General features: G+C 59.6%; 57 protein-coding genes (1 of these 57 cut by a window edge). 32 read left to right on the forward strand and 25 right to left on the reverse strand.

Annotation, left to right across the window (positions count from 1 at the left end; translation table 11 throughout):
• Positions 1-106 precede the first annotated feature (106 nt).
• The 8 genes from M5B43_RS19060 (at position 107) to M5B43_RS19095 (ending at position 7,960) form a co-directional block, all read left to right on the forward strand.
• Positions 107-1,135, forward strand: coding sequence for a Gfo/Idh/MocA family oxidoreductase (locus tag M5B43_RS19060; protein WP_248751555.1), 1,029 nt, complete (start codon positions 107-109; stop codon positions 1,133-1,135).
• 128 nt (positions 1,136-1,263) lie between these two features.
• Positions 1,264-1,449, forward strand: a complete 186-nt coding sequence (locus tag M5B43_RS19065) for a hypothetical protein (RefSeq protein WP_248751556.1) — start codon at positions 1,264-1,266, stop codon at positions 1,447-1,449.
• A gap of 48 nt (positions 1,450-1,497) precedes the next feature.
• Positions 1,498-2,430 carry a sugar ABC transporter substrate-binding protein gene (locus M5B43_RS19070; RefSeq protein ID WP_248751557.1) on the forward strand — a complete coding sequence of 311 codons (933 nt, stop codon included), beginning with the start codon at positions 1,498-1,500 and terminating at the stop codon, positions 2,428-2,430.
• Between the two features lie 65 nt (positions 2,431-2,495).
• On the forward strand, positions 2,496-4,049 hold the full coding sequence (locus tag M5B43_RS19075) for a sugar ABC transporter ATP-binding protein (RefSeq protein WP_248751558.1): 1,554 nt from the start codon (positions 2,496-2,498) through the stop codon (positions 4,047-4,049).
• A gap of 25 nt (positions 4,050-4,074) precedes the next feature.
• Positions 4,075-5,097 (forward strand): ABC transporter permease, encoded by a 1,023-nt coding sequence (locus M5B43_RS19080; protein WP_248751559.1) that lies wholly within the window; start codon positions 4,075-4,077, stop codon positions 5,095-5,097.
• Positions 5,098-5,464: 367 nt separating this feature from the next.
• Positions 5,465-5,869 carry a TraR/DksA C4-type zinc finger protein gene (locus M5B43_RS19085; RefSeq protein WP_010564800.1) on the forward strand — a complete coding sequence of 135 codons (405 nt, stop codon included), beginning with the start codon at positions 5,465-5,467 and terminating at the stop codon, positions 5,867-5,869.
• Positions 5,870-6,048: 179 nt separating this feature from the next.
• Positions 6,049-7,641: a methyl-accepting chemotaxis protein gene (locus tag M5B43_RS19090; protein ID WP_248751560.1), complete on the forward strand. Its 1,593-nt coding sequence runs from the start codon at positions 6,049-6,051 to the stop codon at positions 7,639-7,641.
• Positions 7,642-7,756: 115 nt separating this feature from the next.
• Complete coding sequence (locus M5B43_RS19095; RefSeq protein WP_248751561.1) at positions 7,757-7,960, forward strand: hypothetical protein; 204 nt, start codon at positions 7,757-7,759, stop codon at positions 7,958-7,960.
• Positions 7,961-7,970: 10 nt separating this feature from the next.
• On the opposite strand, the gene M5B43_RS19100 is transcribed toward M5B43_RS19095, so the two are convergent.
• The 3 genes from M5B43_RS19100 to M5B43_RS19110 all read right to left on the reverse strand — a co-directional run bounded on the left by M5B43_RS19100 (position 7,971) and on the right by M5B43_RS19110 (position 8,889).
• Entirely contained in the window at positions 7,971-8,204 is a 234-nt protein-coding gene (locus M5B43_RS19100; RefSeq protein WP_248751562.1) for a DUF2789 domain-containing protein, read from the reverse strand.
• A gap of 71 nt (positions 8,205-8,275) precedes the next feature.
• The gene (locus M5B43_RS19105; protein ID WP_248751563.1) at positions 8,276-8,506 is read right to left on the reverse strand and encodes a hypothetical protein; all 231 of its coding nucleotides are present in this window, start codon (positions 8,504-8,506) and stop codon (positions 8,276-8,278) included.
• A 110-nt stretch (positions 8,507-8,616) separates the two neighbouring features.
• Positions 8,617-8,889 carry a hypothetical protein gene (locus M5B43_RS19110; RefSeq protein ID WP_248751564.1) on the reverse strand — a complete coding sequence of 91 codons (273 nt, stop codon included), beginning with the start codon at positions 8,887-8,889 and terminating at the stop codon, positions 8,617-8,619.
• 392 nt (positions 8,890-9,281) lie between these two features.
• Here M5B43_RS19110 and M5B43_RS19115 point away from each other — a divergent pair, with 392 nt between their 5' ends.
• Both M5B43_RS19115 and M5B43_RS19120 read left to right on the forward strand, forming a co-directional pair.
• Positions 9,282-9,731, forward strand: a complete 450-nt coding sequence (locus tag M5B43_RS19115; protein WP_043050583.1) for a hypothetical protein — start codon at positions 9,282-9,284, stop codon at positions 9,729-9,731.
• A gap of 131 nt (positions 9,732-9,862) precedes the next feature.
• Positions 9,863-10,879 carry an ABC transporter substrate-binding protein gene (locus M5B43_RS19120; protein WP_248751565.1) on the forward strand — a complete coding sequence of 339 codons (1,017 nt, stop codon included), beginning with the start codon at positions 9,863-9,865 and terminating at the stop codon, positions 10,877-10,879.
• Positions 10,880-11,433: 554 nt separating this feature from the next.
• Here the strand turns inward: M5B43_RS19120 and M5B43_RS19125 are convergent.
• Entirely contained in the window at positions 11,434-13,560 is a 2,127-nt protein-coding gene (locus M5B43_RS19125; protein ID WP_248751566.1) for a TonB-dependent receptor, read from the reverse strand.
• 95 nt (positions 13,561-13,655) lie between these two features.
• Entirely contained in the window at positions 13,656-14,045 is a 390-nt protein-coding gene (locus tag M5B43_RS19130) for a DUF2946 family protein (RefSeq protein WP_248751567.1), read from the reverse strand.
• Between the two features lie 92 nt (positions 14,046-14,137).
• Between M5B43_RS19130 and M5B43_RS19135 the strand changes: the two genes are divergently transcribed.
• The 5 genes from M5B43_RS19135 to M5B43_RS19155 all read left to right on the forward strand — a co-directional run bounded on the left by M5B43_RS19135 (position 14,138) and on the right by M5B43_RS19155 (position 17,127).
• Complete coding sequence (locus M5B43_RS19135; protein ID WP_248751568.1) at positions 14,138-14,575, forward strand: DUF3995 domain-containing protein; 438 nt, start codon at positions 14,138-14,140, stop codon at positions 14,573-14,575.
• Positions 14,576-14,700: 125 nt separating this feature from the next.
• A complete protein-coding gene (locus tag M5B43_RS19140) occupies positions 14,701-15,030 on the forward strand; it encodes a hypothetical protein (RefSeq protein WP_053256540.1) in 330 nt (109 codons plus the stop codon).
• 104 nt (positions 15,031-15,134) lie between these two features.
• The gene (locus M5B43_RS19145; protein ID WP_248751569.1) at positions 15,135-15,830 is read left to right on the forward strand and encodes a fumarylacetoacetate hydrolase family protein; all 696 of its coding nucleotides are present in this window, start codon (positions 15,135-15,137) and stop codon (positions 15,828-15,830) included.
• 36 nt (positions 15,831-15,866) lie between these two features.
• A complete protein-coding gene (locus M5B43_RS19150) occupies positions 15,867-16,775 on the forward strand; it encodes an AraC family transcriptional regulator (RefSeq protein ID WP_248751570.1) in 909 nt (302 codons plus the stop codon).
• A gap of 94 nt (positions 16,776-16,869) precedes the next feature.
• Positions 16,870-17,127, forward strand: coding sequence for a hypothetical protein (locus M5B43_RS19155; protein WP_248751571.1), 258 nt, complete (start codon positions 16,870-16,872; stop codon positions 17,125-17,127).
• 288 nt (positions 17,128-17,415) lie between these two features.
• Here the strand turns inward: M5B43_RS19155 and M5B43_RS19160 are convergent, their stop codons facing one another.
• Complete coding sequence (locus tag M5B43_RS19160) at positions 17,416-18,360, reverse strand: diguanylate cyclase (protein ID WP_248751572.1); 945 nt, start codon at positions 18,358-18,360, stop codon at positions 17,416-17,418.
• Between the two features lie 248 nt (positions 18,361-18,608).
• On the opposite strand from M5B43_RS19160, the gene M5B43_RS19165 reads away from it, so the two are divergent.
• Positions 18,609-18,857, forward strand: coding sequence for a DUF1652 domain-containing protein (locus M5B43_RS19165; protein WP_248751573.1), 249 nt, complete (start codon positions 18,609-18,611; stop codon positions 18,855-18,857).
• Here M5B43_RS19165 and M5B43_RS19170 read toward each other — a convergent pair.
• On the reverse strand, positions 18,854-18,994 hold the full coding sequence (locus tag M5B43_RS19170; RefSeq protein ID WP_248751574.1) for a hypothetical protein: 141 nt from the start codon (positions 18,992-18,994) through the stop codon (positions 18,854-18,856). The genes M5B43_RS19165 and M5B43_RS19170 overlap by 4 nt on opposite strands.
• Before the next feature lie 225 nt (positions 18,995-19,219).
• Between M5B43_RS19170 and M5B43_RS19175 the strand changes: the two genes are divergently transcribed.
• Genes M5B43_RS19175 through M5B43_RS19190 form a run of 4 tightly spaced genes read left to right on the forward strand, consistent with a single transcriptional unit; the run spans position 19,220 to position 21,066 of the window.
• Entirely contained in the window at positions 19,220-19,531 is a 312-nt protein-coding gene (locus M5B43_RS19175) for a YXWGXW repeat-containing protein (protein ID WP_248751575.1), read from the forward strand.
• Positions 19,532-19,568: 37 nt separating this feature from the next.
• Positions 19,569-20,147 carry an RNA polymerase sigma factor gene (locus tag M5B43_RS19180; RefSeq protein ID WP_248751576.1) on the forward strand — a complete coding sequence of 193 codons (579 nt, stop codon included), beginning with the start codon at positions 19,569-19,571 and terminating at the stop codon, positions 20,145-20,147.
• Entirely contained in the window at positions 20,144-20,575 is a 432-nt protein-coding gene (locus M5B43_RS19185) for a hypothetical protein (protein ID WP_248751577.1), read from the forward strand. Before M5B43_RS19180 ends, M5B43_RS19185 begins: the two co-directional genes overlap by 4 nt.
• Positions 20,572-21,066 carry a periplasmic heavy metal sensor gene (locus tag M5B43_RS19190; RefSeq protein ID WP_248751578.1) on the forward strand — a complete coding sequence of 165 codons (495 nt, stop codon included), beginning with the start codon at positions 20,572-20,574 and terminating at the stop codon, positions 21,064-21,066. Before M5B43_RS19185 ends, M5B43_RS19190 begins: the two co-directional genes overlap by 4 nt.
• 125 nt (positions 21,067-21,191) lie before the next feature.
• On the opposite strand, the gene M5B43_RS19195 is transcribed toward M5B43_RS19190, so the two are convergent.
• Positions 21,192-22,337, reverse strand: a complete 1,146-nt coding sequence (locus M5B43_RS19195) for a hypothetical protein (RefSeq protein ID WP_248751579.1) — start codon at positions 22,335-22,337, stop codon at positions 21,192-21,194.
• A gap of 370 nt (positions 22,338-22,707) precedes the next feature.
• Positions 22,708-23,070, reverse strand: coding sequence for an NUDIX hydrolase (locus M5B43_RS19200; RefSeq protein ID WP_248751580.1), 363 nt, complete (start codon positions 23,068-23,070; stop codon positions 22,708-22,710).
• A 129-nt stretch (positions 23,071-23,199) separates the two neighbouring features.
• Between M5B43_RS19200 and M5B43_RS19205 the strand changes: the two genes are divergently transcribed.
• The 3 genes from M5B43_RS19205 to M5B43_RS19215 all read left to right on the forward strand — a co-directional run bounded on the left by M5B43_RS19205 (position 23,200) and on the right by M5B43_RS19215 (position 25,572).
• On the forward strand, positions 23,200-24,162 hold the full coding sequence (locus tag M5B43_RS19205) for a Gfo/Idh/MocA family oxidoreductase (protein WP_248751581.1): 963 nt from the start codon (positions 23,200-23,202) through the stop codon (positions 24,160-24,162).
• A gap of 60 nt (positions 24,163-24,222) precedes the next feature.
• Entirely contained in the window at positions 24,223-24,852 is a 630-nt protein-coding gene (locus tag M5B43_RS19210; protein ID WP_248751582.1) for a ribonuclease T2, read from the forward strand.
• A 132-nt stretch (positions 24,853-24,984) separates the two neighbouring features.
• The gene (locus M5B43_RS19215; RefSeq protein ID WP_248751583.1) at positions 24,985-25,572 is read left to right on the forward strand and encodes a LysE family translocator; all 588 of its coding nucleotides are present in this window, start codon (positions 24,985-24,987) and stop codon (positions 25,570-25,572) included.
• On the opposite strand, the gene M5B43_RS19220 is transcribed toward M5B43_RS19215, so the two are convergent.
• The 8 genes from M5B43_RS19220 to gloB form a co-directional block, all read right to left on the reverse strand.
• Complete coding sequence (locus M5B43_RS19220; protein ID WP_248751584.1) at positions 25,514-26,389, reverse strand: AraC family transcriptional regulator; 876 nt, start codon at positions 26,387-26,389, stop codon at positions 25,514-25,516. The genes M5B43_RS19215 and M5B43_RS19220 overlap by 59 nt on opposite strands.
• A gap of 83 nt (positions 26,390-26,472) precedes the next feature.
• Entirely contained in the window at positions 26,473-28,086 is a 1,614-nt protein-coding gene (locus tag M5B43_RS19225) for an ABC transporter ATP-binding protein (protein WP_248751585.1), read from the reverse strand.
• A gap of 1 nt (position 28,087) precedes the next feature.
• Positions 28,088-29,107, reverse strand: a complete 1,020-nt coding sequence (locus M5B43_RS19230) for an ABC transporter permease (protein WP_248751586.1) — start codon at positions 29,105-29,107, stop codon at positions 28,088-28,090.
• A gap of 1 nt (position 29,108) precedes the next feature.
• Positions 29,109-30,182 carry a microcin C ABC transporter permease YejB gene (locus M5B43_RS19235; RefSeq protein WP_248751587.1) on the reverse strand — a complete coding sequence of 358 codons (1,074 nt, stop codon included), beginning with the start codon at positions 30,180-30,182 and terminating at the stop codon, positions 29,109-29,111.
• The gene (locus M5B43_RS19240; RefSeq protein WP_248751588.1) at positions 30,183-32,015 is read right to left on the reverse strand and encodes an extracellular solute-binding protein; all 1,833 of its coding nucleotides are present in this window, start codon (positions 32,013-32,015) and stop codon (positions 30,183-30,185) included.
• On the reverse strand, positions 32,012-33,841 hold the full coding sequence (locus M5B43_RS19245) for an extracellular solute-binding protein (RefSeq protein WP_248751589.1): 1,830 nt from the start codon (positions 33,839-33,841) through the stop codon (positions 32,012-32,014). Before M5B43_RS19245 ends, M5B43_RS19240 begins: the two co-directional genes overlap by 4 nt.
• 211 nt (positions 33,842-34,052) lie before the next feature.
• Positions 34,053-35,465, reverse strand: a complete 1,413-nt coding sequence (locus M5B43_RS19250; RefSeq protein ID WP_248751590.1) for a transglycosylase SLT domain-containing protein — start codon at positions 35,463-35,465, stop codon at positions 34,053-34,055.
• A 98-nt stretch (positions 35,466-35,563) separates the two neighbouring features.
• Positions 35,564-36,331, reverse strand: a complete 768-nt coding sequence (gene gloB / locus M5B43_RS19255) for a hydroxyacylglutathione hydrolase (protein ID WP_248751591.1) — start codon at positions 36,329-36,331, stop codon at positions 35,564-35,566.
• Between the two features lie 65 nt (positions 36,332-36,396).
• Between gloB and M5B43_RS19260 the strand changes: the two genes are divergently transcribed.
• Positions 36,397-37,155 (forward strand): methyltransferase domain-containing protein, encoded by a 759-nt coding sequence (locus M5B43_RS19260; protein ID WP_248751592.1) that lies wholly within the window; start codon positions 36,397-36,399, stop codon positions 37,153-37,155.
• 85 nt (positions 37,156-37,240) lie between these two features.
• Entirely contained in the window at positions 37,241-37,693 is a 453-nt protein-coding gene (rnhA, locus tag M5B43_RS19265; RefSeq protein ID WP_003173571.1) for a ribonuclease HI, read from the forward strand.
• A gap of 68 nt (positions 37,694-37,761) precedes the next feature.
• Here rnhA and M5B43_RS19270 read toward each other — a convergent pair whose 3' ends face one another.
• Complete coding sequence (locus M5B43_RS19270) at positions 37,762-38,067, reverse strand: DUF2388 domain-containing protein (RefSeq protein ID WP_248751593.1); 306 nt, start codon at positions 38,065-38,067, stop codon at positions 37,762-37,764.
• Positions 38,068-38,271: 204 nt separating this feature from the next.
• Between M5B43_RS19270 and dnaQ the strand changes: the two genes are divergently transcribed.
• The 3 genes from dnaQ (at position 38,272) to M5B43_RS19285 (ending at position 42,949) form a co-directional block, all read left to right on the forward strand.
• Complete coding sequence (gene dnaQ / locus M5B43_RS19275; RefSeq protein ID WP_248751612.1) at positions 38,272-39,012, forward strand: DNA polymerase III subunit epsilon; 741 nt, start codon at positions 38,272-38,274, stop codon at positions 39,010-39,012.
• A 1,091-nt stretch (positions 39,013-40,103) separates the two neighbouring features.
• Entirely contained in the window at positions 40,104-42,359 is a 2,256-nt protein-coding gene (locus tag M5B43_RS19280; protein WP_248751594.1) for an Orn/Lys/Arg decarboxylase N-terminal domain-containing protein, read from the forward strand.
• A gap of 20 nt (positions 42,360-42,379) precedes the next feature.
• Positions 42,380-42,949: a GNAT family N-acetyltransferase gene (locus M5B43_RS19285; protein ID WP_248751613.1), complete on the forward strand. Its 570-nt coding sequence runs from the start codon at positions 42,380-42,382 to the stop codon at positions 42,947-42,949.
• Here the strand turns inward: M5B43_RS19285 and M5B43_RS19290 are convergent.
• On the reverse strand, positions 42,946-43,839 hold the full coding sequence (locus tag M5B43_RS19290) for a LysR substrate-binding domain-containing protein (RefSeq protein ID WP_248751595.1): 894 nt from the start codon (positions 43,837-43,839) through the stop codon (positions 42,946-42,948). The two genes, M5B43_RS19285 and M5B43_RS19290, sit on opposite strands and share 4 nt — an antisense overlap.
• 142 nt (positions 43,840-43,981) lie before the next feature.
• On the opposite strand from M5B43_RS19290, the gene gspG reads away from it, so the two are divergent.
• Positions 43,982-44,431: a type II secretion system major pseudopilin GspG gene (gene gspG, locus M5B43_RS19295; protein ID WP_248751596.1), complete on the forward strand. Its 450-nt coding sequence runs from the start codon at positions 43,982-43,984 to the stop codon at positions 44,429-44,431.
• Positions 44,432-44,534: 103 nt separating this feature from the next.
• Here the strand turns inward: gspG and M5B43_RS19300 are convergent, their stop codons facing one another.
• Positions 44,535-44,771, reverse strand: a complete 237-nt coding sequence (locus M5B43_RS19300) for a hypothetical protein (RefSeq protein WP_248751597.1) — start codon at positions 44,769-44,771, stop codon at positions 44,535-44,537.
• A gap of 227 nt (positions 44,772-44,998) precedes the next feature.
• Here M5B43_RS19300 and M5B43_RS19305 point away from each other — a divergent pair, with 227 nt between their 5' ends.
• Positions 44,999-45,556: an NAD(P)H-dependent oxidoreductase gene (locus M5B43_RS19305; RefSeq protein WP_248751598.1), complete on the forward strand. Its 558-nt coding sequence runs from the start codon at positions 44,999-45,001 to the stop codon at positions 45,554-45,556.
• Between the two features lie 207 nt (positions 45,557-45,763).
• Here the strand turns inward: M5B43_RS19305 and poxB are convergent, their stop codons facing one another.
• Positions 45,764-47,488: a ubiquinone-dependent pyruvate dehydrogenase gene (poxB, locus tag M5B43_RS19310; protein ID WP_248751599.1), complete on the reverse strand. Its 1,725-nt coding sequence runs from the start codon at positions 47,486-47,488 to the stop codon at positions 45,764-45,766.
• A 77-nt stretch (positions 47,489-47,565) separates the two neighbouring features.
• Entirely contained in the window at positions 47,566-48,798 is a 1,233-nt protein-coding gene (locus M5B43_RS19315) for an NADH:flavin oxidoreductase/NADH oxidase family protein (RefSeq protein ID WP_248751600.1), read from the reverse strand.
• A 71-nt stretch (positions 48,799-48,869) separates the two neighbouring features.
• Here M5B43_RS19315 and M5B43_RS19320 point away from each other — a divergent pair, with 71 nt between their 5' ends.
• Entirely contained in the window at positions 48,870-49,274 is a 405-nt protein-coding gene (locus M5B43_RS19320; RefSeq protein ID WP_248751601.1) for a MerR family transcriptional regulator, read from the forward strand.
• Between the two features lie 209 nt (positions 49,275-49,483).
• Here M5B43_RS19320 and M5B43_RS19325 read toward each other — a convergent pair whose 3' ends face one another.
• The 3 genes from M5B43_RS19325 to M5B43_RS19335 form a co-directional block, all read right to left on the reverse strand.
• Positions 49,484-49,978 (reverse strand): DUF934 domain-containing protein, encoded by a 495-nt coding sequence (locus M5B43_RS19325; protein ID WP_248751602.1) that lies wholly within the window; start codon positions 49,976-49,978, stop codon positions 49,484-49,486.
• Entirely contained in the window at positions 49,962-51,620 is a 1,659-nt protein-coding gene (locus tag M5B43_RS19330; RefSeq protein ID WP_248751603.1) for a nitrite/sulfite reductase, read from the reverse strand. The genes M5B43_RS19325 and M5B43_RS19330 overlap by 17 nt, the downstream gene beginning before the upstream one ends.
• A gap of 485 nt (positions 51,621-52,105) precedes the next feature.
• The gene (locus M5B43_RS19335; protein WP_104503203.1) at positions 52,106-52,324 is read right to left on the reverse strand and encodes a DUF2970 domain-containing protein; all 219 of its coding nucleotides are present in this window, start codon (positions 52,322-52,324) and stop codon (positions 52,106-52,108) included.
• Between the two features lie 133 nt (positions 52,325-52,457).
• Here M5B43_RS19335 and M5B43_RS19340 point away from each other — a divergent pair, with 133 nt between their 5' ends.
• A protein-coding gene (locus M5B43_RS19340; RefSeq protein WP_248751604.1) for an NEL-type E3 ubiquitin ligase domain-containing protein crosses the window boundary here: on the forward strand, positions 52,458-54,760 show its 5' end (the start). It continues 4,879 nt past the right edge of the window; 2,303 of the gene's 7,182 nt are visible here — the first part of the coding sequence; its start codon is at positions 52,458-52,460; the stop codon falls past the right edge of the window.

Below are 54,760 nucleotides of genomic sequence, written 5' to 3' on the forward strand. Positions count from 1 at the left end.
ACAAGCCCGCTCGCCACAGTGATAGTTTCCTTCTTAACTGACTGGCATTAGGGCAAGCCCGCTCCCACATTTGGCATGGGTTTGCACTTCATATAAGGAGTTGAGCATGCGAATCGGACTAGTGGGCTACGGCCACGGCGGGCGCTTTTTTCATGCGCCGCTGATCGCCACCCTGCCTGGCGCCACCTTCGTCGGCGTGGTGACGCGTTCACCTGAACGTCGCCAGCAATTAAGCACTGACCTTCCAGGGATTAAAGCCTTTGACTCCATCGGCCAGATCGTGGAAGCCGGTGTCGACGCGCTGGTCATTTCCACCACCCTCAAGGGCCGCCCGGCCCTGGTGCTGGAAGCCATCGAACACGGTGTGGCGGTGGTCAGTGACAAACCTTTCGCCAGCAACGCCGAGCAGGCCCAGGCGTTGATCACGGCTGCCGAGCGTCATGGCGTGCTGCTCAGCGTCTATCAGAACCGGCGTTGGGACTCGGACTACCTGACCTTGCGCAAGCTGATCGACGCCGGCGCGCTGGGTGTAATCACCCGCTTTGAATCCCGCGTGGAACGCTACAGCCCGCACGCCGTGGGCAATGCCAGCGGCGGCGGGTGGCTGCGTGATCTGGGCAGCCACCTGGTGGACCAGGCCCTGCAACTGTTCGGTCCAGTGGACCGGGTGTTCGCGCAATTGCAATTCACGCCTGAGCATCCCACGCTCGACCACGGTTTTTTTGTCTCCCTGACCCACGCCAACGGTGTGGTTTCGCACTTGTGGGGCAGTGCGCTGCAAAACAGCCAGGCACCGCGGTTCCGGGTCAGTGGCACCTTGGGGTGCTACACCGTCGAAGGGCTTGATGGTCAGGAAGACGCGCTGATGGCCGGCAAGTCGCCGAAGACCGAAGGTGAACATTGGGGCTTTGAAGAGCATCGGCGTTGGGGCTGGTTCGAGCAAGGGCAAGAGCGGGAGCGGGTGCCGTCGGAGAAGGGCTGCTGGACGCAGTTCTATCGGCAGTTGCAAGCCGCTGTGCAAGGCCAGGGGCCGCTGCCGGTGAACGCCTATGACGCACTGCAAACCACCCGTATATTGGACGCCGCACGCCTCAGCGCCGAGCGCCAGCAGGTGGTTTCGACAAAAATAGAATAAAATTCTAAAACATGTTGATATGGAAATTATTTTCTAATACAGTCTTTTCCAGGTTGCATAAAGTACGTCTCGAACCTGATTCGGACGACTCAACAAAAACAAGATCAAAAACAACCAGGTACCGTCAGATGAAAATCTTCAACGCTGTACTGCGAGTTTTACGCCCTGCCCACACGCCCCGCGCTTTGCCCCGCACCCGGCCGTTTTATTTTTCCTTCCTCAATGTGCTGTGCGTCGAAAACAACGACGCGCTGGTCTGCTGCATTCCTGGCGCACCGATCGTTCGGCTGCCCGCTTCGCAAGCCTCGCTCTGATAAACGCAACGTCCAGAAAACCAACAAGAAAGTGGAGACAGACCGTTCATGAAGACCCCGATCCGATTTACCGCCCTGGCCCTGTCCATGCTGCTGGCCAGTGGTTTGGCCGGCGCCGCCGATCTCAAGGTTGGCGTGACGATGTCCGCGTTCGACGACACCTTCCTGACTTACCTGCGTGAAGACATGGACAAGCAAGCCAAGTCCTATCCCAAGGGCGACGGCGTGCAACTGCAATTCGAAGACGCCCGCGCCGATGTGGTGAAGCAACTGAGCCAGGTCGAGAACTTTATCAGCCAGAAAGTCGACGCCATCATCGTTAACCCGGTCGATACCGCATCAACCAAGAACATCATCAGCGCGGCGACCAAGGCGGGTATCCCGCTGGTGTTTGTCAACCGCCGCCCAGACCAGAAAGACTTGCCCAAGGACGTGGTGGCGGTGACCTCCGATGACGTCGAGGCCGGTCGCCTGCAAATGCAGTACATCGCGGAAAAACTCGGTGGCAAGGGCAAGATCGTGATCCTGCTGGGTGACCTGGCAAACAACTCCACCACCAACCGCACCAAGGGCGTGAAGGAAGTGCTGGCCAAGTACCCGGACATCAAGATCGAGCAGGAGCAGACCGGCATCTGGCTGCGTGACCGGGGAATGACCCTGGTCAACGACTGGCTGACCCAGGGCCGCGAATTCAATGCGGTGCTGGCCAACAACGATGAGATGGCGATCGGTGCGTCCATGGCCCTCAAATCGGCTGGCAAAGGAGGGAGCGTGCTCATCGCCGGGGTGGATGGCACGCCCGATGGCTTGAATGCAATCACCAAAGGCGACATGACCGTGTCGGCCTTCCAGGACGCCAAGGGCCAGGCGGTGGGTTCGGTCGAAGCGGCGCGCAAGATGGCCAGGAAAGAGCCGGTCGAACAGAACGTGGTGATCCCGTTCAAGCTGATCACCCCGGACAACGTCAAAGACTTCAAGTAGCCCTGACATAACAACAATAAGCCGGCAGGGCGGTCACGGCCGCCCTGCAGATGGAGTACCTCCCTATGCTCGCTCAAGCCTCTGTCTCGCAGCCTCCCGGTATCCAGCCGTTGCCGCTGGACGAACCCTACCTGCTGGAAATCGTCAACATCAGCAAAGGCTTTCCCGGCGTCGTGGCCTTGGACGATGTGCAACTGCGGGTGCGCCCCGGCACGGTGCTGGCACTGATGGGTGAGAACGGCGCGGGCAAGTCGACGCTGATGAAAATCATCGCCGGGATCTACCAGCCTGACGCCGGGGAAATCCGCCTGCGTGGCAAGCCGATCACGTTCGAGACGCCGCTGGCGGCACAGAAGGCGGGGATCGCGATGATCCATCAGGAACTCAACCTGATGCCCCACATGAGCATCGCCGAGAACATCTGGATCGGCCGCGAGCAGCTCAACAGCCTGCACATGGTCAACCACCGCGAAATGCACCGTTGCACCGCCGAGTTGCTCGCACGTTTGCGCATCAACCTTGACCCGCAAGAACAGGTTGGCAACTTGAGTATCGCCGAACGGCAGATGGTCGAGATTGCCAAGGCTGTGTCCTACGACTCCGACATCCTGATCATGGATGAACCGACCTCGGCTATTACCGACAAGGAAGTCGCCCACCTGTTTTCGATCATTGCCGACCTCAAGTCCCAGGGCAAAGGCATCGTCTACATCACCCATAAAATGAACGAGGTGTTCGCCATTGCCGATGAGGTAGCGGTGTTCCGCGACGGCCAGTACATCGGCCTGCAGCGCGCCGACAGCATGAACAGTGACAGCCTGATCTCGATGATGGTGGGCCGTGAGTTGAGCCAGTTGTTCCCGGTACGCGAGACACCCATCGGCGACCTGTTGCTGTCGGTACGCGATCTGAGCCTGGAAGGCGTGTTCAACAACGTATCGTTCGACCTGCACGCCGGTGAAATCCTCGGTATCGCCGGGCTGATGGGCTCAGGCCGCACCAACGTGGCGGAAACCATTTTTGGTATCACCCCCGCCAGCAGCGGGCAAATCACCCTCGACGGCAAGGCGTTGCGCATCACCGACCCGCACATGGCCATCGAGAAAGGCTTTGCGCTGTTGACCGAGGACCGCAAGCTCAGTGGCCTGTTCCCGTGCCTGTCGGTGCTGGAAAACATGGAAATGGCCGTGTTGCCGCACTATTCGGGCAACGGCTTTATCCAGCAGAAAGCCCTGCGTGCGCTGTGCGAAGACATGTGCAAGAAGCTGCGGGTGAAAACCCCGTCCCTTGAGCAATGTATCGACACCCTGTCCGGCGGCAACCAGCAAAAGGCCCTGCTGGCCCGTTGGTTGATGACCAACCCACGCCTGCTGATCCTCGATGAGCCCACGCGCGGTATTGATGTGGGGGCCAAGGCCGAGATCTATCGGTTGATCTCCTTCCTCGCCAGCGAAGGCATGGCGGTGATCATGATTTCCTCGGAACTGCCCGAAGTGCTCGGGATGAGCGACCGGGTGATGGTGATGCACGAAGGTGAACTGATGGGCACCCTGGACCGTGCTGAGGCCACCCAGGAAAACGTCATGCAGTTGGCCTCCGGTATGACCGCAGTCCACTGATTACAGAATAAGAAGGTGATTGGCTATGAACGCAATAACAGACAACAAGCCGGCCACGGCACCGGTCAAGAGCCGTCGACGCATACCCACGGAGCTGAGCATCTTCCTGGTGCTGATGGGTATCGGCCTGGTGTTCGAACTGTTCGGCTGGATTGTGCGCGACCAGAGTTTCCTGATGAACTCCCAGCGCCTGGTACTGATGATCCTGCAGGTGTCGATCATCGGCCTGCTGGCAATTGGCGTGACCCAGGTGATCATTACCACGGGTATCGACTTGTCTTCTGGCTCGGTGTTGGCCTTGTCGGCAATGATCGCCGCCAGTTTGGCGCAGACCTCCGATTTTTCCCGGGCGGTGTTTCCATCCCTGACGGACTTGCCGGTGTGGATCCCGGTAGCGATGGGGTTGGGTGTGGGGCTGTTGGCGGGGGCAATCAACGGCAGCATTATTGCGGTTACCGGCATTCCGCCGTTTATCGCGACCCTGGGCATGATGGTCTCGGCCCGTGGCCTGGCGCGTTATTACACTGAAGGCCAGCCGGTGAGCATGCTGTCGGACTCCTACACAGCGATTGGCCATGGCGCGATGCCGGTGGTGATCTTCCTGGTGGTGGCGGTGATCTTCCATATTGCCCTGCGCTACACCAAGTACGGCAAGTACACCTACGCCATCGGCGGCAATATGCAGGCGGCGCGCACCTCGGGGATCAACGTCAAGCGTCACTTGATCATTGTCTACAGCATTGCCGGGCTCCTGGCCGGTTTGGCCGGCGTGGTGGCCTCGGCACGTGCCGCCACCGGCCAGGCGGGCATGGGCATGTCGTATGAACTGGATGCGATTGCCGCCGCGGTCATCGGCGGCACCAGCCTGGCGGGCGGGGTAGGGCGCATCACCGGTACCGTGATCGGCGCGCTGATCCTCGGTGTGATGGCCAGCGGGTTTACCTTCGTCGGGGTGGATGCGTACATCCAGGACATCATCAAGGGCCTGATCATCGTGGTGGCGGTGGTGATCGACCAATACCGCAATAAGAAACAGCGCAAGCGCTGAGCCACAAGCCACAAGCCACTAGCTGCAAGCCACTAGCTGCAAGCTGCAAGCTGCAAGCTGCAAGTATGAAGGGCTTTACAGCTTGTCGCTTGCAGCTTGTGGCTTATAGCTGCTTCACGAACTTTCCTGCTATAAACGCACTCCGATGACCGTTCGCCAAGCCCGTCCTGGTGCCTTTGGGGGTTAATTGGGAAAAAATGCCTGTCTTTTCAGTTGCTGCGCCCTCAAGTCGGCCTTAGACTGCCGCCCCTCGTAAATTGAGTGCCGGGTGGCGCTTGGAATGGACGGCGCCCTTCCGAGACCTGCAAAGGTCGGCCGGAACGCTCCCTTATTCGCCTTAATGCACGTATTTTTTATAGAGAAATCAATGACAAAGGAAAAGTTGCTGGCCATGCCGGCGGATGACTACATGAATGCCGAACAGCACGCTTTTTTTGAGCAATTGCTGCAAGACATGAAAGTGGAACACCACGAGCGCATTGAACAGAACCGCATCGCCATTGAAAGCCTGGACACCCCGGCCGACCCGGCTGACGCCGCTTCCGTTGAAGAAGAGCGCACATGGCTGGTCAACGCTATCGATCGCGACCAGCGCATGCTGCCGCAGCTTGAGCGTGCACTGGAACGCATCAAGGAAGACTCCTTCGGCTGGTGCGATGACAGCGGCGAGCCTATCGGCCTCAAGCGCCTGCTGATCAGCCCGACCACCAAGTACTGCATCGAGGCGCAAGAGCGTCACGAGCAGATCGACAAGCACCAGCGTCAAGCCTGATGCGGTGAGTGGGGAGCCGTGCAATCGGCTCCCCAAAGAAATACCGGTTACGCCCTGGTTATTGATCTACTGCAAGCACCCCACTAAAGGCCCATGGATAATGGCCCGATAGTGGCGTTTAATGCAGACACAATAACGATAAGCAGGGGGTAACGACGATGGCTGGAGATGGATCTCTGATGGACGCAGCAGTGCCACCGCAAAAGGTGGTACGCGTGCTGCCCGGCTGGCTGATACCGCTCTTGCAGAGTGCCGCCCTGGTGCTGCTCCTGTTGGGGCTGGCGTTTGCCAGCTTGCCGATCTACCTCTGCCTGCCGCTGGCTTTGCTGGTGATCTGGCTGCCGCGCCTGAAACATCATGCACCGGTCATTGCACCGTCTGCGGCCACCGATGCCATGGGCGACTTGACGCGTGACTTGTCCTATACCACCAGCCATAACGCATTGTCCGCTGCCGGCGTGGCCTATTCGGTCAGGCAACTGGCGGCACGTTTGCAGTCGCAGTTAAGCGCGGCCAAGCAGATCGTCAGCAATGCCGAGGTCATGATTGGCACCGAGCAGGTCACGTCCCAGCTCAGTCGCCAGGCCCTGGGTGCTGCCAGCCAAGCCCATCAGCGCAGTACCGAAGGGCGCGAAGTGCTGGCCCAATCGATCACCCGCATGCATCAGCTCAGCCAGCGTGCCAATGCCAGCCGCGAGCTGATCGAGGCGTTGAGCCAGCGCAGTGAAGAAATCCAGCGTGTGACCCTGGTGATTCAGTCCATTGCCAGCCAGACCAACCTGTTGGCGCTGAACGCGGCGATTGAAGCTGCACGGGCCGGCGAGCATGGGCGCGGGTTTGCCGTCGTCGCCGATGAGGTGCGTGGCCTGGCGGGGCGCACCGCCACTGCCACCGATGAAGTCGGGGTGATGGTCGCCGATATCCAGCAGCGCACGGCCCAGGTGGTGGAGCAGATTCGCCAACTGTCGGCGGACCTGCACGCCGGCGTCGAACAGGTGGAACACGCCGGCGAACAATTGGAGAACATCGCCAGCCTGGCGGCGGATGTGGAAGGGCAGGTCAATGAAATTGCCCAGGGCACCGATACCAACCGTACGCAACTTGACAGTTTGTTCCATGCCGTCGAGCAGATGCGCAGCGACCTTACGGTGAGCGATCAGCAGACCCGCCAACTCGCTCAGGCCGCTGTTCAAATGGAAGGGCAGGCTGAAACCATCAGTGAGCGCCTCGCCGAAGTCGGGCTGGACGACTATCACCAGCGCATCTACGACCTGGCTCGTGAAGGCGCCAGCCGTATTGCTGGGCAGTTCGAGGCGGATGTAGCACAAGGCCGCATCAGCCTGGATGACTTGTTCGATCGCAGCTACACCCTGATCCCGAATACCCACCCGAGTCAATATCACACGCGTTTTGACGGCTACACCGACCAGGTTTTGCCGGCGATTCAGGAAGCGCTGTTGCCACGCCACGAAGGGTTGGTATTTGCCATTGCTTGCACACCACAAGGCTATGTACCGACGCATAACAAAGCTTTTTCCCATGCCTTGACCGGTGATGCCCAACGGGATGCGGTGCAGAACCGTACCAAGCGCAAGTTTGAAGATCGCACGGGTATACGCTGTGGCAGCCATCAACAAGCCATGCTGCTACAGACCTATACCCGCGATACCGGCGAACTGATGCATGATTTGTCGGTGCCCATACTGGTCAATGGCCGGCACTGGGGCGGCCTGCGCCTGGGCTATAAGCCGGAAGAGAAGGCCGTGCGCTAGGGATTGTTGCTGTTTATGCAAGGGTGCTATTCCGGGGATAGCTTTTTCCAACGGGCGGAAAACCGTAGCATGGCCAACATTGTTAGCCTGCTAACTAATGCTGCGGAGAAGCTCCATGCAAAACAAAGTCGATGTGGCCGTGATGATCGGCAGTGGCGTGCCAGAAACCCTGCGTGCACTGGGCCAGAGAGCCTGCTGGGTGGTGTTGCTCAACGGTGAGCAGCGCGGTACCGCATTTTCCAGTCGTGAAGAAGCGCAAGAATGCCAGGCTGCCTGGCAAGCGCTGTTGCGCCTGGAACAGTCAGACAGCCTGCATTGAGAGGGCGCTACTAAGATTGATGCAGGCGCTGATTCAACTCATCCACCGGGATGGCCCAATCGGCGTCTTCGCGCAGTTCTTCCTTGAGAAATTGAGCTTGTTGCGGCGTCCAGAAAGGCGCGTCAATCAGCTTCACCTGCTCAGGCAGTGGGTGCGCGACAATGAAAGCATCGATGGCCTCGGGCGTTGATTTCAGGCCCAACTGTTCAAACAGGGCTTCGAGAGTAGGGATTAGCGCGTCCATATCGTTCTCCATGCAAAGTGAGGATTGTTGTGCATGGGAGGCTCGCGGGGCGACAGAGTTCTATCGGATCGTCAGGAATTGAGTGCACCTGAGTCCACGGCGGTTTTCAGGGCCTTGGCGGCGTCCTTCGCCGCGAGGGCGGCAGCGTCGACGGTCTTGAACCAACGGTCTTTTTCCACCTGGTGCGTTGTCACTGTGTTCAGCGGTGGTTTGGCCCGCATGATAATGACCGCTTGAAACTCACCGGCTACCTCCCTCGCATCGCCGTGGATAAAAAATTCGCCGATATCAAATTCCGTCACGTATAGCCTTCCCTTCTAGGTAACTGCACTGATGAAACCTGACCCGCACGGGGCAAACTTCAATGGACGGGCCAGTATGGCAGTTGTTAGGGGGCCGTGGCGCAGTAAAGTCACCCAGGTGATAAAACGATCGCGCCTTGAAGGGCGTACAGCTTGGCCTCCAACGTTTTGGCCAGTTCGCAGGCTTTGATGTGATCGCTGCGAAAACCCTTGATTCTGCCGCTGGTCACTTCAAGAATATGAAAAAAGTTCTTCCCGGCCGGTACGACTTGATAAAGCACGGAATTGGAGTACCCATTGGGGTTATCCAAGCAGTAGTATGGAGCCTTGCTTGGATATGATGAACGAGTGTGCAAGGACGTAGCGTCATGTTGTCGTTGCATGGTCAGCTCCTGTCGATGGATCTTGTTGACCTCTCAGCAGCCTTTCGGGTGGTTTTGAACCGTGTTGCTGCTTTAGTATTGTCGTCGGCACTCCGCATCTGGTTCCATCCCCCGGATTTTTTTATGGAATGTCGGAAAACTGCGTTTTTTATTGGGTTATTCTCTGAAGTTGGTCGATCCGTATTCTCGGGTCGTTGAACCTGTGATTTGCTGTGGTGCCGGATGACCTTGCATAAGGTCCACCGCGCATGGCTGTACGAGTCTTGCGGGTTACTTCAGTTTTTTAACGAATGTGTGATCGTGCCGTAACGGCCGTTTTTTTGTGCTGCCTGCTCCTGCGGTCAGTGCTTTTATGAGGTGGGGGTCTTTCCTTGGCAGTCAGTAATCTGGAAATGCACGCGTTATTCGTGCTGGGTGATTTACGCGCAAAGTTGGTCAAACAATTTCAATCTCGTTTTGTCTACGTCACTGAACAGACGCCGGAAGGCATCTACATCGCCGAGATCGATACTGAAACGGCGTTGGTCGTGGATGACAAGCCACGCCTGGAACTCAAGGTGGGCGACCATTTTCGTGCGGCCGTATTGCCGAGTCGTGAAGGTGGCAAGTTCGAACTGAAGTTCCGTGACATCAAGTTGACGGTGTATGGCCTGGGCGACTACGCCTTTGTGTCATCGGCCGAAGGCCAGGGCATTGTGTTCAAGGAAGGCCACAGCGTGATGCTGGTGTTTGCCGCCCATGAGCAACTGCAAGAAGGGCTGACCAAAACCCTCAAGGCCGTGACTGGCAAAGCCGCCAAATGGCGCAAAGGGGAACTGGTGACCTTCAAGGCCAGCGAGTAGTCGATAAACACTTCGTGCTTCTTCCTCTTTTGGAACCTCTACTACAGTTGAGTTGACTTAACTATTCAGAGGCTTCGCACATGGGCGGCAACGCCGTTTGCCATGACTGCGAAAACGCGAGGTGCAAAGGCATGAAAGGATTGAAGTCACTGTTGGCCGCGTCGCTGACGACCCTGAGTCTGTCATTGGCGTCATTCCCGGCCTCGGCTGCACAGGCCCCCGTGCATTTTGCCGACCTGAACTGGGAAAGTGGCAGCCTGATCACCGAAGTACTGCGCTTTATTGTCGAGAAGGGCTATGACTTGCCCACCGACACCTTGCCCGGCACCACCATCACCCTGGAAACCGCCCTGGCAAAGAACGACATTCAGGTGATTGGTGAGGAGTGGGCGGGCCGCAGTCCGGTATGGATCAAGGCCGAGGCCGAAGGCAAAGTGGTGGGGCTGGGTGATACGGTCAAGGGGGCCACCGAAGGCTGGTGGGTGCCGGAATACGTGGTCAAGGGGGACCCGGCAAAAAACATCAAGCCTTTGGCGCCCGACCTGAAAAGCGTAAACGACCTGGTCCGTTACAAAGACGTGTTCAAAGACCCGGAATCTCCAGGCAAGGGTCGCTTTCTCAACAGCCCCATCGGCTGGACCTCGGAAGTGGTCAACAAACAGAAGCTCAAGGCGTATGGCCTGGATGACAGCTACGTGAACTTTCGCAGCGGTTCCGGGGCGGCGCTGGATGCGGAGATTGCTTCGTCGATCCGCCGAGGCAAGCCGGTGTTGTTCTATTACTGGTCGCCGACGCCGTTGATCGGCCGCTACAAGTTGGTCCAGCTGCAAGAGCCGCCGTTTGATGCCCAGGCGTGGAAGACACTGACTGACGCTGATAACCCTGACCCGAAGCCGACTCGGTCGCTGGCGTCCAAGTTGAGCATCGGCGTATCGACGCCATTCCAGCAGGAACATCCGCAGATCGCCGAGTTTTTCACCAAGGTCCAGTTTCCAATCGAACCGCTTAACAAAGCCTTGGCTTTGATGAGCGAGAATCACACGCCGCCAAGGGATGTGGCCCAGGCATTCCTCAAGGAACATCCTGATGTGTGGAAGGCATGGTTGACGGAGGATGTGGCGCAGAAGGTTGAGGCGGGCCTCAAGTAAAGATCAGTGATGTGGGAAGGGGCTTGCTCCCGATGGCGGTGTATCAGTCATCAGATGCTTAGCCGACAGACCGCAATCGGGGGCAAGCCCTAATGCCTGTCAGTTAAGAAGGAACACTATCACTGTGGCGAGCGGGCTTGTTGTGGCGAGCGGGCTTGTCGAATCGTCGCACCGCCCGCGTTGGGGTGCGCAGCAGCCCCAAAAGCTATCTGCGCGGAGTATCGTATACACCGCATTCGTCCTTCTTTGGGGGCGCTCCGCGCCCCAACGCGGGACAAGCCCGCTCGCCACAGGTTACCGGTTGCTCGTTCTAGCGCTTAACTGACTGGCATTGGGGCAAGCCCCCTCTCACATGGATTGCATTTCTACCGAGAATTACGTGCTCTCAGGCTTGCAGGTAGCGCAGCACCGACTCGCAAATCATCTCGGTGAAGGCATGGCGCTTGCAGTGCGAATGCTCGCGCACTTCCAGCGCATGAATAACTCACTGTAGAAACCAAACCAAAAATGTGGGAGCAGGCTTGCTCCCACATTTGATCAAGAGGGTTTCAAGTTCAGAACCGGGTTTGTACTGCCACCTCGAACGTTCTTGGCGACCCCAGATAGTAAGCCGGCGACACATGGGCGAACTCGGCATACACCTCATTTGTAAGATTACGCACGCGCCCGGTCACCGAGGTGTGTGAGTCCACCTTGTAGCGCAGGAATGTGCCGAATAGCGTGTAGGCCGGTACCGTCTGGGTGTTGGCATTATCGGCATACACTTCGGCGACATACCGGGCATCGACTCCGCCTTGCCAGTCCTCGGAAAAGTCGTAGGTCAGCCACAGGTTGCCCACACGCTTGGGCACATTGGTCGGCGTATTGCCCTTGCGTGAGACCACGGCGCCGCTGGCAGTCTTCTCGTTGAATTCATCGTACTCAGCGTCCACCCACGCGAAGTTGCCTTCAGCCAGCAACCTGGGCGTGATGCGCAGTGAGCTGGCCAGTTCGATGCCTTTTGATGACTGCGCGCCTACCGGGATGCTGTTGGTGGGGTCCAGCGGGTCCGTGACGGCAAAGTCCTTGCGTTCGATCTTGTAGGCGGCAACGGTGGCGGAGCCACGACCTTCCAGGTAATCGAACTTGCTGCCTATTTCCCACTGCTTGCCCGTCGACACGTCGAACACTTGGGTGGTGGTATTGGGTTGTTCGACGGCCGTGCTGTATTGCACGTAGACGTTGGCCGTTGGGATCAATTGATAGGTCAAGCCTGCGCGGCCTGTCACCGGTTCCCAGTGACGCTTGAAGTGCCGTGGGTTGGTGGCGGTGATCGCGCGGTGGTTGGTCACATCCAGGTCGATAGCGTCATAACGCAGGCCGGTCAGTAGCGAGAGCTTATCCGTCAGCCCCAGGCGGTTTTCCACGAACAGAGCCTGGGTGGTCACTTGGTTGGTCTTGTCCTTGACGAAGCCCGGTCGGGTGCCGGGGATGTCATAGAAGTGTCCCGGGTTGTAGGTGTTCGGGTCGACCGTACTGTTGCCTGGTACGTTCAAGGGGTTGTTGGTGGTGCTGTTGACCTTGTACTCAAAGCCGCCGGACCAGGTGGTGGAGAGGCCGAAGAAGCTGTTGTCATGGCGCAGTTCGAACTGGTTGCCGTTCTGCTCGCCTTGATGGCGTACCTGGTAGGCGGTCGAGCGGTTCACGGCGCTGTTGTCAGCGTTGTACTGATAGGTTTCCAGGTTGCGGTAGTCGCGCTGGCTGCCCAGGTGGTAAAGGGTATTTTTCAGCGTGGTGCTGTCGTTGATCCGGTAGTCGATGATCGAACGGGCCCAGATCGTGCGCTGTTCATAGCGACCGTCGGCAACGTTGTAGTTGTTGAAGCGGTTATGCCGGTCGATCTTCAACTCACCGACCTTGGGGTTGAGCACCGGGGTGCCCCAATAGGGGCTGTCCTCATGCTCGTCCTGATATTCCAGGGCCAGGGTGTGGGACAGGTCGGGGGTCAAGTCACTGAGCAGGGAAAACGCCACGCTCCAGGCATCACGCTGGTCGCGGTCGATGTAGCTGTGGTTGGTGTTGCGGCTCACATCCAGGCGAGCGTAATGCTGCACCTGGGCCCCGGGCTCGGTCAGCGCGTGATTGAGGCCAAAGGCCATTCCCGCAGTGTCGTAGCTGCCGTAGGTCAGTTGGCCTTCGGCGGCCTGTTCCTCACGGGTTGCCAGTTTCGTCACATAGTTCAGCGAGCCGCCCACAGAGCCTGCGCCATTGATCAAGGAGGAGGGGCCACCAACCAGTTCGACGCGGTCATAGATCCACGCGTCCACCGGCCGTGCCAGACCAGTGGCAACACTGATGCCGTTGAACATTTGGGTAATCTGGCTGCTGGTAAACCCTCGGTAAGACACAAAGCCACCAAACCCTGGCGGCGCGCTGGCGTTGACGCCGGGCAGGGTATTGGCTGCATCGCGGAAGGTCTTGGCGCCATGACGCTCGATATCGTTGCGGTTAGCGATGGCGACCGACGCCGGGGTTTCCCGCACGCTCAGGCCGAGTCGCGACGCCACGCCGCTGGATTGGTCCAGTGCCAGGCCAGGCTCGGCGGTTTGCTCGCCCTCGATGGTGGTCGGGGCCAACTCAAGGGCCGAGGCGCCAATAGGCAGGCAGCCGAAAAGGCCCGCCAGCAGGGGTAAATGTTTCATGGTTGAATCCTGAAAAACTTGGCTTGAAAGCAACGCACAGCCGCCCGTAGTTCCTCACGGAAACGGTGGTCAATGCAGATCAGAAAGCGAAGGGGTCAGGCGAAGGCAGGTGGCGCGCGGGGGTTGGCGGCAGGCCAGGTGAAATGGGCGGGAATATCCGCAGCGAGTACGACCACCGCTGGCGGCGCATGGGGTTGTGGCAATACCGCCACAGTCAGATGGGTATTGAGCGCGGGGCCCATGCCACCGGTTGAACACAGCGGGCAACCGAACGCCTTCGACAGCGTAGGCAGGTTCTCATCGGTGGACCGGGTGGGCGTGGGCGCCTGGGTGCGCGGGTCGACCGTACAGAACTGACCGCCGATGCCATTGAGCTGCATCCCCACCATTTGCCCATGGCCGATGCTGCAGGCGAACACATTGAACAGGACGCAGCAGTAGAGCATCCAGGCAATGAGCGAGCGGTCGGTACGGGCGAATTTCATGGGGCGGCACTTTACCATCAGCGGCCGACGAAATGCCTACAAAAAAGCTCAGTACGACTATCATCATTCGCACATTCTAGGGAGAGCCAGTCATGAGCTTTGTCATCGCGCGATGGATCGTCGGGGTTTTCACCTGCATCAGCATGGTGCATTTGTATTGGGCCGCCGGCGGTAAACTCGGCAGCCTCGCCGCGATCCCCCAATTGCCTGGCGAGTTTGCCAGCGGTCCGCGCCCAGCATTCAAACCCTCGGCGCTGGGCACCTTCCTGGTTGCGATGGGGCTGGTGGCGATTGCGCTGCTCGTATGCTTGCGCGCCGGGCTGTATTTTTCGCCGGTGTCCCATGGCGCGCTGCAGTGGGGCATCAGCGCGATTGCCGTGCTTATGTTCGCCCGGGCGATTGGGGACTCGGAGCTGGTGGGTTTTTTCAAGAAGGTCGGCGGCTCGAGGTTTGCCACGTTGGATACGTATTTTTATTCGCCGTTGTGTTTGCTGTTGGGGTTGGGGTTGTTGGTGGTGGCGTGGGGATGAGCAATGGATATCACCGCGCCCTGCATAACGTGAATGATTAGCCAGTAAGGCAATTTAATGGCCCCTTTGTAACAAAATTCTCGCCAGAATCGCTTTTATTTTCAGGTGGTTAGGTGGGGATGCGAATGCGCACTGTTGGAATGATGCTGATTGCCTGTTCCCTGGCCGGTGGCGCGGCTGCCGTACAGGCCCGGGAGCTGCGCGAGGGCGACAAGTATATGTGCAGTTGGGGCGCCGGTACCGCCGCCAGGGCCCAGGAACTCAAGCTCTCGGGCGTTTCGCTCTATGCGGCGCGGCAGAAGATCCAGACCATCAAGTTCAGTAAATCGTGGATGCGCATGATGGCCATGGGCATTACCGAGCAGACCTATGACAGCCGCTCGCGACTCAAGCCCGAGGCCATTCGCCAGAGTTTTTATCAGGATTGCCTGCGCTACAAGGTGGCGCGCAAGTAACCCACGAGCCTGCACCGACCCGTGCAAAATCTGCGTAAGCCTGTCCAACTTTGCCCCGGCGCCCCTCTCCATACTGGCGCCAGGTAAACGAAGAGGCACAGGCCATGACTGATTATGTATTCCCCCCCGCACCCATTGCGTCGCTTGCTATCCAGGGCAGTGATGCACGCTTTGCGCTACGCCGCGTGTTCTGTGTGGGCCGCAATTACAGTGAGCATGCCCGTGAAATGGGGCACGACCCGGACCGTGAGCCACCCTTCTTCTTCATGAAGCCGGCGGATGCGGTGGTGCCCGCCGAAGGCGTGATTGCCTACCCGCCGTTGACCGCTGACTTGCACCACGAAGTGGAACTGGTGGTGGCGATTGGCAAGGGCGGGGTGGATATCCGCCCGGACGACGCGCTTTCCCACATATGGGGCTATGGCATTGGGATTGATCTGACCCGCCGTGACCTGCAAGCACAGGCGAAAAAGCTTTCGCGGCCGTGGGAATGGGCCAAAGCCTTTGATGAGTCAGCCCCGACCACCGCGCTGCAACCGGTGAGCGCCGTCGGACACCCGTCCACCGGCAGGGTCTGGCTCAAGGTCAATGGCGAACAGCGTCAGGCGGGCGACCTGGCTGAGCAGATCTGGTCGGTCGGCGAAGTGATCAGCCACGCCTCCCAGTCCGTGGCGCTCAAGGCCGGCGACCTGATCTTCACCGGCACCCCGGCCGGTGTCGGCGCCTTGCAGCCGGGCGATGTGGTCACCGCTGGCATCGAGGGCATCGGCCAGTTGCAGTTCACCCTCGGCCAAGGTTGAGGCTACAGTGGTGCCCAGGCCAACCGAGAGACCGTTATGCCAGGCACCCGCGTCACCACGTATGGTATGGAACAGCGCAGCGACCGCAGCGACTTCTACATCCGAGACAAGCGCGGGCGGGCGGCGCTGACCAGCCCCCATCGGCACGAGTACTTCCAGATCCAGATCAACCTCGGCGGTGACACCGTGCAGCATATCGGCGGCGCGGTGCGGCCGTTCCCGCGAAAGGCGCTGGCCTTTATCCTGCCCCACCGCCTGCACGTGATTCCCCATCCCGAGGATGGCGAATTCATGCTGATCAACTTCAGCCAGGCGTTTCTGTTGCCGCAACTGACGTGCGATCCCCTGGACCTGGAAGACATTCCCATCGGCCAGGCGCCCGAGCTGTCGCCGTTTCGCTTCCAGGAGCAGCTGGACTTCATCCTCGATGACACCGCTTTTGCCGAAGTAAAAGCCTGGCTGGAGCCTATGCGGTCCCTTGACGCCCACCGCAGGTTTGGCGCCCGGGAGCGGCTCAAGGGCTACCTGTTTCAATTGATCGGCCTGGTCTGCGAACAATATGCCGCGCCGTTGCAGGCGCTTGCCGCCGACAACGCTACCCGACGCGGGCGCAAGGACGCGCTGACGCGGGTGCAGCGTTACATCCGCGAGCATCTGCATGAGCCGACGCTCAACCTGACCGACACGGCCGCTGCCGCTTTCCTGTCGCCTAACTATTTGACCCATCTGCTGCGCAAGGAGACCGGCAAACCCTTTTCCCAACTGGTGCTCGACCGCCGTATGCAATTGGCCCGCACGCTGTTGCTCAACAGTCCGCAGATGATCGGCGTTATTGCCCAACGCTGCGGGTTTGCCGATGAAGCTTACTTTTCCCGCTGTTTTCGCAAGGTCCATGGCCTGGCGCCGGGGCAATTTCGCCGCCAGCAGCAGGCAGAATCGTTGTAGCCAGGTATTTTTTACAAATCCACGACAACGCAAATGTTTCTATATGCATACAATCTGCCGTCTCTAGACAACCCGAGCAGGACGCTTGCGAGTCATGAACCAGCCAGGCACACCGTCTTCCCACAGCTTTCGTTATTTCACGGGCGGGGTTCTGTGCGTCGCGGTATTGCTTGGCATCTGTTTCATGCGGTTTAACGCACGGGTCGACCGTGAACGGGAAGAGGCCGCCGAGCGCCTGGCACTGTGTCAACATATTGAAAATGTCACCCGCGCGGCGGCGTCCGGTCTTGTGTCTCCCGAAGCCTGCAAGCAACTTAAAAAGCGTTATGCCGAAAGTGTCGCGCCGTTGTAATCAATAGCCCTATTTTAATAACGGATATACAGCGGCGAAGTGTCGAAGGTTGGTCGCGTTGAACGCACCAAAAAGTGGCGCTCGATAGGCCGTCTACCTTAAAAAATGTGTGGCTATTGAATGACTTACGACACTTTTAATCCGACGAAAGGATTAAAATAATCTTGTTACACGTTTTGACAGTGGTTATTATAGCCGGGCGTTCACCTCCCACGGTTTATGCATTTTTAAATCCCAAGTTTCCATCAGCTACTTGGGATTTTTTTTGCCCGGAATTTGACCTCGATGTCAAACTTCAATATCGGCAAACTCTGCCCGCATGCGCCCGTTGCGTTTGGCCTGGTACAGCAACTTATCGACGGTTTCGACAAAACCCAGCATCGTGCTATTGGGCGTCACGATATGGGTGCCCACGCCCAGGCTCAGGGTCAGCAGGTTCGACACCGCTGAAAAACCATGTTCGATCTGCTGTTGGCAAATCAGGTGCAGGCAGCGCCGCGCCACCTGCCGGGCCGATGCAGCGTCGGTTTCCGGCAGCAACCACACAAACTCCTCGCCGCCTATGCGCGCGATGAAGTCCCGTGGCCGGTTGGCAGCCAATGATAGGGTACGCGCCACTTGGCGCAGGCATTCATCGCCCTTGATGTGGCCATAGTGGTCGTTGTACTGCTTGAAAAAATCGATATCCAGGATGATCAACGACAGTGGTAACTGGCTGCGCTGGGCGGCGGCCCATTCGCGCTCCAGTACGGTGTCGAACATGCGCCGGTTGGCGATGCCGGTGAGGCCGTCCTGGAAGGAATATTCTTCCAGTTGCTTTTGCAGGCGGATGAGGTGTTCTTCGGTCTTCTTGCGTTCGCTGATGTCGAACATAAAGCCGATCAAGGCTTGGACTTCGCCGTCCTTGCGCACCACATGCACCACGTCGCGAATCCATACATAGTCGCCATTGGCCGTCAGGGCGCGGTAGTCGGCCTCGTGATCGACGCCGGCGCGTGACTGTGACACGCAGAAATTCACCACGTATTCACGGTCGTCCGGGTGCATGCGCTCGACCCAGTCATCCACGCTGGTCCAGCTTTGCGGGGTCCAGCCCAGCAGCGTTTCGATTTGCGGGCCGATATAACTGAAGGTCATGGTCTGCCAATCAATGCGCCAGGGGATGGCCTTGGTCGACTCGAGCAGTGTCTTGTATACGTCGCTGTCGGGCTGGCTCGGGGGATTGATGTTCATGGCGAGTGGCTCAAGGAGGAGGGCAAAGAGCCAAGAGCGTCTTGTGATCAGCCGTGCGAGTCAAGCCCAAGGCAGCGCAGCAGACGAGAGGTCGTATGCTGGTTTTCTGGCGTCAGCGCGCCCGCGTTCCAGCGGCAAAATGCGTGCTGGCTAACACTTTTGAGTGAATTGTTCAGTAGCAGGCAAAACCTTATCTATGCTGGTTGCATCACATCAACCGAGTAGAACCCAGGGACGGGGGGCTTGTCATGATTTCGATCGCTGAACTCAACCGCATCATGGCGGTGGGCTTCTCGCCACTGTCTTGTGATTGCACCTTCAACAGCGACGGTTCATTGCGCATCTGCGTCTTCGAACCGGCGTCCGGCCGTGTTGACCTGCTGCTGACGCGCGTATCGCCTCAAGGCTTGGACAGCATCCGTTCCATCTCAAACCTGATTGGCGAGCTGCGCACGGAAATCAAGGCCGGGCGCCGTGGTTTTGCGGCGATGGGCTAGCTGTTGACGGTGCTGGTTGGGGTCGAGACAGCGCCGTAGTAGCGCCAGCAGCAATGCCGGTGTTCCGGCACGATCACGCAGCCACTCAGGCTCACGATCAGCAGGGCGGCAACTAGCATGGATAGGCGACGGGACATGATATTTCCTCTTGGTGGGTGCTGCGTTAATCGTTGAACGCAGCCACCGGCATAAATCCGTCGCGTTGCTTTCAAACATTTCATCCCGCATTGCCATGCCCTGGGCAATACTTCCCCTGAATCAACGCTTGGGAAAAATCCGATTTTTTTGCGACGGATTTTCCGGCGTCCGCCGTTCAACCCATCAGCAACGAGCATTTTCGCTCGTCGTATGAAGGAGTTGCCATGCGCCCACTGGCCCAATTGCGCTATGCCTTGCTTGTTCCGCTGGCTTTTGCCGCGCTGATCAGCACCCCGACCTTTGCCCAGACCGAAGTGATTATTCGCCAGGCACCGCCGGCGGAGCGCGTCGAGGTGATCCCTGCCGGACGCCCGGGCTATGCCTGGGACCGTGGCCATTGGCGCTGGGAGCGGGGCGCTTATGCCTGGGTGCCGGGCCACTGGCAACCGGTGATGCGCAATGCGCGTTGGGAGCCTGGGCACTGGGAGTCCCGTGGCCCGAACTGGTACTGGCGCGAAGGGCATTGGCGCCGCTGAAACCTGATACTTAGCCCCCGGAGCGAGAATTACCCGATTGAAAGACATTGATCCGGACGTTGAGCTACTGGCGCGTATCGGCAACAACGAACCTGCGGCCGTCAACGAAATGGTGACGCGTAAACTGCCGCGCTTGCTGGCGCTCGCCAGTCGGATCCTCGGGGATGCGGACGAGGCCAAGGACGTGGCCCAGGAAAGTTTTTTACGTATCTGGCGCCAGGCGGCCAATTGGCGCCCCGGTGAAGCGCGTTTCGACACCTGGCTGCATCGGGTTGCGCTTAACCTGTGCCATGACCGCCTGCGCCGGCGCAAGGAACGCCCATTGAGTGAGGAGCAAGCGCTTGAACTGGCCGACAGCGCACCGTCCCCCGATGAACAGTTGGAGACGGCCGATCGCAGCGCAAGCATGGCTGCCGCATTGGCGGCGTTGCCCGAGCGCCAGCGTGAAGCCATTGTGTTGCAGTACTACCAGGAGCTGTCGAACATCGACGCCGCGGCCCTGATGAATATCAGCGTCGAGGCACTGGAGAGCCTGCTGTCGCGGGCCCGACGCCAGTTGCGCAGTCAACTTGCCGACACACCCGGGCTCGCCCGCCCAGGAAGGGGAAAACCATGACACCTGAACGATTTGCTCACCTGGCGGATGCCTATGGTGCGAGCCTGCAGCGCTGGCCCGTTGCCGAACAAGCCGCCGCCCAGGCGTTGCTCGACAGCGGCAACCCGAGCGCCCGCGAAGCCTTGCACGAAGCGAACTGGCTCGATAGGCAGATGGACAGCCACCAACTGGCCTTCGCCGACCCGGCACTGGCCAGCCGGATTCGCCAGTCCGCACCGCGGCGGGCTTCATTCTGGTCGCGCTATGCCAACTGGTTATCGCCGGCCGGGGTGGTCGGCGTGGGCATTGCCGGTATCGCTGCCGGGGTGCTGGTGGCGTCGATGAGCATACCCGGGCCACTGTTGTCATCCGAAGTGCTGCCCAGCGTCTTCGATCAGGGCGATGCGGAAGTCGTGTTCACCGTCAACGCCGAGGAAGCCGAGCAATGACACCCAAATCCCTTAAACCATGGTTGCTCGTTTCGGTATTGCTCAATGTGTTCTTGATCGGCGGGGTGGGCGGCGGCCTTTATCACTGGATGGTCAGTGCCAAACCCGCAGAAGCGATGGTCAATCAGCATGGCTTGCGCCAAGCGATGTTCAAGTTGCCCCCGGAGCGCCGCAAGGAACTGCGCCAACTGCTGCGCCATAACCGCGCCGACAGTCAGCCGCTGATCATGGCCGGGCGCGAAGCACGCCTTGGGGTGATCAAGCAACTGGAAGCGCCGACCCTGGACCGCGACGTATTGGTCAGCGAGTTGGCCAAGGCGCGCGAAGCCGATGTGGCGCTCAGGGCCCTGGTGGACGCCACCCTGGCGCAGTTCGCCAGTAACTTGCCCCAAGGTGAGCGGCAGAAGTTGGTCGAGGCGCTGTACCAGCGTGGGCAGGTCAAGGCCAAGGAAAAGGTCACCCAGGTGGTTGTGAATAAACCTCGCTCTTGAGCGGTCGTGCACTCACAAGTCAATGATGAAATGCCATTCGAGTGCAGGGATGAATGTGGGCTCACCCAACAATGGGCGGCCGTCCAGCCGCCTCATGAAGTTCAATCGAAAGCGTGTCGCAAGGGTCACTTATTTATGAGTGAATACCGGGTGGGGGTGTTGGAGGCTGCTGGTTTGTTTCGCTTTTCTTTAAGGTCCAAGATCGTATCAGCCCTCGAATCTTGAAAGTAAGCTCGATGGTCTGCTCTTATTTTGGTGGTGTCTCCTATTAAGGTGTCATCTGATTTGAACACATCTTTAGAGAAATGAAATTTCAAAAATTCTTTATCGCCTGATGCTGATATTTTGCAGTTTGGGTTGACGATAAAGTCACCCAGATGCCCGTCCCTAAAGACGGGTCTGCAGCCAATTATATTCTCCGGTGGAATAAAAGCTGGAACAAATTCCTCTGCGTCGGCAGCATTTGTAACAGCGCCCTCTCCGGTATGTTTGGTCAGTCCCTCACTGACACAGATGCATCTACCGGTCGCAACGGCATAAATAAAGCCATCCTGTTGTCCGTATTGTTCAGCGAATTTAAATTGAGAGACAAAATCAAAGCTGGATGAGAGCGAGACCACGCCGCCAGTCCATCCGGTGGTAGGCCTGTTTTCCCCTGCAGTGAGCGCATCGTTTACATAGGGTTTGTTTATAAATCCCCCTCCCTGGAACCCCCAAATTGGCATGAACTGGGGAGCCATTCCGATTTTAAAGACGCTTTCTGGAGTTCCGTAGTTACCATTGGGCCTGACGGATCTATACAAAACGGCACCATCCAAATCTCTCACTTCACATGCGGAGTTAGTTCCTTGGGTGATGGAAGACATGATGTATTGCTCCATGTTTCTTCGGAAGCTCATGTCGGAGAGAAATAATTGATTGGCAATGCTGTTTACCTGGTGTCTTGCGCGGGTAAGTGCTTGTTGAGCTGCCGCTTTGTTTTTTTCAGGGGCTAAAGGGTCCTGCGTTATTTTGCTGTATTCAATGTATTTCTTCTCTCCGGTTACCGTCATCAGCGCTTGTTCTGCGAACCGCTCCGCATCTGCAAATTGCCGGCTGCGTAAATAGAAAGAAGCACTGCAAAGCAACGTCTCTACGTTATGGTTTTTGGGCGCGGAAGCAGAAAAGTCAGCGACTGATTTGTGGGCCTTATCTGGTTTTTTTGTTGTTTCTTCGGGGGAATCATAAGGGTCGCTTTGGCGAACATTAGAGGTGCTGAAAATGTTAAACATTCTTTTTCCTCGCGTGCTGAAGTACTGTTGAGCCTGGTCAGGATTTTTCGAGCGCACAACCCGCTCGCAATACTGCCTACGCTTAACAACTAACGCGTCACAGTTCGTTCAGTGATCACTGGGAGGAAAGAGTGCCGGCATCACTTATAACGTCTGTCAGCGCTTGAAATATAAGTGGTAAATAAATACAAACAGTTCCATGCATAGCTCGTATTCGAGATAAGCGAGCCTGAGCGTAGAGAGGGTTGGTGAGGGCTTCATAAGCCCCACGTTCCAAGCGCACGCAGCCGCTGTCGCGTTCGTCAAATCCTTTGTCGAACGGCAGAAAGAGAATGCAATGGCATGGCGAGGCAGGAGGCAGAAGGCTGCGCTACAGGCGACGCACGAAGGACTTGACGATGTGCCGGGTGGCGTCAGTGGTGTCCAGCTCATCCAGGGCGTCATAGGCATGCCACCGGCAATCGACGATTTCATTGCACGGCCGGGCATCTGCGATGTTGACCACCGAGGCTTCAAACACATGGTGCAGGGTGTCGCGGGCCTTGAGTTCCTGCAGGTACAGCAGCCCATCCACGGTCAACCCGGTTTCTTCTTGCAGCTCCCGTTCGGCCGCGCCGACCGGGCGCTCGTGGGGCTCGACCTTGCCGCCTGGCAATGCCCATTTTGATCGAGACTTGCGCACGAAGAGGATATGCCCCTCGTGAGCGCAAATGACAGTTGCACGTATTTTCAATATTTGTAGCGCTCGCAGATGAATGAATTGACATAAAAGTGTAATGCAATTGTCATGCTAAGTGGTTGTGGCGTGGGCGGGAGAGTATGTAGATACTGCCCGCTGAATGAACACGCACGAGGAACACCGATGAACACCATACGCTGGGGCATGATCGGCTGTGGCAGTGTCACTGAGTTAAAGAGTGGACCGGCTTTCTACAAAGCGCCAGGTTCGGCGCTGGTGGCCGTGATGGGGCGCCGTATCGAGGCAGTGCGTGATTATGCGGCACGCCATGGCATTGCTCGTTTCTATACCGACGCCCAGGCGCTGATCGACGACCCTGAGGTGGATGCGGTGTACATCGCCACCCCGCCCGACAGTCATCTTGAATACAGCCTGATGGTGGCCGCTGCGGGCAAGCATTGTTGCGTCGAGAAACCCATGTCGCTGAATGCCGAACAGAGCGCGTTGATGCAGAGCACCTTTGAGCGCGCCGGTTTGCACCTGTTTGTCTCCTATTACCGGCGTTCATTGCCGCGCTTCCAGCAAGTGCGCGCCTGGTTGCACGAGGGCCGTATCGGCGAGTTGCGCCACCTGACCTGGACCTTGTGCAAGCCCGCCGCGGCGGCCGATACCCACGCCGCCAATTGGCGTACCGACCCGGCGATTGCCGGTGGCGGTTACTTTGCCGACCTGGCCAGCCACGGCTTTGATCTGTTCCAGTACCTGGCCGGCGACATTGTCGAGGTGGCGGGGTTTACCGCGCGCCAGGCCGGCCGTTACGCGGCGGAGGATGCCGTGACCGCCAGCTGGCGGTTCGCCTCGGGTGCGCTGGGCATGGGCTGCTGGAACTTTGTGGCGGACCGCCGCGAAGACCACGTGGCGCTGATTGGCAGCCGAGGCCGCATCCAGTTTTCAGTCTTCGACGACCGGCCGTTGCGGCTTGAAGGTGAGACCAGCGAGGTACTGGAGGTGCCGTGCCACGCGCATATCCAGTGGCATCACGTGCTGGGCATGAATGCGCATATTCGTGGGGACGCCCAACATCCTTCGCTGGCGATCGAGGCGTTGAAGACTGATCGGATCCTGGACAAGGTGCTACAACGTTAAGCCCATCCTCCTGAGTCGGCGCGCTAGGTGGGTTCTTCACTTTTCTAAAGGAATAACGGGATGAAATATTGGATGGTGTTGTGGCTGTTGATCGCCACCGGCGTAACGGCGGCTCCGCGCAGCCAAGGGCAGCCGGGGGAGTTCGATTTTTATGTGCTGTCGCTGTCGTGGTCGCCGACGTTTTGCCTGACGCACCCGGGCAATGAGCAGTGCTCGGGCAAGGGCTATGGGTTTGTGCTGCACGGCCTATGGCCGCAGTACGCGCGGGGCGGGTGGCCGGCGTCGTGTGCGCCGCAGTCACAGCTCAGTCGTGAAGAAATGGACAAGGGGGCGACGCTGTATCCAACGCGTTCGCTGTTCAAGCATGAATGGGCCAAACATGGCACCTGCAGCGGGCTTGAGCCGTTGGCGTACCTGGACAAGACCGACACGGCGTTAGGTGTTGTTGCCATCCCGCAGCAACTGCAGCCGTTCAACACCCCGCCCACATTGCAGGCCAGCGAGATCGAGGCACTGTTTCGCGAGAGCAACCCGCGTATGGGCAACCACGGGCTGGCGGTGATCTGCAAGGGCAAGGTGCTGTCGGAAGTGCGGGTATGCCTGACCAAGGACCTGGCCTTCGCCGGTTGCCCGCGCAGCGTCAAAAGCCAGTGCCGTGGCGGCGATATTCGGATTCCCTCGCAGCGCTGAGGCCGCATCGCCACTCAGTTGCCGGTTTGAAATAAACGTGCTGACGGCTCAGGGGCATTTTGTTCAATACCGCAATCGTTCAGCCCTTTACCGTGATGCCATCTTTGCTTGGCATTACAAAAAGGAACTGCAATGAGCCTGATCCTCTCCATGACCGCCTTCGCGCTGGCCACTTCCATCACGCCGGGGCCGGTGAATGTGGTCGCCCTCAGCTCCGGTGCGCGCTTTGGCTTTGCCGCCAGCCAGAAGCACGTATTCGGTGCCGCCCTCGGTTTTACTGTGCTGCTGGTGCTGATCGGCCTGGGGTTGCATGAGGTGCTGCTGCGCTGGCCGATCCTGACCCAGTTGATCCAGTGGGGCGGGGTGGCCTTCTTGTTGTACATGGCCTGGAAACTGGCCATGGACGATGGCCGACTGGACGCCGATGGCACGGCTACCGCACCGTCGATGCTGTATGGCGCGATCATGCAGTGGCTCAACCCCAAAGCCTGGCTGGCCTGTGTGGCGGGGATGGGTTTGTTTGTCGCGGATGGCGATGCCCGCCAGGTATGGCTGTTTGCTGCACTCTACTGGGTGATCTGCTACCTGTCGGTGGCGTGCTGGGCCTACGCGGGGACGTTCTTGCGGCGCTACCTGAGCAATCCTCAGGGGGTGCGCCTGTTCAACCGCTCAATGGCCGCGTTGCTGGTGGCCAGTGTGGGTTATTTGCTGATGGCTTGAGCACTTCCCGATACTGCCCGGGTGTGGCGGCGAAGTGCTGCTTGAACGTGCGCTGGAAATGCGCCTGATCGGCAAAGCCCGCGGCGAGGGCCACATCGGCAATCAGCTCGCCGTTACGCAGTTGGGTACGGGCAAACTGAATACGCCGGTTCACCAGGAAGGCATGGGGTGTCAGCCCGTAATACTGCTTGAATGCGCGGATCAGGTAAGACGGCGAGAGCTCGGCGGCCAGGCAAATCTCTTCGAGTTTCAAGGCGTGCGTGCAGTGCTCGCGGATGTACTCGGCGGCCCGCTCCAGCTTGTGGTTGACCTCGCGCACCGGGGTCAACGAGGGGTTCAGCCGCTGTTGCACCTCGGTGAAATAGCTCACCAGTGCGCTCTGTTTCTGCAGAAGCTCGGCCTGTTCATCCAGCAGTAGCCGGTACAGCTCGATCAAGCCGCTGTACAGCACCGCGTCGCGAGTGTGAGGCGTGTTGAACGGCCGATACCCCTGGTCGGTGCTGAAACCCAGCTGGTATTGCAGGTCGGTCAGCCAGGGCGTGTCGAGGTACAGCATGTGGTAGGACCAGGGCTGGTCATGGATGGGGTTGCAGGCGTGCACATCGCCGGGGTTCATCAACACCACGGTGCCGGCGCTGATCTCGAAGGTCTGCGCGCCGTAGTGGTAATAACTGCGTCCGGTGGTGATGGCACCGATGGAGAAATGCTCGTGGGCGTGGCGGGTATAAGTGACCTTGCGCCCGTCAGCGATAGTCCGTGCTTCGATGAACGGCAGTGCAGGGTCACGCCAGAAGTGCGGGGCTGTCGAGGCGGTCATGGGCACAGGTCCTGATGGGCAGAGGCCCAGCCTTATACAAAATCGCGCATTGTTCAAGGCATCAATGGGCCGTTAACGCCTGATCAGTCGGCCACAGGGGCGGGCACCAGAAACGCCGCCTCCAGCAATTGCCGGGTATACGCATGCTGCGGGTCGGCGAAAATCGCCCGCGCGTCGCCTTGCTCGACTACCTGTCCATGCTTGACCACCATCAACTGGTGGCTGAGCGCTTTCACTACCGCGAGGTCATGGCTGATGAACAGATAGGTCAGGTTGTACTTGGCCTGCAGGCTGCGCAGCAATTCGACCACCTGGCGCTGTACCGTGCGGTCCAGCGCCGAGGTCGGCTCATCCAGCAGAATCAGGCGCGGCTTGAGCACCAGCGCACGGGCGATGGCAATGCGCTGGCGTTGGCCACCGGAGAATTCGTGAGGGTAGCGATGGCGGGACTGAGGGTCGAGCCCCACCTCCTTGAGCGCTGCGATAATCGCGGCTTCCTGCTCGGCAGGTGTGCCCATCTTGTGGATACGCAAACCTTCGCCGACGATCTCGCTGACGCACATGCGTGGGCTCAAACTGCCGAACGGGTCCTGGAACACCACCTGCATCTCACGGCGCAACGGGCGTACCTGTTGTTGAGTGAGGCGGTCCAGTTGCTGGCCTTCAAAGCGAATCCCGCCTTTGCTGGCGATCAAGCGCAAGATCGCCAGGCCCAGGGTCGATTTGCCCGAGCCGCTTTCGCCGACGATGCCCAGGGTTTGCCCCTGGGGCAGGCTGAAGTTGATGCCGTCCACGGCCTTCACGTAATCAATGGTGTTGCGCAAAAAGCCCTTCTTGATGGGGAACCAGACCTTCAGGTCGTCAACTTCCAGCAAAGGCGGCCCCACCGCGTTGGTCGCAGGCCCGCCGCTGGGCTCCGCCGCCAGCAACTCCTGGGTGTAGGGGTGCTGGGGCGACTGGAACAGCGTCTCGCAATCGGCCTGCTCCACGATGCAACCTTGCTGCATCACGCACACTCGGTGGGCAATGCGGCGCACCAGGTTCAAGTCGTGGCTGATCAGCAACAGCGCCATGCCCAGGCGCGCTTGCAATTCCTTGAGCAATTCGAGGATCTTCAACTGCACGGTGACGTCCAGAGCGGTGGTCGGTTCATCGGCAATCAGCAGCTCCGGCTCGTTGGCCAGGGCCATGGCAATCATCACCCGCTGGCGCTGGCCACCGGACAGCTCATGGGGCAGCGCCTTGAGACGCTTGTGCGGTTCGGGAATACCCACCAGCTCCAGCAGTTCCAGGGTGCGCCGGGTGGCCACTTTGCCGGTCAGCCCTTTGTGCAGGCCGAGGACTTCGTTGATCTGCTTCTCGATCGAATGCAGCGGGTTCAACGAGGTCATCGGTTCCTGGAAGATCATCGCGATGCGGTTGCCGCGAATATGCCGAATGGTTTTTTCTTTCAGGGTCAGCAAGTCGTGCCCGGAATAGGTGATGGTGCCGGTTGGATGGCAGGCCAGCGGGTAGGGCAGCAGGCGCAGAATCGAATGGGCCGTTACCGATTTGCCGGAACCGCTTTCGCCGACCAGGGCCAGGGTTTCGCCGCGCCTGATGTCGAAGCTCACGTGGTTGACCACGCGGTGGCGATGCTCGCCGGTGACGAACTCGACGCTGAGGTCGCGGATTTCGATCAGATTGTCCTGATTCATCTCATTTCCTCGGGTCGAAGGCATCGCGAGCGGACTCGCCGATAAACACCAGCAAACTCAGCATGATCGCCAATACGGCAAAGGCACTCATGCCCAGCCACGGCGCTTGCAGGTTGGATTTGCCCTGGGCCACCAACTCACCTAGCGAGGGCGAACCTGCCGGCAGGCCGAAGCCGAGGAAGTCCAGGGCGGTGAGGGTGCCAATGGCGCCGGTGAGGATGAACGGCAGGAAGGTCATGGTCGAGACCATGGCATTGGGCAAGATATGGCGGAACATGATCGCGCCGTTCTGCATGCCCAGCGCTCGGGCCGCGCGCACGTACTCGAGGTTGCGCCCACGCAGGAACTCGGCACGTACCACGTCCACCAGGCTCATCCAGGAGAACAGCAGCATGATTCCCAGCAGCCACCAGAAGTTGGGCTGTACAAAGCTGGCGAGGATGATCAGCAGGTAGAGCACCGGCAACCCGGACCAGATCTCCAGGAAGCGTTGCCCGGCCAGGTCGACCCAGCCGCCATAGAACCCCTGCAAGGCGCCGGCGATTACGCCGATGATCGAGCTGAGTATCGTCAGGGTCAGGGCGAACAGCACCGACACCCGGAACCCGTAGATCACCCGGGCGAGCACATCACGGCCCTGGTCATCGGTGCCCAGCAGGTTGACCGAGGAGGGTGGCGCGGGGGCCGGGACTTTCAGGTCGTAGTTGATGCTCTGGTAGCTGAAGGGGATCGGCGCCCACAAGGTCCAGGCGTCCTTGGCCTTGAGCAGTTCCTGGATGTACGGGCTCTTGTAGTTGGCTTCCAGGGGGAATTCACCGCCGAAGGTTGTCTCCGGGTAGCGCTTGAGCGCCGGGAAGTACCAGCCGCCGTCGAAGTGCACGGCCAGCGGTTTGTCATTGGCGATCAACTCCGCGCCCAGGCTCAGCACGAACAGAATCAGGAACAACCACAGCGACCACCAGCCACGCTTGTTGGCTTTGAATCGCTCGAACCGACGGCGATTGAGGGGGGACAGGTTCATCTCAATGCTCCCGGCTGGCGAAGTCGATACGCGGATCGACCAGGGTGTAGGTGAGGTCGCCGATCAGTTTCACGATCAGCCCCAGCAGGGTGAAGATAAACAGCGTACCGAACACCACCGGGTAGTCACGGTTGATCGCCGCTTCAAAGCTCATCAGGCCCAGGCCGTCGAGGGAGAAGATCACTTCCACCAGCAACGAGCCGGTGAAGAAGATGCCGATGAAGGCCGAGGGGAAACCGGCGATCACCAGCAGCATCGCGTTACGGAACACATGGCCGTAGAGCACGCGACGCTGGGTCAGGCCCTTGGCCTTGGCGGTGACCACATATTGCTTGTTGATTTCGTCCAGAAAGCTGTTTTTGGTCAGCAGGGTCATGGTCGCGAAATTGCCGATCACCAGCGCCGTCACGGGCAGCGCCAAGTGCCAGAAGTAATCGAGGACCTTGCCGCCCCAGCTCAGCTCATCAAAGTTATTGGAGGTGAGCCCGCGCAGGGGAAACCAGTCGAAATAGCTGCCGCCGGCAAACACCACGATCAGCAGGATCGCAAACAGGAACGCCGGGATCGCATAGCCGACGATGATCGCCGAACTGGTCCAGACATCGAAGTGGCTACCGTGCCGCGTGGCCTTGGCGATCCCCAGGGGGATCGAGACCAGGTACATGATCAGGGTGCTCCATAACCCGAGGGAGATGGATACCGGCATCTTTTCCTTGATCAGGTCGATGACCTTGGCGTCACGAAAAAAGCTGTCGCCGAAGTCCAGCCGGGCGTAATTCTTGACCATGATCCACAAGCGTTCCGGCGCCGATTTGTCGAAGCCGTACATCTTCTCGATTTCCTTGATCAAGGCCGGGTCCAGGCCCTGGGCGCCACGGTAGCTGGAGCCGGCTACCGAGACCTCGGCGCCGCCACCGGCGATGCGGCTGGTGGCGCCGTCAAAGCCTTCGAGCTTGGCGATCATCTGTTCCACCGGGCCACCGGGGGCGGCCTGGATGATGACGAAGTTGATCAGCAAGATCCCGAACAGCGTGGGGATGATCAGCAACAGGCGGCGAACAATATAGGCCAGCATTTAATCGCCTCCGCTCGCCGGATCGGCGCTCGTGTCCAGGATAACGGCAGGTTTGACGTCGGGCTTGGCCCACCAGGTGGCAGTGCCGACGTCATAGCGGGGCGAGACCTTGGGGTGCCCCAGGTGGTCCCAATACGCCACGCGGTAGGTCTTGATGTGCCAGTTGGGAATCACGTAGTAGCCAAACTGCAACACGCGGTCCAGCGCCTTGGCGTGGGCCACCAGGCTTTTGCGCGAGTTGGCGTCGATCAGCGCTTCTACCAACTGGTCGACCGCCGGGTCCTTGAGGCCCATGTAGTTGCGGCTGCCGGATTTGTCGGCACTCGACGACGACCAGAACTCCCGCTGTTCGTTACCTGGCGACGTGGATTGTGGAAAGCTGCCCACCAGCATGTCGAAGTCCCGCGAACGCAGGCGGTTGATGTATTGCGAGACATCGACCCGACGAATCACCAGGTTGATGCCCAAGTCTGCCAGGTTGCGCTTGAACGGCAGCAGCACCCGTTCGAATTCGGTCTGGGCCAGCAGGAACTCAATGTTCACCGGTTTGCCGGTGGTGTCGACCATTTTGTCGTCGACGATCTTCCAGCCCGCCTCTTGCAGCAGTTGGTAAGCCTCGCGCTGCTGGGCGCGGATCATGCCGCTGCCGTCGGTTTTGGCAGGCTCAAAGGCTTGGGTGAAGACTTCAGCCGGAATCTTGTCGCGCAGAGGCTCAAGGATTGCCAGTTCGTCCGGGCCAGGTAAACCGGTGGCAGCCATTTCCGAGTTTTCAAAATAGCTGCGGCTGCGGGTGTAGGCACCGTTGAACAGCTGCCGGTTGCTCCACTCGAAGTCCAGCAACAGGCTGATGGCCTTGCGCACACGCACATCCTGGAACATGGGCTTGCGCGTGTTAAACACAAAACCCTGCATGCCAGTGGGGTTGCCGTTGGGGATTTCTTCCTTGATCAAACGACCTTGAGCGACCGCTGGCGTGTTGTAGGCGTTGGCCCAGTTCTTCGCGCTGACCTCCAGCCAGTAGTCGAACTGCCCGGCCTTCAAGGCTTCCAGGGCCACAGTGTTGTCGCGGTAATAATCAGTGATGCGGTTATCGAAGTTGTAGAAACCCTGGGTGATCGGCAAATCCTTGGCCCAGTAGTCCTTGACCCGCTCGTAGCGCACCATGCGCCCCGGCTTGACCTCGGCCACCTTGTACGGCCCGCTGCTCAAAGGCATCTCCAGGTTGCCCTTGGCAAAGTCGCGGGTCGCCCACCAATGCTTGGGCAGGACTGGCAATTGCCCGAGGATCAGCGGCAATTCGCGGTTGTTGGTGCGCTTGAACTTGAACAGCACCCGAAGCGGATCTTCTGCCACCACCTCATCGACGTCGGCGTAGTAAGTGCGGTAGAGCGGCGAGCCGTCCTTGAGCAGGGTCTGGAAGGTGAACACGACGTCTTCGGCGCGGATCGGGTGGCCATCGTGAAAGCGCGCTTCGGGGCGCAGGTAAAAACGCACCCAACTGTTGTCCGGGGCTTTTTCGATCTTGCCGGCCACCAGGCCGTACTCGGTGATGGGTTCGTCCAGGCTTTGCATGGCCAGGGTGTCGTAGATCAGCGGCAGGTTGTCCGCCGGCACGCCCTTGCTGATATAGGGGTTGAGGCTGTCGAAGCCGCCCATGGCCGACTCACGGAAAGTGCCGCCCTTGGGGGCGTCGGGGTTTACGTAGTCAAAGTGCTTGAAGTCGGCGGGGTACTTGGGGGGCTCGTTGTAGAGGGTCAGCGCATGCTGCGGTGCGGCATGGGCCGCACTGCACAGCATCAGGCTGGCAAGCAATGCAGTACGCAAAGACATCATTGGGCTTTCTCCGAAGCTTTCAGCCACCACGCGCTCAGGCCCAGGCTGTAGGGCGGCGTGGTGACAAAGGCGAACCGGTTGCGGTACGCCAGGCGATGATAGTTGAGGTACCAGTTGGGAATGCTGTAGTGCTGCCACAGCAGCACACGGTCCAGGGCGCGGCCGGCGGCCAATTGCTCTTCGCGGGTCTGCGCCGCCAGCAGTTGTTCCAGCAGGCGGTCGACCACCGGGTTGGCGATGCCGGCGTAATTCTTGCTGCCCTTGATCGCAGCCTGGCTGGAGTGGAAGTACTGCCACTGTTCGAGGCCGGGGCTGAGCGTCTGGTTGAGCGTCATCAGGACCATGTCGAAGTCGAATTGATCGAGGCGTTGTTTGTACTGGGCACGGTCTACCGTGCGCAAGCGGGCATCGACGCCGATACTGGCCAGATTTTCGACATAAGGTTGCAGGATGCGCTCCAAATTCGGATTGACCAGCAGGATCTCCAGGCGCAGCGGTTGCCCGTCACGGTTGAGCAGGCGTTGTCCCGAGAGTTTCCAGCCAGCTTCGCCGAGCAGCGCCAGGGCGCGGCGCAGGGTTTCGCGGGGAATGCCGCGACCGTCGGTTTGCGGCAGGCTGAATGGTTGGGTGAACAGGGCGGCGGGCAGTTGGTCGCGGTAGGGCGCAAGCATCAACCATTCATGACCCAGCGGCAGGCCCGTCGCTGAAAAATCGCTGTTGGGATAGTAGCTCACGGAGCGTTTATAGGCGCTGCTGAACAGGGTGCGGTTGGTCCATTCAAAGTCGAACATCAACCCTAGGGCTTCGCGCACGTTGGCCTGGTTGAAGGTGGGCCGCCGGGTGTTCATGAACAGGCCCTGGCTCTGGGTGGGGATTTGGTGGGCGATCTGCGCCTTGATCACATCACCGCGATTGACCGCCGGGAAGTTGTAGCCCGTGGCCCAGTTCTTGGCCTGGTGCTCGATATAGATATCGAATTCGCCAGCCTTGAAGGCTTCGAAGGCCACGTCGCTGTCGCGGTAAAACTCCACTTCGACGTTGTCGTAGTTGTAGAAGCCTTGGTTGACCGGCAGGTCTTTGCCCCAGTAATCCTTGACCCGTTCGAACACCAACTGCCGGCCTGGGGCGACTTTGGTGATGCGGTACGGCCCACTGCCCAGTGGCGGTTCAAAGGTGGTGGCCTTGAAGTCGCGGTTCTTCCAGTAATGCTGGGGCAATACCGGCAGCTCACCCAGGCGCAGGATCAGCAGCGGGTTGCTGGCGCGCTTGAACACAAAGCGGATACGGTGGCGGTTGAGGATATCGACCCGCGCCACTTCCTGCAGGTTGGTGCGGTACTGCGGGTGGCCTTCGGTCAGCAAGGTGCGATAGGAAAACGCCACGTCATACGCAGTGATCGGCTTGCCGTCGTGAAAGCGCGCTTCGGGACGCAGGTTGAACACGACCCAGCTACGGTCCTCGCTGTACTCCACCGATTGGGCAATCAGGCCGTAGCTGGACGTGGGTTCGTCGCCGGACGGCGCGTACTGGCCGGTGCCGACCATCAGGGGTTCGTTCAGCTCATTGACGCCGTATTGCAGGAAGTTGGCGGTGGAGACCGGGCTTGAACCCTTGAAGGTGTAGGGGTTGAGCGTGTCGAATGTGCCAAATGCCATGACCCGCAAGGTCCCGCCTTTTGGCGCTGCAGGGTTTACCCAATCGTAATGGGTGAATTTGGCCGGGTACTTGAGCGTGCCGAACTGCGTGTAACCGTGGCTCTCGGTAATCGTCGCGTTCGCAGCAAAGCTCAAGGCCAGACTTATTAGTAGAAGGAGGGGACGCTTCAAGTCAGAGATCCGATCCAGGCGGCTTGGGCTTCATGATCGGTACAGTAACAGCTTGTTCCGGTTGGAAAAAGCCAGTCGGAAACACTGGAGATCCAATGTGGGAGGGGGCTTGCTCCCGACAGCGGTGTAGCAGCCAGTGAATCGGGTGGCTGACAAACTGCTATCGGGAGCAAGCCCCCTTTCACATTAGCTTTTCGGTGTTCTTGAAACCTTAGCGCGGCCCGGAAACCACCAGCATCTGACCCGGCTTCAATGCCTGGCCGGTGCGTGGGTTCCAGCGCTTGAGATGTTGCATCTCGACGTTGAAGCGCTTGGCGACGATGTACAGCGAATCGCCTTTCTTGACCTTGTATTGCACCGGCTTCTTGCTGTCGGCCTTGGCCACCAGCTTGCGGGTGTCCTGCATCACCAGGGTCTGGCCAACCTTGAGCGCCTGGCCATTGAGCTTGTTCCAGCGCTGCAGGTCATGGACATCAACCTTGTTGGCCTTGGCGATCAGGGTGAGGTTGTCGCCGCTGCGCACCTTGTAGCTGCGGCTGCGCCCGGCAACCCGCGGGGTCTCAACTTCGTCGAACACCTGCTTTCTCGGGCGCATGGCCAGCAGTTCTTCAGGCTTCATCGTCGAAAGAGTGCTGGTGAGCAGTTGCGCCTTGGCGCTTGGCACCAGCAAATGCTGGGGGCCGTCCAGGGTGGTGCGTTGTTTCAGGGCCGGGTTGAGCTGGAACAGTTCGTCTTCGTCGATTTCCGCCAGCGCGGCGACCCGTGACAGGTCCATGCTTTGCTTGACTTCCACCACTTCGAAGTACGGCTGGTTGGCGATCGGGTTCAAGTTGACACCGTAAGCCTCGGGGGCCAGCACTACCTGGGACAGTGCCAGGAACTTGGGCACGTAGTCCTTGGTTTCCTGGGGCAGGGGCAGGTTCCAGTAGTCGGTCGGCAGGCCGAGCTTCTCGTTGCGTTCGATCGCCCGGCTGACCGTGCCTTCGCCGGCGTTATAAGCCGCCAGGGCCAGCAGCCAGTCGCCATTGAACATGTCATGCAGACGGGTCAGGTAGTCCAGGGCGGCAGTGGTGGAGGCGGTGATGTCGCGGCGGCCGTCGTAGGCGCGGGTCTGGCGCAGGTTGAAGTAGCGCCCGGTGGAAGGAATGAACTGCCACAAGCCAACCGCATCGCTACGCGAATAGGCCATTGGGTTGTAGGCGCTTTCAATCACCGGCAACAGCGCCAGCTCCAGGGGCATGTTGCGTTCTTCAAGGCGCTCGACGATGTAGTGAATATAGAGGCTGCCGCGTTCCCCGGCGTTCTCCAGGAAGGACGGGTTGCTGGCGAACCACAAGCGCTGTTGCTCGATGCGCGGGTTGACGCCCAGGCCGTCCTGCAGTTGAAAGCCCCGGCGCATGCGTTCCCAGACATCCTGGGGCACTTCGGGGCTAGGCTTCTCTGATAGCCAAATAGGTTTTTGCTTGATCTTGGCGGCAAGATTGGGTTTGGGTTGCACGGTGGATTGTGCAGCGAAATTTGTCGATTGGCAGCCCGCCAGAGTCGCGGACACAGCCACCGCCACGGCTTGAGCCAGGCGGGTCAATGCGTCTGAAGAGATGGATTTACGAATAGATGACGACATTGGCTGGAAGTAAGTTCCGGGCAAAAATGTCGGGCGATTCTAGAAAGCGCTTTGGTTCCGGTCAACCATTCAGAAATTATGTATCAGAGTGCATCTGCTTAGAACTTATCTTTCCATGCCCTCAAGCTAGCAAACACTTCGGCCCCAGAGCGGTTGTCGCGACCATTCCGTTCGTCCGCTTTTTGTTTAACGGATGTTTCAGCGGTGCGTAGGAAAGGGTTAGTACGTTTTTCCAGGGCCAAGTTGGACGGCAGCGTGATCTCGCCACGGTCGCGCAGTTGGCGCACGTTTTCCACCCGTTCGGCGATATCCGCGTTGTGCGGTTCCACGGCTTGGGCGAACTTGAGGTTGCTTTGTGTGTATTCGTGGGTGCAGTAGACCAGCGTATCGGCGGGCAGCGCGGCCAGGCGTTCCAACGAGGTGTGCATCTGCTCGGGTGTGCCTTCGAACAGGCGGCCGCAACCGGCAGCGAACAGGGTGTCACCACACAACAGCACGCCCTGGTGATAAAAGGCGATATGGCCGAGGGTGTGGCCGGGTACCGCATAAACGTCGAAGTCCCAACCCAGCACGGTGATGTGGTCATTGTCTTGCAGGGCAACATCCCGTGCGGGGATGTTTTCGTTCGCCGGGCCGTAGACCTTGGCGCCGGTTACATTTTTCAGTTGCTCCACACCGCCGACATGATCATGGTGATGGTGAGTGACCAGGATATCGCTGAGGGTCCAGTCCGGGTATTGCTTGAGCCAGGCGAGCACGGGCGCGGCGTCACCGGGATCGACCACGGCGCAGCGTTGGGTCCCAGGGTCTTGTAACAACCAGATGTAGTTATCGGTGAAGGCGGGTAGGGCACTGATCTGTATCATTCTTCGATTCGCCAAGCTGAACACATTGGTGCATCTTAGAACGTCTAGGCGAGTTGGAGAATGCAATGACTGATAAAGCGTTCGCCCAGGCCGATCCTGAGTGGCTGGCCCTGATCAGCGCGGCCCGCGAATGGCTGTCCGGGCCGATTGGGCAGTTTCTGCTGGACGAAGAACGGCGCATGCTCGAAGACGAACTGGGCCGGTTCTTTGGCGGCTACCTCGTGCATTACGGCCCGTCGGCCCAGACGCCGCCGTCCGCGCCACAGGTACAGCGCAATGTGCGCCTGGGCGCGCCGTTGCCAGGTGTGGAAATCGTCTGTGAGGAGCAGGCGTGGCCCTTGAGCGAACACGCGGCCGATGTGGTGGTATTGCAGCATGGCCTGGATTTCTGCCTGTCCCCCCACGGGCTGTTGCGCGAAGCGGCGAGCAGTGTGCGCCCCGGTGGCCATTTGCTGATTATTGGCATCAACCCCTGGAGCAGTTGGGGGCTGCGCCATGCGTTCGCCCATGATGGCCTGCGCCAGGCGCGCTGCATCTCGCCGTCACGGGTGGGAGACTGGCTGAACCTGCTGGGCTTCGCGCTGGAGAAACGCCGCTTCGGGTGCTATCGTCCGCCGCTTGCGTCGGCCAAGTGGCAAGGCCGGCTGGCCGGCTGGGAGCGTCGAGCGGGAGCCTGGCAACTGTCGGGTGGCGGCTTCTATTTATTGGTGGCGCGCAAGATCGTGGTCGGGCTGCGGCCGGTGCGCCAGGAACGGCGCGAGCCCATGGGCAAGCTGGTGCCGATACCGATGGCCAAGGTCAACCGCAAGCAAAGCGAACCGTAAACCTCTTTTTGATTTCAGGCCGAGTCGCTCGGCCTCGGGATACTGTCGGTCAACGACCGCCAGCCCGTTTTGATGGATGCAACCGATGACCGATAGCGTAGAACTCTTCACCGATGGCGCCTGCAAGGGCAACCCGGGCCCAGGCGGCTGGGGGGCCTTGCTGGTATGCAAGGGCGTGGAGAAGGAGTTGTGGGGCGGCGAAGCCAACACCACCAACAACCGTATGGAACTGATGGGTGCCATTCGTGGCCTGGAAGAACTCAAGCGGCGCTGCAACGTACTCTTGGTGACGGACTCGCAATATGTGATGAAGGGCATCAACGAGTGGATGGTCAACTGGAAGAAGCGCGGCTGGAAGACAGCGGCCAAGGAGCCGGTCAAGAATGCCGACTTGTGGCAACTGCTCGATGAGCAATGCAATCGGCATGACATCACCTGGAAATGGGTGCGCGGGCACATCGGCCACCCAGGCAATGAGCGTGCCGACCAGTTGGCCAATCGTGGCGTGGATGAAGTGCGCGGTTATAAGCAGAGCTGAGCCAATGACATCGTATACGTCGCCTTGCGGGATTTTGGCCTGATCAAAAAAACCAGTGATTGTGTGAGTCACAGCACCAGGATCGCACGGGCGAGTTGCTCGTCCGTGCACTGTAAGTCCACCAGCGTGTAGCGAATGTGCTGGAAGGCTGACTCCAACTGGACCGCCCGTATTTCGCCCTCGCTTGCGACAAACGCTGCGGCATCGGTCTTGGCCGCCAATACGATCTTGTCGTCCTTGAAACGGCTGCTGGTGCCTTGGGTGGCACTCATCGACAGACTCACCAAGGCGTCAGTCGTCATGACGAAGCTGGTGGCCTGCGCACTGGCGGTGCTGAGCAGGCAAGGGATTAACAGCCATTTTATAGTGCGCATGAACCTGGAATTTCCGCATCAGGAAGGAGGCACGCAGGCTAGCAACGACGCGTGCAGCAAACTGCAGCAGGTTTGCTAAACCTTGTTAAAAACTGTTGGGCCCCACCTTGGGGGTTTGCCCCATGGGGCGCATCGGTTAGAGAGCGTGCTAATATCCCGCCCCTTGAAATGCATTGAACCGTTGAGAGCTGAACCCTGATGGCCATCCGATCTGTTGTACTCGATACCGAAACCACCGGCATGCCGGTGACCGATGGTCACCGGATCATCGAAATCGGCTGTGTCGAACTGATGGGGCGCCGTCTCACCGGCCGTCACTTCCACGTCTACCTGCAACCGGACCGCGACAGTGACGAGGGCGCGATCGGCGTCCACGGCATCACCGACGAGTTCCTCAAGGGCAAGCCGCGCTTCGCCGAAGTGGCCGATGAGTTCTTCGAGTTCATCAACGGCGCCCAACTGATCATCCATAACGCGGCGTTCGACGTCGGCTTTATCAATAACGAATTTGCCCTGATGGGGCAGACGGACCGTGCGGACATTTCCCAGCACTGCACGATCCTCGATACCTTGATGATGGCCCGTGAGCGTCACCCGGGCCAACGCAACAGCCTCGATGCCTTGTGCAAGCGCTATGGCGTCGACAACTCCGGCCGTGAACTCCACGGCGCCTTGCTCGACTCCGAGATCCTGGCCGACGTTTACCTGACCATGACGGGCGGGCAGACCAGCCTGTCCCTGGCCGGTAACGCGTCTGACGGCAGCGGCTCGGCGGAAGGCTCGGGCAACCGTCCTTCGGAAATCCGTCGCCTGCCGGCTGATCGCAAGCCCACCACGATCATTCGCGCCAGCGAGCAGGACTTGGCCGAACACGCCGCTCGGTTGGAGGCCATTGCCAAGTCGGCGGGTGCGCCGGCGCTGTGGACTCAACTGACCCAACAATAGCCTTGGTGCAATGCGATAAAAAATGTGGGAGGGGGCTTGCTCCCGATGGAGGTATGTCGGCCACACATGCATTGACTGACCCACCCTCATCGGGAGCAAGCCCCCTCCCACATTTTGAGCGTGATCGTGCACGACCCGAACCCCAATCCAGCCCCGGGCGTCTGCGGGTAGATCGTGCTTTCCTGATGCACGAAACTCCAGTGTGGGAGGGGGTTTGCTCCCGCTGGCGGTATGTCGGCCACACATGCATTGACTGACACACCCTCATCGGGAGCAAGCCCCCTCCCACATTTTGAGCGTGATCGTGCACGCCCCGAACCCCATCCAGCCCCGGGCGTCTGCGGGTAGATCGTGCTTTCCTGATACACGAAACTCCAATGTGGGCGGGGGCTTGCTCCCGATGGCGGTATGTCGGCCACACATGCATTGACTGACCCACCCTCATCGGGAGCAAGCCCCCTCCCACATTTTGAGCGTGATCGTGCACGACCCGAACCCCATCCAGCCCCCGGGCGTCTGCGGGTAGATCGTGCTTTCCTGATGCACGAAACTCCAGTGTGGGAGGGGGCTTGCTCCCGATGGCGGTATGTCGGCCACACATGCATTGACTGACACACCCTCATCGGGAACAACCCCCTCCCACATTTTGAGCGTGATCGTGCACGACCCGAACCCCAATCCAGCCCCCGGGCGTCTGCGGGTAGATCGTGCTTTCCTGATGCACGAAACTCCAGTGTGGGAGGGGGCTTGCTCCCGATGGCGGTATGTCGGCCACACATGCATTGACTGACACACCCTCATCGGGAACAACCCCCTCCCACATTTTTAGCGTGATCGTGCACGACCCGAACCCCAATCCAGCCCCCGGGCGTCTGCGGGTAGATCGTGCTTTCCTGACGCATGAAACTCCAATGTGGGAGGGGGCTTGCTCCCGATGGCGGTATGTCGGCCACACATGCATTGACTGACACACCCTCATCGGGAACAACCCCCTCCCACAGTTGATCTTCACGGCCTGCAAAATCTTCATTCGCATCATTGCCTCCCAGCCTCTACCCTTGAGTGCATAGCCCTCAGGACTACACGCACTCATGTACAAAGACCTGAAGTTTCCTGTGCTGATCGTGCACCGTGATATCAAGGCCGACACCGTTGCCGGTGACCGGGTTCGAGGCATCGCCAAGGAGCTGGAACAAGAGGGCTTCAGTATCTTTTCCGCCGTGGACTACGCCGAAGGGCGGCTGGTAGCGTCCACTCATCACGGCTTGGCCTGCATGCTGATTGCCGCTGAAGGCGCCGGGGAAAATACCCACCTGCTGCAAAATATGGTCGAGCTGATCCGCCTGGCACGGGTGAGGGCGCCTAACCTGCCGATCTTTGCCTTGGGCGAGCAAGTCACCCTGGAAAACGCTCCGGCCGATGCCATGAGCGAGCTCAACCAACTGCGCGGCATTCTCTATCTGTTTGAAGACACCGTGCCGTTTCTCGCCCGGCAAGTCGCTCGTGCCGCACGCACTTACCTTGATGGCCTGTTGCCGCCGTTCTTCAAGGCGCTGGTGCAGCACACTGCCGACTCCAATTATTCCTGGCACACCCCGGGCCATGGCGGCGGCGTGGCTTATCGCAAAAGCCCGGTGGGGCAGGCGTTTCATCAGTTCTTTGGGGAAAATACCCTGCGTTCGGACTTGTCTGTTTCCGTGCCGGAACTGGGCTCGCTGCTCGATCACACCGGGCCCTTGGCGGAAGCCGAAGCCCGCGCCGCGCGTAATTTTGGTGCTGACCACACGTTCTTTGTGATCAACGGCACGTCCACCGCCAACAAGATCGTCTGGCACTCCATGGTTGGCCGTGACGACCTGGTGCTGGTGGACCGCAACTGCCACAAGTCAGTGTTGCACGCGATCATCATGACGGGCGCGATCCCGCTGTATCTGTGCCCGGAGCGTAATGAGCTCGGCATCATCGGCCCGATCCCCCTGAGTGAGTTCAGCCCTGAGTCAATCCGCGCCAAGATCGACGCCAGCCCCCTGGCCCGTGGCCGGGCGCCGAAAGTGAAGATGGCCGTGGTGACCAATTCCACCTACGACGGCCTGTGCTACAACGCCGAGCTGATCAAGCAGCAATTGGGCAGCAGTGTCGAGGTGCTGCACTTTGACGAAGCCTGGTACGCCTATGCGGCCTTCCACGAGTTCTTTGCCGGGCGCTATGGCATGGGCACCTCGCGTACCCCCGACAGCCCGCTGGTGTTCACCACGCACTCGACCCACAAGTTGCTGGCCGCCTTCAGCCAGGCCTCGATGATCCACGTGCAGGATGGCGGTGCGCGCAAACTGGACCGCGACCGTTTCAACGAAGCGTTCATGATGCATATCTCCACCTCGCCGCAATACAGCATCATCGCCTCGCTGGATGTTGCCTCGGCGATGATGGAAGGTCCGGCCGGGCGTTCACTGTTGCAGGAGATGTTCGATGAGGCCCTGAGCTTTCGTCGTGCCTTGGCCAATTTGCGCCAGCACATCGCTGCCGAGGACTGGTGGTTTTCTATCTGGCAACCGCCCTCGGTGGCCGGCATTGATCGGGTCGCCACGGCGGATTGGCTGCTGCATCCCCAGGATGACTGGCACGGTTTTGGCGACGTCGCCGACGATTATGTCCTGCTTGACCCGATCAAGGTGACGTTGGTAATGCCCGGCCTCAACGCCGGTGGCGCCCTCAGCGATTGCGGGATTCCCGCCGCCGTGGTCAGCAAGTTCCTCTGGGAGCGCGGCCTGGTGGTGGAAAAGACCGGGCTGTATTCTTTCCTCGTGCTGTTTTCCATGGGCATTACCAAAGGCAAATGGAGTACCTTGCTCACCGAGCTGCTGGAGTTCAAGCGCAACTACGACGCCAACGCCAGCCTGGCCAGTTGCTTGCCCTCTGTGTATGCCCAAGGTCCGGCACGCTATCAGGGCCTGGGTTTGCGTGACCTGTGCGATCAATTGCACAGCTGTTATCGCCGCAACGCCACGGCCAAGCACCTCAAGCGCATGTACACGGTGTTGCCGGAAGTCGCGATGAAACCGGCCGATGCCTACGACCAGTTGGTCAGGGGCGAGGTGGAGGCCGTGTCCATTGATGCCTTGCCAGGGCGCATCGCCGCCGTGATGCTGGTGCCGTATCCGCCGGGTATTCCGTTGATCATGCCTGGTGAGCGCTTTACCGAGTCAACGCGTTCGATCATCGATTACCTCGCGTTTGCACGGACGTTCGATAGCAGTTTCCCCGGTTTCGTCGCGGATGTGCATGGGTTACAACACGAAGATGACGGCAGTGGTCGTTGTTACACCGTCGATTGCATCAAGGGTTGAGGAAGGTTATGCAAGCTGTCATGAACCCGAAGTATCCAGGGCTCAGTGTGCGGGTCGCCGATGAAGGTTTCGACGCCTATGTATGGGGCAATGACTTCAGCTTTGAGGTCAGCGCCTATGGCGTGCCGGAGATGGGTAAGCGGGTCGATCAATGGGGGGTGGAGCGCATCCTGCCGTACCGTAAATGTTATGGCATTGACCCGGAAGAATTCGCCAGTTACCGCGGCGCGGTCGACAGCGCGATCTTCATGGCTTACCTGGATGACCGTGCGGTGGGGCATATCGTGGTCAGCACCAACTGGAATGGTTTTGCCCACGTTGATGAGTTGGCGGTGGCGTTGCCTGCGCGGCGCCATGGTGTGGCCAAGGCATTACTGGATGTGGCGCAGTTCTGGAGCCGTAAGAAAAACCTGCCGGGCATGATGCTCGAAACCCAGAACAATAACCTCGGTGCCTGCCGTCTGTATGAGCGTTGCGGTTATGTGATGGGCGGGATCGATCAGTTGCGGTATCGCGGCATCGACCCGCAAACCCGCGAAGTGGCGATTTTCTGGTACCGCCTGTTCAAGACTGAAGTCGATCAGGCTTAACCTGCCAATAGGCTTTCAGCCTTCTGGGTGACGATCTCCAACAGTCCGTTCAACGCTGGGGAGGTCGCGCCGTCTTTCAGGGTCAGCGCATACAGGTTGAGCGTGATCGGGGGGGACACCGGGCACGCATCCAACCCGGCTTCCCGTGCACCGCAGGCGGTGAACGGGTCGACGATCGCCAAGCCTTCCCCGGCTTCCACCAGGCTGCGCATCATCTGGTAGGTCTGCACGCGTGTTTGTACCACCGGCAGCGGGCGCAGGGCTTGGAGCTTGGCGTCCAGCAGGCGGCTCAGCGGGTCGTGGCCCTCAAGCCCGATCATCGACTGCCCGGCCAGATCCTGCAGGGCGATGTACTTTTGTTTGGGCTTGAGCCAGCCATGGGGAGCGAGCAATTGAAGCTTGCCTTGGGCCAGTACGGTGCTTTGGATTTGCGCATGTTCGGGGTCATGCAGGCTCAGGCCCACATCGGCCTCATGCAGTAACAGGCTCCTGACGATCTCCCGGGTCGGCTGGCTGGACAGGTTGCACGGCGTGTCCTGGAAGCGCCGGCGCAGCACCGCGAGGCTTTGCGGCAGCAGTTGATTGGCCAGGGGCGGCGAGCACAGTACGCGCAGGGGAGGGGCGTGAGGGTGTTTCAAGCGGCTTGCCAGCCGTTGCAACGGCTCCAGCGCCTCGTAGAAACGGGTGATTTCGGCCTGCAGCTCCAGGGTTTCCCGCGTTGCTTGCAAACGCCCGCGCACGCTGGCAAACAGCATGAAGCCCAACTGCTGCTCGGCATCCTTGAGCGTGGCATCCACATCGCCCACGGGCAGTTGCAACCATTCGGCGGCCGTGCCGAGGTGTCCGGTCTGCAAGATGGCCTGAATCACTTCGATATGACGTAAACGCATCGCCGGAGTCTAGGGGCAGTGGGGCGTGGATTCAATGGCTGGGGCAAAAGAGCGCGCGTGTCCAACGTCAGCCTTGCGCGTATTGCAACGAGCAGGTCATATAAAGAGCGTATCAACCGAGGCTCAACAGGGAGGCCTACCTATGGCGGTTAACACCACAGTCGCAGGCAAACTGCACACTCAGTCTGGTTTCACCCGTTGGGCCGTGTTGGCGGTGCTGGTCATCATCGGCTTGCTGGGCCTGGCGCTGGGGCCGCGGCTGTTTGGCGATGTGACCCTTGTAGAGATCGCTACTGCAAAGGCGCAGGTGGCCGAGCTGGGCAAGGCCGTGGAACAGTTTCATCAAGACACTGGCCGCTACCCGACGGACGAAGAGGGCCTGGGTGCATTAGTCGTGCAGCCGGCGGGTGAGTCCCGGTGGAAAGGGCCGTACATCAAGGACGAACTGCTGACTGACCCCTGGGGAGTTGCCTATCAGTACCATTACCCGCCGTCCCAGCCCGAAATACCCTTCGACCTGTTCTCGTTCGGCAAGGACCGTACCTTGGGCGGCGCAGGTGATAACAAGGACATTGCCTATGGCGACAACTGATGCAGCCGTGGGCATCGAGATGAGGCAGGCACGGCGGTCGTGATCACCCGGCTCAGTCAACGCCATCATTGGCCAGGACTGAGCAGGTCGATAAGGCGAGATCTTATGAAGCCAGGATCGTTTGTGATTCGCGGACGATAATGGTCCCCGACTGGATCAGTTTGAATTCATCGCCTTCCAGTTTTTCTACACGATCGCCAATGGCCAGCTTGTAGGTAGTGGTGGGCGCCGAGCCAGCCAGGTCACCTTGCACCGGGTTGGATTCCTGGAACTCATGCACCGAATACACGCGTCCTTCCGCGTCTCTGGCATGGAACTGTCCGACAAGTACTGCAGCCATCTGTTTAGAACCTCTGGAGATAAACACTCGATTTGCGGTTCTGTAGACCGTCATGGAGCGGGGTAGTTTACCTATGGAAAAAAAATACTATTCGTTTAAAAAACCAGACGCTTCCTACGCACGAAAATGCCCGGCAAGCGCTTGGGGAATTTCACAACCTGCTGGTGAACGCGCCGCGAAGACTCTATAACTACAAGCTCCTTTAGTCAGACGTCGGGAAAGCCTCAATGAGCAAGGTCTACACGATTGCCGTACTGGTTGGCAGCTTGAGAAAAGCATCGATCAACCGCAAGGTCGCACTGGCATTGGCCGAACTGGCCCCCGCCAACCTCAAGTTGAACATTGTCGAAATTGGCGATTTGCCGCTCTACAACGAGGACATCGACGGAGCATCACCGCCCGCAGCCTACAGTACTTTCCGCAAACAGGTGAGCTCATCCGACGCGGTGTTGTTTGTGACCCCGGAGTACAACCGTTCCGTGCCCGCGCCGATGAAGAATGCCATTGACGTGGGGTCGCGCCCTTATGGGCAAAGTGTCTGGAGTGGCAAGCCAGGGGCGGTCATCAGTGTGTCGCCTGGTGCGATTGGCGGTTTTGGCGCCAACCATCACCTGCGCCAGTCTTTGGTGTTTCTGGATGTGCCGTGCATGCAGCAGCCGGAAGCCTACCTGGGCGGCGCGGGCAGTGTGTTCGATGAGGCCGGCAAGCTTTCGGAGAAGACCAAGCCGTTCCTGCAGGCATTCATTGACGCCTACGGCAAATGGGTAGAAAAGCAGAGCGCCTGAATCGGCGCTCATTATCCAATGTGGCCTAAGGTCGGTCAGTTGAGAAAAAGCACTGTAACTGTGGCGAGGGCGCTTGCCTTAATGCCTGTCAGTTAAGAAGGAACACTATCACTGTGGCGAGCGGGACAAGCCCGCTCGCCACAGGTTACTGGTGCTCTAGCTCTTACCTGACTGGCGTCAGGGCTTGGCCCCTCCCACAGCCTTGGATCAGCGCAACCAGTTAGTCCGCGCCAGCTCAATCACCTCATCGCCACGCCCGCTCATCACGGCCTTGAGCATATACAGGCTGAAGCCCTTGGCCTGCTCCAACTTGATGCTCGGTGGCATCACCAGTTCTTGCGTGGCGGTCACCACATCCACCAGCACGGGACCATCGTGCGCCAGGGCGCGGCGCAGGGCCGGCTCGAGGTCTTCCGATTGCTCTACGCGAATGCCGAGAATCCCCATGGCGTTGGACATGGCCGCAAAGTCCGGGTTTTTCAACTCGGTGCCGGTGTCCAGGTAGCCGGCTGCCTTCATTTCCATGGCGACAAAACCCAGTGACGCGTTATCGAAGACGATGACTTTCACCGGCAGTTTCAACTGCGCCAGGGAGATGAAGTCTCCCATCAGCATGGCGAAGCCGCCGTCACCCGACATCGAAATCACTTGCCGCCCGGGGAACGCTGCCTGCGCGCCGATGGCCTGGGGCATGGCGTTGGCCATGGAGCCATGGTTGAACGAGCCGATCAGGCGGCGCTTGCCGTTCATTTTCAAATAGCGCGCCGCCCACACGGTGGGTGAGCCGACGTCGGCGGTGAAGATGGCATCATCATCGGCCAATTCGCTGAGCAAGCGTGCCACGTACTGAGGGTGGATCGGCCGGTTGGCCTTGGACGGTTGCGCCAGGTCATCCAGGCCCTGGCGGGCCTTTTCGTAGTGCTTCAACGAGGTATCGAGGAAGCTGCGGTCCGCCTTGCGGGTCAGGCGTGGCAGCAGCGCGTCGATGGTTTCGCCGACGTCGGCGGCAATCCCCAGGTCGAGCGTGGCCCGACGGCCCAGCGCTTGTGGGTTGCGGTCGACCTGGATGATCTTGGCATCGGTGGGGTAGAACTGACGATACGGGAAGTCGGTGCCAAGCATGATCAGCGTGTCGCAGTTGAGCATGGCGTGGTAGCCGGAGCTGAAGCCGATCAGGCCGGTCATGCCCACGTCAAACGGGTTGTCCCACTCCACATGCTCTTTGCCACGCAAGGCATGCACCACCGGTGCGCCCAGGGCATCGGCCAAGGCCACCACCTGGTCGTGGGCACCGGCACAGCCGCTGCCGCACAGCAGCGTGACTTTCTGGCTGCCCTGGAGGATCTCGGTGAGGCGTTGCAGGTCCTGTTCGGCCGGCAACGTACGCGGTGCGTGGAGGGCCGGCCAGGGCTTGAGCTTGTCTTCCACTTCCAGCAGCGACACGTCGCCCGGGATCACCACCACGGCCACGCCGCGATTGAGGATCGCCGAGCGCATGGCGCGGTGCAGTACGTGAGGCATTTGTTCGGGGTTGGTCACCAGCTCGACAAAGTGGCTGCACTCCTTGAACAGCGCTTGGGGATGGGTTTCCTGGAAGTAGTTCAGGCCGATCTCCGTGGAGGGAATTTGCGCGGCAATGGCCAGCACCGGCACATGGTTGCGATGGCAGTCGAACAGGCCATTGATCAAGTGCAGGTTGCCCGGCCCGCAACTGCCGGCGCACACCGTCAGCTCGCCGGTGGCGGCGGCTTCTGCACCGGCAGCGAAGGCCGCCACTTCTTCGTGGCGTACGTGCATCCACTCGATGCTGTCCATGCTGCGCAGGGCGTCGGTGAGGCCGTTGAGGCTGTCGCCGGTCAAACCCCAGATGCGCTGGATGCCCGCTTGTTCAAGGGTGGTTGCCAACTGCTGGGCCAGGTTGATTTTCGCCATGAAGAACTCCAATCGTCAGTGAGGTAAAAAGCTGCTGATCAGTAGAGGACCGTTCGATCACGGCGAATGCTCCGCTCTTAATGTGAAGATTGCGTCATGGCGGCACGGTATTGCCGGGTGCGCCGCAGGATAAACCACTGGTCACGCAGCAGCGCCAGCCACGGTGCAACCTTGGGGTTGGGCAGGCGGCCACGGCTCAGGCGGCGCATCTGGTCGCGTACGACGGCCAGGGTGGCGAGCGCCGCCAGGGGCTTGCGCTGCCAGCTCATGGGTTTCAATTGAGGGTGCGGGTCACGGCCGGCGCGCCAGTGTTTGATCAGTTGTGGTTCCAGGGTCAGTGCGGTGGCGATACCGGCCATGGCGATGCCGCTGTCCAGCACTTGCTGCACCACCGGTAAGCGGCGAATGCCTCCGGTCACCATCACGGGCATCTTGGCGACGGTCGCGAGCTCTTTGGCAAACTCCAGGAAATACGCTTCACGGGCCAACGTGCGACCGTCCCGCGCGTCGCCTTGCATGGCCGGGGCTTCGTAGCTGCCGCCGGACAGTTCCAGCAGGTCGATGGGCAGCGCGTTGAGTCGCTCGACCACGGCGCGCGCATCCTGTGCGTCGAAGCCGCCGCGTTGGAAGTCGGCGGAATTGAGTTTCACCCCCACGCCAAACGCAGGGCTGACACTCGCGCGCACGGCCTTGATCACCTCCAACAGCAAACGTGCCCGGTTTTCCAGTGACCCACCCCAGCGATCGGTGCGCTGGTTACTGAGGGGCGAGAGAAACTGGCTGAGCAAGTAGCCGTGCGCCCCATGGATCTGCACCCCGGTGAACCCGGCTTTTTCGGCCAGGCGCGCGCTGGTGGCAAAGCGCTCGATCACGTTCTGGATCTCATCTTCAGACATGGCCTTGGGCTTGGCGAACATCTTCGAAAACCCGCCCAGGTCGAGGGCGACGGCGGAAGGCGCCACGGTTTGCTGACGCAGGTTGGCCGGGGACTGGCGCCCCGGATGACTGAGCTGCACCCAGAAGTGCACCCCCTTGTTCTGTGCAACGGCCGCCCATTCGCGAAAGCTGTCCAGCTGTTGCTCATCTTCAAGGGCCACGCCGCCGGGCCCCGTCATGGCGCGGCGGTCGACCATCACGTTGCCGGTCAGCAGCAGACCCGGTTCACCGTCTGCCCAAGCCGTGTACAACTGCTTCAATTCGCGAGACGGGCTCTGGTGGGCATCCGCCATATTTTCTTCCATCGCCGCCTTGGCGATGCGGTTGGCGAGGACTTGGCCATTGGGCAGTTGCAGGGGTTCAAAAGGTGACATGGGTTGACTCCTGAGCAGTGGAGGCCCCAGGCTAAGCTTAAAGTTAACTTTAATGTCAAGCAGGTGTTTTGATGAATATTGGTGAGCTGGCAAAACAGAGCGGGCTGGCGGCCTCGCGTATTCGGTTTTATGAGTCAGAAGGGTTGATCAGCCAGGTGGGCCGGCAGGCCAATGGCTATCGGCGCTACGCCCCCGAAGCCTTGCAGACTCTGCAACTGATCCAAAGCGCGCAACAGGCCGGGTTCACCTTGCAGGAGCTCAAGGCGTTGATGCCGGCCCCGGGCGAGCACAAGCGCGATGAGTTGGTTGAGGCGCTGGAGCGCAAGGTGCAGCAGATCGAAGTGATGCAGGCGCAACTGGCGCACAGCAAGGCGCAGTTGCTGGGGGTGATCCAGGCGGTGCGGGCGCAGCCGGAAGGTGTGTCGTGTTCGATGGGGCAGAAACAGGTGCTGGCGTCGATCACACTCAACCGATGAAAAAGCCCCGGTTTGCAAGGTGAAGCAGACCCCAATGTGGGAGTATTCCCTTGTGGCGAGCGGGCTTGTCCCGCGTTGGGGCGCGTAGCGCCCCCAAAGAAGGACGAATGCGGTGTACCGGATACTCCGCGCAGATAGCTTTTGGGGCTGCTGCGCACCCCAACGCGGGCGGTGCGACGATTCGACAAGCCCCCTTCCACATTTGATACTTAGCGTCGGCGGAACAACGGCAGCGGCTCGTCAGTGGCAGCCTGATAAGTCACCGAGAAATCCTTGAGACTTTCCAGTGCTTCGTACGGGTCTTTGTCGGCGCGCAAGGCGAAGGCATCGAACCCGCAGCGGCGCAGGTAGAACAGTTGGTCGCGCAGCACATCGCCAATCGCCCGTAGCTCGCCTTTATAACCATAACGGTCACGCAGCAGACGGGCGTTGGAGTAGTTGCGCCCATCGGTGAAGGCCGGGAAGTTCAGGGCGATGACCTGGAAGTGCGCCACGTCTTCACCGATCTCTTCGGCTTCTTCGTCGGCATCGAGCCACACGCCCAGGCCGCCGTCGCGGGCCTTGAGGGCGTGGCCGTGCTCGCGCCACAGGGCCAACGGCACGATCAGGTCGTCGCAGTTGGAAATACCGTCGAAGCTCGCGTCCTTGGGCAGCAGGTGCCAGGTTTCGTCGACGACTTCGTTGTTCTTAATGATTCGCTGCATAGACGCGCTCCTTGAACAGGTCAATGCCGATGCGCTGGTAGGTGTCGATGAAACGCTCATCTTCGGTGCGCTGTTCGATGTACACATCGATCAGCTTGCCGATCACCTCGGGCATGGCTTCCTGGGCGAAGGATGGGCCGAGGATCTTGCCCAGGCTCGCATCGCGGCTGGCGCTGCCACCCAGGGACACTTGGTAGAATTCTTCGCCTTTCTTGTCCACGCCCAGGATGCCGATGTGGCCGACGTGGTGGTGACCACAGGCGTTCATGCAACCGGAGATGTTCAGGTCCAGCTCGCCGATGTCGAACAGGTAGTCCAGGTCGTCGAAACGGCGCTGGATCGATTCGGCGATCGGGATCGACTTGGCGTTCGCCAGGGAGCAGAAGTCGCCGCCCGGGCAGCAGATGATGTCGGTCAGCAGGCCGATGTTCGGCGTGGCGAAACCGCCTTCGCGCAGCTCGCCCCACAGGGTGAACAGTTGGCTCTGCTCAACGTCCGCGAGAATGATGTTCTGCTCGTGGGACGTGCGCAGTTGGCCGAAGCTGTAGCGCTCGGCCAGGTCGGCAACGGCGTCCAGCTGCTTGTCGGTGATATCACCCGGCGCAACGCCGGTGGGTTTCAGCGACAGGGTCACTGCCACATAGCCCGGCTTCTTGTGCGCCAGGGTGTTGCGGGTGCGCCAGCGGGCGAAACCTGGGTGTTGCAGGTCCAGTGCAGCGAGCTCGGCGTCCTGGTGGGTCAGGGCCTTGTACTCAGGGTCAACGAAATGCTTGGCCACGCGGTGCACTTCGGCCTCGGTCAGGGTGGTCTGGCCGCCGCGCAGGTGTTCCATCTCGGCGTCGACTTTCTGGGCGAACACCTCAGGGGTCAGCGCTTTTACCAGGATCTTGATCCGGGCCTTGTACTTGTTGTCACGGCGGCCATAGCGGTTGTAGACCCGCAGGATGGCGTCGAGGTAGCTCAACAGGTCCTGCCACGGCAAGAACTCGTTGATGAACGCGCCAACCACCGGAGTACGGCCCAGGCCGCCGCCGACCAGCACGCGAAAGCCCAACTCACCGGCAGCGTTGTACACCGGCTCCAGGCCGATATCGTGTACTTCGATGGCGGCGCGGTCCGAGGTCGAGCCATTGATGGCGATCTTGAACTTGCGCGGCAGGTAGGCGAATTCAGGGTGGAAGGTGGTCCACTGGCGGACAATTTCACACCACGGCCGTGGGTCGATCACCTCGTCGGCGGCGACGCCGGCAAATTGGTCGGTGGTCACGTTGCGCAGGCAGTTACCGCTGGTCTGAATGGCGTGCATCTGCACGGTGGCCAATTCAGCCAGGATGTCCGGCACGTCTTCCAGGGCCGGCCAGTTGAACTGTACGTTCTGGCGGGTACTGATGTGGGCGTAGCCTTTGTCGAAGTCACGGGCGATCTTGGCCATCATTCGCGTCTGGCGCGAAGTCAGCTGGCCATAGGGCACGGCCACCCGCAACATCGGCGCAAAGCGCTGCACATACAGGCCATTTTGTAGGCGCAGAGGGCGGAACTCTTCTTCGCTCAGTTCACCTGCTAAGTAGCGTCGGGTCTGATCACGGAACTGCTTGACGCGGTCCTCGATGATGCGCTGATCGTATTCGTCGTATACGTACATATAGGTCCTGTTCTCGGCAAATCTGCGCGCACGGCCGCGCACTCCCAACGGAGCCGGCGCACGATACCAGTTTGCGTATATGCGCAAAAGTGATGTTTGGGTATATGTAAATAACCAAACTGACTAATGAGAACCGTTATCGCCATACCCACATTTGTCATAGGGGCAACTCTGGTCTTTACTGTGGTCGAGTCTTAGTGCAGTCACCTATAAAACCGACAAGAGGCGATGCGATGAGCAATTCCACCAAAACCCGTAAACCCGACAGTACCGTGGATGCCTGGGCCATTCTGTTCCTGATCATCCTGGTGGTCGGGACGGCCGTGTTCTGGGTCAGCCACCAGTAACAAAGAGCGTTGATTGGGCCTCGATTGGCTGTCGCATTGCCACTCTCCTGGCGATCATTATTCCAGGCTCGAACAACCCTGTTGAAGGGTCTGACTGCGTGTGTGTGGTTACCCGTTCAGCCTGCAACTGCTGCTGCGTTAGACCCCGGCCAGGTGCAGTACCAGCTTGACGATGCCGAATAAGGTCAAGGCAAATACCGCCGTGAAGAGCACGCCCAGGATGACAAAGTGGCTGGGCTTGCCGTGGGTGAAATCGCGGGCGCGGTTCTTGCCGCTTTGTACACCAAAGGCCGCCGCAATGACGCTGTGGAGCATCTGCCAGAAGGTCGGCGGCTTATTGTTGGCTGGATCGTTCATAAAACCCTCGTGCGCATGGCTGTCCTCAAGAGCATAGCCAATCTGCCGGTGAGGGCTGCCCTCACTAGTTATTCACCACCGCCCAAGGGTTGAGCGGTGATGTCCTGTCACTTCCATTCAACGGAGTGACACCATGTCTGAATTACCCACCCAAGCCAGTGCTGATACGCGACCGGCGGCCACGCAGAGTATCCATGGGGATTTTCTCGAAAAGGCCGTACCCCAGTGGCTGGTCGACGCGACGCCTGCCCGCAGGTCGGCGCTTAAACACAGCACAACGCCCTTGCCGTCGGCCTATAAAACGCTTTCGACTGCACAGCGCCGGGCCCTCGACGCGAGCGTTAAAGCCTGCGCGATCGCCCAGGTCCGGTTGGACACCACCATGGCGACGTTCCAGGACGTCGAGGCATTCGCCAGGCCGTTGCTGCTCAACGCGCTGAAAGACCAGTACAAGGTGAAAGCGGATGTCGACACCACTTTGCTGTGCCTGAGGCGAGCGCTGGCAATCAGTGTGCTGGATATCGAAATCGACTCGTTCGAGTTCCTGAAACTGTCAATGCTGCAGGCCTGCTTGCATAACTTTGAAGCCTGGGAGTGCGAGCCGGATGCTTACCACTCATCCTCAGGTTTTATGGTGGAAACCAAAACCGCCGGCACCTTCGAGCCCATAACCGTCAACCTGAGCGTCAGCCAGTTCATGACCTTGTGTCGCAGCCTGGATATAGGGGCTCAGTATCAAACCTACCTGGCCTCTTTTTTTGCGCCGGTCGACGCAAGCCCTGAACCGCCCCTTCGTCAACATTTCATGGCCAGCCAGAAGGCAACCATGAGGGCTGCCGCCGAGCACGCCTTGGCGACTGGGGATATCGAACCTGCGGATCACGCCATGATCGTGTCGGTCATCAACGGCAACCTTTATCCCACCCTTGGCAACGAGCGTGTATGGCTGCTCGATATGAGCCTGATGAAAAAAAGACTGACCGGCTGCGTCTATTTTGCAATCGGAGACCAGTATGGCGACGAGCTGATTCTGTACATCCCCCATGACCCGGCGCATCCGCTCAAGCGCTACACCAGGCAGCAGTTGCGCGACGAGTTCAAGCGCCTGTTCACCGCGCGTGAAGGCATGGCGGCTGACGATCCTGCACCGACGGCCTATCAGCGGTTTTTCAGCCAATTCGTACCCTATGATCAGCGGCCTTACTATTTCAGCCAATTCACACAGAAGTCCGACGATTCCCCAAGCGGTCCGTTGAGTTCGCCTTGGCGAAAATTTGTGGAGTTCGTGTTTGGCATGACGCCGATTACACGTATCAAAGAACTGCCACCTGAAAAACCCGCGAAGATGGAGCCGGTCAGCGACCCTTATCTTGCGCCCGGCAGCCTGATGCCCTACCGCGGTACAGGCACCTTTTCCGGGCTCCTGGACCTTTGGCCGTACCTGTATGAAAAGCACCGTGACAAGCTCCTCGCCGACGCCCGTGCCCATGCCGTACCGACCGCCCAGGTAGATGCCAAGGCACGGGAGGCTAAACTTGCGCATCTGTTTGAAGTTGGCATGCTGGTGCTCAACGCAGCCTCGATGTTTGTGCCCGTGCTGGGTGAAGTCATGATGGCGGTGATGGTCGAGCAATTGCTGGCCGAGACCGTGCAAGGTTCGATCGAGTGGGCCGAGGGCGACAAGCGCGCGGCCAAGGATCACCTGATTGATGTGGCGCAGAACCTGGCGCAGATTGCGGTGATGGCCGGTGTTGGAGCGGCGGTGAGCAAGTTCAGGGCGGTCAAGGCGCAGCCGGTGCTCGAAAACCTCAGCCCCGTTACTTTGCCCAATGGCGAAACGCGTTTGTGGAAACCGGACCTGACCGGCTACGAGAGCCCCGTTACGTTGGATGCCAATGCAGTGCCCAACGCCGAGGGGCAATACAGGCTCGGTGGCAGGACTTATATTCGTCTGGGCGATCAGGTCTACGAGCAAGTGCTTGATGAGTCGATCAAGTGCTGGCGGATCAAGCATCCGACCCAGGCCGAGGTTTATCAACCCATTCTTCAAAGCAATGGACGGGGCGCCTGGCGCCATACCCTGGAGCGGCCTGCCGAGTGGGATCGTCTTACCCTGCTGCGACGCATGGGCCACGAAACCGACGCTTTTACCGATACCGAGCTGCTCAAGGTGGCGGATGTCAGCGGGGTCAGCGACAGCGCCCTGCGCAAAATGCACATGGACCTCGCGCTGGCGCCGCCTGAGCTGCTGGATGCCATGCGCTTGTTCAAGGCCGATGCGGGCGCAGGGCAGGTGATAGAGCAGTTGCGGGGCAGCCAGCCAATCGACGAGCGATACCTGTTTGCACTGCCGCTGGTGGTCGAAATGCCGCGTTGGCCGAAGACGCGGGTGCTTGAGGTGTTCAAGGGCCCAGCGCTCGCCGGGGAGTCGGTAAC

Origin of the sequence: Pseudomonas sp. MWU15-20650 (genome assembly GCF_023242475.1) — a bacterium.
Lineage (GTDB): Bacteria > Pseudomonadota > Gammaproteobacteria > Pseudomonadales > Pseudomonadaceae > Aquipseudomonas.

What these genes read in the sequence shown, in the direction of transcription:
- M5B43_RS19060 (WP_248751555.1), top strand. Translation starts at nt 107, where the DNA reads ATGCGAATCGGACTAGTGGGCTACGGCCACGGCGGGCGCTTTTTTCAT.
- M5B43_RS19065 (WP_248751556.1), top strand. Translation starts at nt 1,264, where the DNA reads ATGAAAATCTTCAACGCTGTACTGCGAGTTTTACGCCCTGCCCACACG.
- M5B43_RS19070 (WP_248751557.1), top strand. Translation starts at nt 1,498, where the DNA reads ATGAAGACCCCGATCCGATTTACCGCCCTGGCCCTGTCCATGCTGCTG.
- M5B43_RS19075 (WP_248751558.1), top strand. Translation starts at nt 2,496, where the DNA reads ATGCTCGCTCAAGCCTCTGTCTCGCAGCCTCCCGGTATCCAGCCGTTG.
- M5B43_RS19080 (WP_248751559.1), top strand. Translation starts at nt 4,075, where the DNA reads ATGAACGCAATAACAGACAACAAGCCGGCCACGGCACCGGTCAAGAGC.
- M5B43_RS19085 (WP_010564800.1), top strand. Translation starts at nt 5,465, where the DNA reads ATGACAAAGGAAAAGTTGCTGGCCATGCCGGCGGATGACTACATGAAT.
- M5B43_RS19090 (WP_248751560.1), top strand. Translation starts at nt 6,049, where the DNA reads ATGGACGCAGCAGTGCCACCGCAAAAGGTGGTACGCGTGCTGCCCGGC.
- M5B43_RS19095 (WP_248751561.1), top strand. Translation starts at nt 7,757, where the DNA reads ATGCAAAACAAAGTCGATGTGGCCGTGATGATCGGCAGTGGCGTGCCA.
- M5B43_RS19100 (WP_248751562.1), bottom strand. Translation starts at nt 8,204, where the DNA reads ATGGACGCGCTAATCCCTACTCTCGAAGCCCTGTTTGAACAGTTGGGC.
- M5B43_RS19110 (WP_248751564.1), bottom strand. Translation starts at nt 8,889, where the DNA reads ATGCAACGACAACATGACGCTACGTCCTTGCACACTCGTTCATCATAT.
- M5B43_RS19115 (WP_043050583.1), top strand. Translation starts at nt 9,282, where the DNA reads ATGCACGCGTTATTCGTGCTGGGTGATTTACGCGCAAAGTTGGTCAAA.
- M5B43_RS19120 (WP_248751565.1), top strand. Translation starts at nt 9,863, where the DNA reads ATGAAAGGATTGAAGTCACTGTTGGCCGCGTCGCTGACGACCCTGAGT.
- M5B43_RS19125 (WP_248751566.1), bottom strand. Translation starts at nt 13,560, where the DNA reads ATGAAACATTTACCCCTGCTGGCGGGCCTTTTCGGCTGCCTGCCTATT.
- M5B43_RS19130 (WP_248751567.1), bottom strand. Translation starts at nt 14,045, where the DNA reads ATGAAATTCGCCCGTACCGACCGCTCGCTCATTGCCTGGATGCTCTAC.
- M5B43_RS19135 (WP_248751568.1), top strand. Translation starts at nt 14,138, where the DNA reads ATGAGCTTTGTCATCGCGCGATGGATCGTCGGGGTTTTCACCTGCATC.
- M5B43_RS19140 (WP_053256540.1), top strand. Translation starts at nt 14,701, where the DNA reads ATGCGCACTGTTGGAATGATGCTGATTGCCTGTTCCCTGGCCGGTGGC.
- M5B43_RS19145 (WP_248751569.1), top strand. Translation starts at nt 15,135, where the DNA reads ATGACTGATTATGTATTCCCCCCCGCACCCATTGCGTCGCTTGCTATC.
- M5B43_RS19150 (WP_248751570.1), top strand. Translation starts at nt 15,867, where the DNA reads ATGCCAGGCACCCGCGTCACCACGTATGGTATGGAACAGCGCAGCGAC.
- M5B43_RS19155 (WP_248751571.1), top strand. Translation starts at nt 16,870, where the DNA reads ATGAACCAGCCAGGCACACCGTCTTCCCACAGCTTTCGTTATTTCACG.
- M5B43_RS19160 (WP_248751572.1), bottom strand. Translation starts at nt 18,360, where the DNA reads ATGAACATCAATCCCCCGAGCCAGCCCGACAGCGACGTATACAAGACA.
- M5B43_RS19165 (WP_248751573.1), top strand. Translation starts at nt 18,609, where the DNA reads ATGATTTCGATCGCTGAACTCAACCGCATCATGGCGGTGGGCTTCTCG.
- M5B43_RS19170 (WP_248751574.1), bottom strand. Translation starts at nt 18,994, where the DNA reads ATGTCCCGTCGCCTATCCATGCTAGTTGCCGCCCTGCTGATCGTGAGC.
- M5B43_RS19175 (WP_248751575.1), top strand. Translation starts at nt 19,220, where the DNA reads ATGCGCCCACTGGCCCAATTGCGCTATGCCTTGCTTGTTCCGCTGGCT.
- M5B43_RS19185 (WP_248751577.1), top strand. Translation starts at nt 20,144, where the DNA reads ATGACACCTGAACGATTTGCTCACCTGGCGGATGCCTATGGTGCGAGC.
- M5B43_RS19190 (WP_248751578.1), top strand. Translation starts at nt 20,572, where the DNA reads ATGACACCCAAATCCCTTAAACCATGGTTGCTCGTTTCGGTATTGCTC.
- M5B43_RS19195 (WP_248751579.1), bottom strand. Translation starts at nt 22,337, where the DNA reads ATGTTTAACATTTTCAGCACCTCTAATGTTCGCCAAAGCGACCCTTAT.
- M5B43_RS19205 (WP_248751581.1), top strand. Translation starts at nt 23,200, where the DNA reads ATGAACACCATACGCTGGGGCATGATCGGCTGTGGCAGTGTCACTGAG.
- M5B43_RS19210 (WP_248751582.1), top strand. Translation starts at nt 24,223, where the DNA reads ATGAAATATTGGATGGTGTTGTGGCTGTTGATCGCCACCGGCGTAACG.
- M5B43_RS19215 (WP_248751583.1), top strand. Translation starts at nt 24,985, where the DNA reads ATGAGCCTGATCCTCTCCATGACCGCCTTCGCGCTGGCCACTTCCATC.
- M5B43_RS19220 (WP_248751584.1), bottom strand. Translation starts at nt 26,389, where the DNA reads ATGACCGCCTCGACAGCCCCGCACTTCTGGCGTGACCCTGCACTGCCG.
- M5B43_RS19225 (WP_248751585.1), bottom strand. Translation starts at nt 28,086, where the DNA reads ATGAATCAGGACAATCTGATCGAAATCCGCGACCTCAGCGTCGAGTTC.
- M5B43_RS19230 (WP_248751586.1), bottom strand. Translation starts at nt 29,107, where the DNA reads ATGAACCTGTCCCCCCTCAATCGCCGTCGGTTCGAGCGATTCAAAGCC.
- M5B43_RS19235 (WP_248751587.1), bottom strand. Translation starts at nt 30,182, where the DNA reads ATGCTGGCCTATATTGTTCGCCGCCTGTTGCTGATCATCCCCACGCTG.
- M5B43_RS19240 (WP_248751588.1), bottom strand. Translation starts at nt 32,015, where the DNA reads ATGATGTCTTTGCGTACTGCATTGCTTGCCAGCCTGATGCTGTGCAGT.
- M5B43_RS19250 (WP_248751590.1), bottom strand. Translation starts at nt 35,465, where the DNA reads ATGTCGTCATCTATTCGTAAATCCATCTCTTCAGACGCATTGACCCGC.
- gloB (WP_248751591.1), bottom strand. Translation starts at nt 36,331, where the DNA reads ATGATACAGATCAGTGCCCTACCCGCCTTCACCGATAACTACATCTGG.
- M5B43_RS19260 (WP_248751592.1), top strand. Translation starts at nt 36,397, where the DNA reads ATGACTGATAAAGCGTTCGCCCAGGCCGATCCTGAGTGGCTGGCCCTG.
- rnhA (WP_003173571.1), top strand. Translation starts at nt 37,241, where the DNA reads ATGACCGATAGCGTAGAACTCTTCACCGATGGCGCCTGCAAGGGCAAC.
- M5B43_RS19270 (WP_248751593.1), bottom strand. Translation starts at nt 38,067, where the DNA reads ATGCGCACTATAAAATGGCTGTTAATCCCTTGCCTGCTCAGCACCGCC.
- M5B43_RS19280 (WP_248751594.1), top strand. Translation starts at nt 40,104, where the DNA reads ATGTACAAAGACCTGAAGTTTCCTGTGCTGATCGTGCACCGTGATATC.
- M5B43_RS19285 (WP_248751613.1), top strand. Translation starts at nt 42,380, where the DNA reads ATGAACCCGAAGTATCCAGGGCTCAGTGTGCGGGTCGCCGATGAAGGT.
- M5B43_RS19290 (WP_248751595.1), bottom strand. Translation starts at nt 43,839, where the DNA reads ATGCGTTTACGTCATATCGAAGTGATTCAGGCCATCTTGCAGACCGGA.
- gspG (WP_248751596.1), top strand. Translation starts at nt 43,982, where the DNA reads ATGGCGGTTAACACCACAGTCGCAGGCAAACTGCACACTCAGTCTGGT.
- M5B43_RS19300 (WP_248751597.1), bottom strand. Translation starts at nt 44,771, where the DNA reads ATGGCTGCAGTACTTGTCGGACAGTTCCATGCCAGAGACGCGGAAGGA.
- M5B43_RS19305 (WP_248751598.1), top strand. Translation starts at nt 44,999, where the DNA reads ATGAGCAAGGTCTACACGATTGCCGTACTGGTTGGCAGCTTGAGAAAA.
- poxB (WP_248751599.1), bottom strand. Translation starts at nt 47,488, where the DNA reads ATGGCGAAAATCAACCTGGCCCAGCAGTTGGCAACCACCCTTGAACAA.
- M5B43_RS19315 (WP_248751600.1), bottom strand. Translation starts at nt 48,798, where the DNA reads ATGTCACCTTTTGAACCCCTGCAACTGCCCAATGGCCAAGTCCTCGCC.
- M5B43_RS19320 (WP_248751601.1), top strand. Translation starts at nt 48,870, where the DNA reads ATGAATATTGGTGAGCTGGCAAAACAGAGCGGGCTGGCGGCCTCGCGT.
- M5B43_RS19325 (WP_248751602.1), bottom strand. Translation starts at nt 49,978, where the DNA reads ATGCAGCGAATCATTAAGAACAACGAAGTCGTCGACGAAACCTGGCAC.
- M5B43_RS19330 (WP_248751603.1), bottom strand. Translation starts at nt 51,620, where the DNA reads ATGTACGTATACGACGAATACGATCAGCGCATCATCGAGGACCGCGTC.
- M5B43_RS19335 (WP_104503203.1), bottom strand. Translation starts at nt 52,324, where the DNA reads ATGAACGATCCAGCCAACAATAAGCCGCCGACCTTCTGGCAGATGCTC.